51 protein-coding genes (2 of these 51 cut by a window edge) are annotated in these 56805 nt (G+C 71.9%); 27 read left to right on the top strand and 24 right to left on the bottom strand.

Annotated features, from left to right (window positions below; translation table 11 throughout):
- Positions 1-270, top strand: the end of a protein-coding gene (locus ACFVTX_RS13765) for a phosphomannomutase/phosphoglucomutase (RefSeq protein WP_386901001.1). 1164 nt of this gene lie to the left of the window's left edge; the window shows 270 of its 1434 coding nt (coding positions 1165-1434); the start codon falls outside the window, past its left edge; its stop codon occupies positions 268-270.
- A gap of 70 nt (positions 271-340) precedes the next feature.
- Entirely contained in the window at positions 341-1822 is a 1482-nt protein-coding gene (gene ahcY / locus ACFVTX_RS13760) for an adenosylhomocysteinase (protein WP_386900999.1), read from the top strand.
- Positions 1823-1847: 25 nt separating this feature from the next.
- On the opposite strand, the gene ACFVTX_RS13755 is transcribed toward ahcY, so the two are convergent.
- Positions 1848-2690 carry an RDD family protein gene (locus ACFVTX_RS13755; protein ID WP_386900997.1) on the bottom strand — a complete coding sequence of 281 codons (843 nt, stop codon included), beginning with the start codon at positions 2688-2690 and terminating at the stop codon, positions 1848-1850.
- 17 nt (positions 2691-2707) lie between these two features.
- Here ACFVTX_RS13755 and ACFVTX_RS13750 point away from each other — a divergent pair, with 17 nt between their 5' ends.
- Positions 2708-3703, top strand: a complete 996-nt coding sequence (locus ACFVTX_RS13750) for a stage II sporulation protein M (RefSeq protein WP_386900995.1) — start codon at positions 2708-2710, stop codon at positions 3701-3703.
- A gap of 82 nt (positions 3704-3785) precedes the next feature.
- Here ACFVTX_RS13750 and ACFVTX_RS13745 read toward each other — a convergent pair whose 3' ends face one another.
- The 6 genes from ACFVTX_RS13745 to ACFVTX_RS13720 all read right to left on the bottom strand — a co-directional run bounded on the left by ACFVTX_RS13745 (position 3786) and on the right by ACFVTX_RS13720 (position 10308).
- The gene (locus tag ACFVTX_RS13745) at positions 3786-4547 is read right to left on the bottom strand and encodes an aquaporin (RefSeq protein WP_386900993.1); all 762 of its coding nucleotides are present in this window, start codon (positions 4545-4547) and stop codon (positions 3786-3788) included.
- Positions 4548-4757: 210 nt separating this feature from the next.
- The gene (locus ACFVTX_RS13740) at positions 4758-6095 is read right to left on the bottom strand and encodes a DUF58 domain-containing protein (RefSeq protein ID WP_386900991.1); all 1338 of its coding nucleotides are present in this window, start codon (positions 6093-6095) and stop codon (positions 4758-4760) included.
- 1 nt (position 6096) lies between these two features.
- The gene (locus ACFVTX_RS13735) at positions 6097-7131 is read right to left on the bottom strand and encodes an AAA family ATPase (RefSeq protein WP_386900989.1); all 1035 of its coding nucleotides are present in this window, start codon (positions 7129-7131) and stop codon (positions 6097-6099) included.
- The gene (locus ACFVTX_RS13730) at positions 7128-8405 is read right to left on the bottom strand and encodes a DUF4350 domain-containing protein (RefSeq protein WP_386900987.1); all 1278 of its coding nucleotides are present in this window, start codon (positions 8403-8405) and stop codon (positions 7128-7130) included. The genes ACFVTX_RS13735 and ACFVTX_RS13730 overlap by 4 nt, the downstream gene beginning before the upstream one ends.
- Positions 8402-9064, bottom strand: coding sequence for a DUF4129 domain-containing protein (locus tag ACFVTX_RS13725; RefSeq protein WP_386900985.1), 663 nt, complete (start codon positions 9062-9064; stop codon positions 8402-8404). The genes ACFVTX_RS13730 and ACFVTX_RS13725 overlap by 4 nt, the downstream gene beginning before the upstream one ends.
- A 2-nt stretch (positions 9065-9066) precedes the next feature.
- Positions 9067-10308 (bottom strand): hypothetical protein, encoded by a 1242-nt coding sequence (locus ACFVTX_RS13720; RefSeq protein WP_386900984.1) that lies wholly within the window; start codon positions 10306-10308, stop codon positions 9067-9069.
- A gap of 151 nt (positions 10309-10459) precedes the next feature.
- Between ACFVTX_RS13720 and mtrA the strand changes: the two genes are divergently transcribed.
- The 7 genes from mtrA (at position 10460) to ACFVTX_RS13685 (ending at position 20932) form a co-directional block, all read left to right on the top strand.
- Complete coding sequence (gene mtrA, locus ACFVTX_RS13715) at positions 10460-11140, top strand: MtrAB system response regulator MtrA (RefSeq protein ID WP_386900982.1); 681 nt, start codon at positions 10460-10462, stop codon at positions 11138-11140.
- Between the two features lie 12 nt (positions 11141-11152).
- The gene (gene mtrB, locus ACFVTX_RS13710; RefSeq protein WP_386900980.1) at positions 11153-12856 is read left to right on the top strand and encodes an MtrAB system histidine kinase MtrB; all 1704 of its coding nucleotides are present in this window, start codon (positions 11153-11155) and stop codon (positions 12854-12856) included.
- A 10-nt stretch (positions 12857-12866) separates the two neighbouring features.
- Complete coding sequence (locus ACFVTX_RS13705; protein WP_386900977.1) at positions 12867-14558, top strand: GerMN domain-containing protein; 1692 nt, start codon at positions 12867-12869, stop codon at positions 14556-14558.
- Between the two features lie 91 nt (positions 14559-14649).
- Positions 14650-15426, top strand: a complete 777-nt coding sequence (locus ACFVTX_RS13700; RefSeq protein WP_386900975.1) for a ComF family protein — start codon at positions 14650-14652, stop codon at positions 15424-15426.
- A gap of 90 nt (positions 15427-15516) precedes the next feature.
- Positions 15517-16221, top strand: coding sequence for a ribosome hibernation-promoting factor, HPF/YfiA family (hpf, locus tag ACFVTX_RS13695; RefSeq protein WP_386900973.1), 705 nt, complete (start codon positions 15517-15519; stop codon positions 16219-16221).
- A gap of 178 nt (positions 16222-16399) precedes the next feature.
- A complete protein-coding gene (secA, locus tag ACFVTX_RS13690; protein ID WP_386900971.1) occupies positions 16400-19183 on the top strand; it encodes a preprotein translocase subunit SecA in 2784 nt (927 codons plus the stop codon).
- A gap of 255 nt (positions 19184-19438) precedes the next feature.
- Positions 19439-20932 (top strand): carboxylesterase/lipase family protein, encoded by a 1494-nt coding sequence (locus ACFVTX_RS13685; RefSeq protein WP_386900969.1) that lies wholly within the window; start codon positions 19439-19441, stop codon positions 20930-20932.
- A gap of 60 nt (positions 20933-20992) precedes the next feature.
- On the opposite strand, the gene ACFVTX_RS13680 is transcribed toward ACFVTX_RS13685, so the two are convergent.
- Entirely contained in the window at positions 20993-21451 is a 459-nt protein-coding gene (locus ACFVTX_RS13680) for an Rv3235 family protein (RefSeq protein WP_386900967.1), read from the bottom strand.
- Between the two features lie 183 nt (positions 21452-21634).
- Between ACFVTX_RS13680 and ACFVTX_RS13675 the strand changes: the two genes are divergently transcribed.
- Positions 21635-22240 (top strand): hypothetical protein, encoded by a 606-nt coding sequence (locus ACFVTX_RS13675; RefSeq protein WP_386900965.1) that lies wholly within the window; start codon positions 21635-21637, stop codon positions 22238-22240.
- Positions 22241-22280: 40 nt separating this feature from the next.
- On the opposite strand, the gene ACFVTX_RS13670 is transcribed toward ACFVTX_RS13675, so the two are convergent.
- Complete coding sequence (locus ACFVTX_RS13670) at positions 22281-22574, bottom strand: helix-turn-helix domain-containing protein (RefSeq protein ID WP_386900963.1); 294 nt, start codon at positions 22572-22574, stop codon at positions 22281-22283.
- Between the two features lie 131 nt (positions 22575-22705).
- Between ACFVTX_RS13670 and ACFVTX_RS13665 the strand changes: the two genes are divergently transcribed.
- Genes ACFVTX_RS13665 through ACFVTX_RS13650 form a run of 4 tightly spaced genes read left to right on the top strand, consistent with a single transcriptional unit; the run spans position 22706 to position 26844 of the window.
- The gene (locus ACFVTX_RS13665; RefSeq protein ID WP_386900961.1) at positions 22706-23341 is read left to right on the top strand and encodes a hypothetical protein; all 636 of its coding nucleotides are present in this window, start codon (positions 22706-22708) and stop codon (positions 23339-23341) included.
- 1 nt (position 23342) lies between these two features.
- Entirely contained in the window at positions 23343-24590 is a 1248-nt protein-coding gene (locus ACFVTX_RS13660) for a CpaE family protein (RefSeq protein WP_386900959.1), read from the top strand.
- A 27-nt stretch (positions 24591-24617) separates the two neighbouring features.
- Positions 24618-26111: a sensor histidine kinase gene (locus tag ACFVTX_RS13655; protein ID WP_386900957.1), complete on the top strand. Its 1494-nt coding sequence runs from the start codon at positions 24618-24620 to the stop codon at positions 26109-26111.
- Between the two features lie 7 nt (positions 26112-26118).
- Positions 26119-26844, top strand: a complete 726-nt coding sequence (locus tag ACFVTX_RS13650) for a DUF4375 domain-containing protein (RefSeq protein WP_386900955.1) — start codon at positions 26119-26121, stop codon at positions 26842-26844.
- A gap of 70 nt (positions 26845-26914) precedes the next feature.
- Here the strand turns inward: ACFVTX_RS13650 and ACFVTX_RS13645 are convergent, their stop codons facing one another.
- Entirely contained in the window at positions 26915-27163 is a 249-nt protein-coding gene (locus tag ACFVTX_RS13645) for a WhiB family transcriptional regulator (RefSeq protein ID WP_022888365.1), read from the bottom strand.
- 201 nt (positions 27164-27364) lie between these two features.
- Here ACFVTX_RS13645 and ACFVTX_RS13640 point away from each other — a divergent pair, with 201 nt between their 5' ends.
- Positions 27365-27865: a hypothetical protein gene (locus tag ACFVTX_RS13640; protein WP_386900953.1), complete on the top strand. Its 501-nt coding sequence runs from the start codon at positions 27365-27367 to the stop codon at positions 27863-27865.
- Between the two features lie 92 nt (positions 27866-27957).
- Here ACFVTX_RS13640 and bcp read toward each other — a convergent pair whose 3' ends face one another.
- From bcp to aroA, 3 genes are all read right to left on the bottom strand, one after another.
- Positions 27958-28434, bottom strand: a complete 477-nt coding sequence (gene bcp, locus ACFVTX_RS13635; protein WP_386900952.1) for a thioredoxin-dependent thiol peroxidase — start codon at positions 28432-28434, stop codon at positions 27958-27960.
- An 85-nt stretch (positions 28435-28519) separates the two neighbouring features.
- A complete protein-coding gene (gene rsgA, locus ACFVTX_RS13630; protein ID WP_386900950.1) occupies positions 28520-29560 on the bottom strand; it encodes a ribosome small subunit-dependent GTPase A in 1041 nt (346 codons plus the stop codon).
- On the bottom strand, positions 29557-30927 hold the full coding sequence (aroA, locus tag ACFVTX_RS13625; protein WP_386900948.1) for a 3-phosphoshikimate 1-carboxyvinyltransferase: 1371 nt from the start codon (positions 30925-30927) through the stop codon (positions 29557-29559). The genes rsgA and aroA overlap by 4 nt, the downstream gene beginning before the upstream one ends.
- Before the next feature lie 145 nt (positions 30928-31072).
- Here aroA and ACFVTX_RS13620 point away from each other — a divergent pair, with 145 nt between their 5' ends.
- The 3 genes from ACFVTX_RS13620 (at position 31073) to ACFVTX_RS13610 (ending at position 34412) form a co-directional block, all read left to right on the top strand.
- Entirely contained in the window at positions 31073-31720 is a 648-nt protein-coding gene (locus tag ACFVTX_RS13620; protein ID WP_386901155.1) for a sigma-70 family RNA polymerase sigma factor, read from the top strand.
- Entirely contained in the window at positions 31717-31977 is a 261-nt protein-coding gene (gene rsrA, locus ACFVTX_RS13615; RefSeq protein ID WP_386900946.1) for a mycothiol system anti-sigma-R factor, read from the top strand. Before ACFVTX_RS13620 ends, rsrA begins: the two co-directional genes overlap by 4 nt.
- A 191-nt stretch (positions 31978-32168) precedes the next feature.
- On the top strand, positions 32169-34412 hold the full coding sequence (locus ACFVTX_RS13610; protein ID WP_386900944.1) for an MMPL family transporter: 2244 nt from the start codon (positions 32169-32171) through the stop codon (positions 34410-34412).
- A gap of 169 nt (positions 34413-34581) precedes the next feature.
- On the opposite strand, the gene ACFVTX_RS13605 is transcribed toward ACFVTX_RS13610, so the two are convergent.
- The gene (locus ACFVTX_RS13605) at positions 34582-38310 is read right to left on the bottom strand and encodes a multifunctional oxoglutarate decarboxylase/oxoglutarate dehydrogenase thiamine pyrophosphate-binding subunit/dihydrolipoyllysine-residue succinyltransferase subunit (protein ID WP_386900942.1); all 3729 of its coding nucleotides are present in this window, start codon (positions 38308-38310) and stop codon (positions 34582-34584) included.
- Positions 38311-38455: 145 nt separating this feature from the next.
- On the opposite strand from ACFVTX_RS13605, the gene ACFVTX_RS13600 reads away from it, so the two are divergent.
- The 4 genes from ACFVTX_RS13600 (at position 38456) to ACFVTX_RS13585 (ending at position 42947) form a co-directional block, all read left to right on the top strand.
- A complete protein-coding gene (locus ACFVTX_RS13600; RefSeq protein ID WP_386900940.1) occupies positions 38456-39895 on the top strand; it encodes a GuaB1 family IMP dehydrogenase-related protein in 1440 nt (479 codons plus the stop codon).
- A gap of 116 nt (positions 39896-40011) precedes the next feature.
- Positions 40012-41346 carry a hemolysin family protein gene (locus ACFVTX_RS13595; RefSeq protein ID WP_386900939.1) on the top strand — a complete coding sequence of 445 codons (1335 nt, stop codon included), beginning with the start codon at positions 40012-40014 and terminating at the stop codon, positions 41344-41346.
- A gap of 55 nt (positions 41347-41401) precedes the next feature.
- Positions 41402-42439: a hemolysin family protein gene (locus ACFVTX_RS13590; RefSeq protein ID WP_386900937.1), complete on the top strand. Its 1038-nt coding sequence runs from the start codon at positions 41402-41404 to the stop codon at positions 42437-42439.
- A gap of 79 nt (positions 42440-42518) precedes the next feature.
- On the top strand, positions 42519-42947 hold the full coding sequence (locus tag ACFVTX_RS13585; RefSeq protein ID WP_386900935.1) for a VOC family protein: 429 nt from the start codon (positions 42519-42521) through the stop codon (positions 42945-42947).
- A gap of 18 nt (positions 42948-42965) precedes the next feature.
- On the opposite strand, the gene ACFVTX_RS13580 is transcribed toward ACFVTX_RS13585, so the two are convergent.
- Together ACFVTX_RS13580 and ACFVTX_RS13575 are read right to left on the bottom strand one after the other, a co-directional pair.
- On the bottom strand, positions 42966-44093 hold the full coding sequence (locus ACFVTX_RS13580) for an NADH:flavin oxidoreductase/NADH oxidase (protein ID WP_386900933.1): 1128 nt from the start codon (positions 44091-44093) through the stop codon (positions 42966-42968).
- Positions 44090-44722, bottom strand: coding sequence for an HAD family hydrolase (locus ACFVTX_RS13575; RefSeq protein ID WP_386900931.1), 633 nt, complete (start codon positions 44720-44722; stop codon positions 44090-44092). The genes ACFVTX_RS13580 and ACFVTX_RS13575 overlap by 4 nt, the downstream gene beginning before the upstream one ends.
- A gap of 70 nt (positions 44723-44792) precedes the next feature.
- Between ACFVTX_RS13575 and ACFVTX_RS13570 the strand changes: the two genes are divergently transcribed.
- Entirely contained in the window at positions 44793-45653 is an 861-nt protein-coding gene (locus tag ACFVTX_RS13570) for an NAD(P)H-hydrate dehydratase (RefSeq protein WP_386900929.1), read from the top strand.
- A 39-nt stretch (positions 45654-45692) separates the two neighbouring features.
- Here the strand turns inward: ACFVTX_RS13570 and ACFVTX_RS13565 are convergent, their stop codons facing one another.
- From ACFVTX_RS13565 to ACFVTX_RS13555, 3 genes are read right to left on the bottom strand one after another with little or no spacing between them, the layout of a single operon-like run.
- Positions 45693-46487 carry an amino acid ABC transporter ATP-binding protein gene (locus tag ACFVTX_RS13565; RefSeq protein WP_386900927.1) on the bottom strand — a complete coding sequence of 265 codons (795 nt, stop codon included), beginning with the start codon at positions 46485-46487 and terminating at the stop codon, positions 45693-45695.
- A complete protein-coding gene (locus ACFVTX_RS13560; protein WP_386900925.1) occupies positions 46484-47392 on the bottom strand; it encodes an amino acid ABC transporter permease in 909 nt (302 codons plus the stop codon). The genes ACFVTX_RS13565 and ACFVTX_RS13560 overlap by 4 nt, the downstream gene beginning before the upstream one ends.
- 54 nt (positions 47393-47446) lie before the next feature.
- A complete protein-coding gene (locus ACFVTX_RS13555; RefSeq protein WP_386900923.1) occupies positions 47447-48307 on the bottom strand; it encodes an ABC transporter substrate-binding protein in 861 nt (286 codons plus the stop codon).
- Positions 48308-48402: 95 nt separating this feature from the next.
- Here ACFVTX_RS13555 and ACFVTX_RS13550 point away from each other — a divergent pair, with 95 nt between their 5' ends.
- The 3 genes from ACFVTX_RS13550 to ACFVTX_RS13540 all read left to right on the top strand — a co-directional run bounded on the left by ACFVTX_RS13550 (position 48403) and on the right by ACFVTX_RS13540 (position 51401).
- Positions 48403-49671, top strand: coding sequence for a hypothetical protein (locus ACFVTX_RS13550; RefSeq protein WP_386900921.1), 1269 nt, complete (start codon positions 48403-48405; stop codon positions 49669-49671).
- A 35-nt stretch (positions 49672-49706) separates the two neighbouring features.
- Positions 49707-50015 (top strand): MTH1187 family thiamine-binding protein, encoded by a 309-nt coding sequence (locus ACFVTX_RS13545; protein WP_386900919.1) that lies wholly within the window; start codon positions 49707-49709, stop codon positions 50013-50015.
- Positions 50016-50120: 105 nt separating this feature from the next.
- Positions 50121-51401 (top strand): MFS transporter, encoded by a 1281-nt coding sequence (locus ACFVTX_RS13540; protein WP_386900917.1) that lies wholly within the window; start codon positions 50121-50123, stop codon positions 51399-51401.
- 85 nt (positions 51402-51486) lie between these two features.
- Here the strand turns inward: ACFVTX_RS13540 and ACFVTX_RS13535 are convergent, their stop codons facing one another.
- The 5 genes from ACFVTX_RS13535 to ACFVTX_RS13515 form a co-directional block, all read right to left on the bottom strand.
- The gene (locus tag ACFVTX_RS13535; protein WP_386900915.1) at positions 51487-52134 is read right to left on the bottom strand and encodes a response regulator; all 648 of its coding nucleotides are present in this window, start codon (positions 52132-52134) and stop codon (positions 51487-51489) included.
- Positions 52135-53394: a hypothetical protein gene (locus tag ACFVTX_RS13530; RefSeq protein WP_386900913.1), complete on the bottom strand. Its 1260-nt coding sequence runs from the start codon at positions 53392-53394 to the stop codon at positions 52135-52137.
- Positions 53391-54548 carry a sensor histidine kinase gene (locus ACFVTX_RS13525; RefSeq protein ID WP_386900911.1) on the bottom strand — a complete coding sequence of 386 codons (1158 nt, stop codon included), beginning with the start codon at positions 54546-54548 and terminating at the stop codon, positions 53391-53393. Before ACFVTX_RS13525 ends, ACFVTX_RS13530 begins: the two co-directional genes overlap by 4 nt.
- Positions 54549-54687: 139 nt before the next feature.
- Positions 54688-55893, bottom strand: a complete 1206-nt coding sequence (locus tag ACFVTX_RS13520; protein WP_386900909.1) for a homoserine O-acetyltransferase — start codon at positions 55891-55893, stop codon at positions 54688-54690.
- 194 nt (positions 55894-56087) lie between these two features.
- Positions 56088-56805 carry the 3' portion of a bifunctional o-acetylhomoserine/o-acetylserine sulfhydrylase gene (locus ACFVTX_RS13515; RefSeq protein ID WP_386900907.1) on the bottom strand. It continues 605 nt past the right edge of the window, so the window shows 718 of its 1323 coding nt (coding positions 606-1323); its start codon lies off the right edge, out of view — the gene reads right to left on this strand; its stop codon occupies positions 56088-56090.

The raw sequence follows: 56805 nt of genomic DNA, 5'->3' as shown, positions 1-56805 counted from the left end.
CCGTATGCGCTCTCGGGCGAGATCAACTCGGTGGTCGACGACGTTCCCGCCGCGTACACCCGCATCGTCGAGGCGTTCACCGGTCGCGGCGAGTTCGATGAGCTCGACGGGCTCACCGTCATCGGGCAGACCGCCGGCGACGAGCCCTTCTGGTGGTTCAACGTGCGCCCCTCGAACACCGAGCCGCTGCTGCGACTGAACGTCGAGGGCGGCGACGAGCCGACGATGGCGGCCATCCGCGACGAGGTGCTGGAGCTCATCCGGGCCTGACCGCCCTCCTGCGTCGTCGCTCGACGGGACACGCGCGCATCCGGCGGGAATGTGCACGAGAATGGTGGGTATGAGCACCGCGCCCACCGCTACCGCCCTCCCGTTCAAGGTCGCCGACCTCTCGCTCGCGGAGGCGGGTCGACACCAGCTTCGGCTGGCCGAGAACGAGATGCCGGGCCTCATGGCGCTGCGCGCCGAGTTCGCCGAGTCGCAGCCGCTCGCGGGCGCCCGCATCGCCGGGAGCCTGCACATGACGGTGCAGACGGCGGTGCTCATCGAGACGCTCGTCGCGCTCGGCGCGCAGGTGCGCTGGGCGAGCTGCAACATCTTCTCCACGCAGGACGAGGCGGCCGCCGCGGTCGTCGTCGGCCCCGAGGGCACCGTCGACACCCCAGCGGGCGTGCCGGTCTTCGCGTGGAAGGGCGAGACCCTCGACGAGTACTGGTGGTGCACCGACCGCATCTTCGACTGGTCGGCCGAGGCCGCCGCCGCGGGCGCCGACTGGATCGGTCCGAACATGATCCTCGACGACGGCGGCGACGCCACGCTCCTCGTGCACAAGGGGCGCGAGTTCGAGCAGGCCGGCGTCGTGCCCGAGGCATCCGACGCCGACAGCGGCGAGTACCGCGTCATCCTCGAGACCCTGCGCCGCTCGCTCGTCGCGAGCCCCGACCGCTGGACCCGCATCGCCGACGAACTCAATGGCGTGACCGAGGAGACCACGACCGGTGTCCACCGCCTCTACGAGCTGCACGCCGAGGGCGGACTGCGCTTCCCGGCGATCAACGTGAACGACTCGGTGACGAAGTCGAAGTTCGACAACAAGTACGGCATCCGCCACTCGCTGCCCGACGGCCTCAACCGCGCCACCGACGTGCTCATGGGCGGCAAGGTCGCCTTCGTCGTCGGCTACGGCGACGTCGGCAAGGGCGCCGCAGAGGCGCTGCGCGGCCAGGGCGCCCGCGTCATCGTGAGCGAGGTCGACCCGATCTGCGCACTGCAGGCGTCGATGGACGGCTACCAGGTCGCCCGCCTCGAGGACGTCGTCGGCGACGTCGACATCTTCGTCACCTGCACCGGCAACAAGGACGTGATCCGTCTCGAGCACATGCTCGCGATGAAGCACCTCGCGATCGTCTCGAACGTGGGCCACTTCGACAACGAGATCGACATGGCCTCGCTCGAGTCCCTCGAGGGCGCCGAGAAGGTCGAGATCAAGCCGCAGGTGCACGAGTGGCGCCTGCCGACCGGCCGCTCGATCCTCGTGCTCAGCGAGGGGCGTCTCATGAACCTCGGCAATGCGACCGGCCACCCGTCGTTCGTCATGTCGAACTCGTTCACGAACCAGGTGCTCGCGCAGATCGAACTGTGGACCCGCCCCGAGGAGTACCCGATCGGCGTGTACGTGCTGCCCAAGCACCTCGACGAGAAGGTCGCGCGCCTCCACCTCGCCTCGCTCGGCGTGCAGCTCACCGAGCTCACCCCCGAGCAGGCCGCGTACATCGGCGTGCCGGTCGAGGGCCCCTACAAGGTCGACCACTACCGCTACTGAGCGGCCGGATGCCTCGGGGCGGCCCTCAGCGCACGGGGAAGCCGGGCGAGGTCGCCTCGAGCACCGGTGCGAGCGCGGCCATGCGCTCGGCCTCGAGCTCGAGGCGCGCCCCGTCGCGTTCGCGACGGAGCGCGGCGACGCCCGCGAGGAACCGCTCGGCCGGCGCGTGCGGGACCGGCGAGACGTAGGGGGCGACCTCGGCCGCGAGCGACGCGGCGACACGTTCGCGGCTCGCGGGTGCGAGATGGGCGACGTTCGCGAAGAAGGAGGCGACGCGTCGCGCGAGCGGGTCGGGGAGCCGGCCCACGTCGGCCGTCGACGCCCAGGCCCGGAGTTCGACCGGGACGTCGAACGCGTTCGACGGCGGCACCGGCACGCGCTCGACCTGGGCGTGCGTACCGGCGAGCAGGTCGCCGAGCCGCTTCGAGGACGGGTTCAGGAAGCCGATGAGCACGGCGAGCCCGCCCACGGTCATGTAGATCTCGACGACGCCGACGAGCGCACGGATGAACGCGTGCCGGAACCCGATCGATCCGCCGTCGTCGCGCACCACTCGGAGCCCGAGAGCGAGCTTGCCGAGCGAGCGCCCGCGCGAGGCGGTCTCGACCGCGGTCGGCAGCACGACGATCGCGACGACGACCCCGGTGATCATGATCGCGCGGAACGCGGCCTCGTCGGTGCCGAGGCTCGCGAGCAGCCACAGGAGGCCGAGCACGAGCACGATCGAGACGAGCACATCGAGCGCGGAACCGGCCGCGCGGATGACCGCACTGGCCGGGCGCAGGTCGAGGCTCACGGCCTCGCCGGTGATGACGCCGTCGTCGTCGAATCGGGCGACGTTCACGTACGCGGCGGTCGGTTCGGCCATGGGTAGTATTCAAGCAGATGGACCTCGAAGCGCTCGCCTCAGCCCGCCGTGACGACTGGCAGCGGCTCGACGCGCTCGCACGCCGTTCGCGGCTGTCGGGCCCCGAGACCGACGAGCTCATCGAGCGGTATCAGGCCGGGGCATCCGACCTCTCGCTCGTGAAGTCGACGGCCGGGTCGACGGCCCTCGGCGACCGGCTCTCGCTCTCGCTCTCGCGGGCCCGACTGCGGTTCACCGGCGCACCCGAGAACCCGCTGCGGCAGCTGACCCGATTCGCGTGGTTCGACCTGCCGGCCGCGCTCTACCGCATCCGCTGGCTGACACTCGCCGTCGCGGTCGCGACGTTCGTCATCGCGGCGCTCTACGCGTGGTGGATCGGCGGGGATCCGCGGGTGCTCGCCACGCTCGGGAGCGAGCGCGAGCTCCGCCAGCTCGCCGAGGAGGGCTTCGCCGCCTACTACTCCGAGCATCCGGCGGGCTCGTTCGCGGGCTCCGTCTGGACGAACAACGCCTGGATCGCGGCGCAGTGCGTCGCCTTCGGCGTGCTCGGCGTGTGGGTGCCGTGGGTGATCATCCAGAATGCGCAGAACCTCGGCACGACCGCCGCCGTCATGTTCGCCTACGACGAGGCCGACACCTTCTTCCTCTACATCGCCCCGCACGGCATGCTCGAGCTCACCTGCGTGTTCGTCGCGGCGGCGGCGGGGCTCCGCATCTTCTGGGCGTGGGTCGCGCCCGGCCCTCGCCCCCGCGGCGTCGCGCTCGCCGCCGATGCCCGGGCGCTCTTCACCGTCGCCATCGGGCTCGTGTTCTTCCTCTTCGTCGCGGGCCTGATCGAGGGCTTCGTGACCCCGGCCCCGTGGCCGTGGGCCGTGAAGATCGGCATCGGGGCGCTCGCGCTCGGCGGCTTCCTCGCCTACATGCTCGTGCGCGGCGGGCGGGCCTGGCGGGCCGGCGCGACCGGCGATCTCGGCGAGTTCGACGCGGGCGCGACCCGCATCGTCGCCGGCTGAGCCGCGGGGTGAGACGACGAGAGGCGGATGCCACGTGGCATCCGCCTCTCGATGAAGCCGCGGGCGCGGGGCCCGCGCCCGCTTACGCGGTGAGCTTCGCCGGACGGTCGAAGACCGCCTTGTAGATCACGCCGGCGAGCAGCGCGCCGACGATCGGGGCGACGATCGACGCCCACAGCTGGGTGAGGGCGAGCTCGCCGCCGAAGATCGCCGTCGCGATCGAGCGGGCCGGGTTGAACGAGGCGTTCGAGACCGGGCCGGCGACGAGCACGAGCACGGTGAGCGTGAGGCCGATCGCGAGCGGGGCGAGGTTCGAGGCCGCGCGGCCGGCCGAGGTCACGCCGAGGATGACGAAGAGGAAGATCGCGGTCGCGACGATCTCGACGATGAGGAACGAGCCGAGGCCGAAGCCGGCCGGCGAGAGCTCGTCGTATCCGGTCGACACGCTGCGGAAGATCGCGATGTCGAACTTGGGGCCGGTCGAGAGGATGCCGAGCAGCACCACCGAGCCGAGGATGCCGCCGACGACCTGCGCCGCGAGGTAGCCGAGCACGTCCTTCCAGGCGAAGCGGCCGGCGATCGCGAGCCCGAGCGTGACGGCCGGGTTGAAGTGGCCGCCCGAGATCGGGCCGAAGGCGTACGCGCCGACGACGACCGCGAGGCCGAGGGCGAAGGCCACGCCGAGCAGGCCGGTGTTCGCCGACGAGAAGATCGCCGCGCCGATGACGCCGAAGACGAGGATGAACGTGCCGAGGAGTTCGGCGGTGAGCTTCTGCGCGGTCGACGGGAGAGTGAGCTTCTGATCGGTCGACGGATCGGTGACGGCGGGTGCTGTGTCAGACATTGTGTCCCTTTCGTAGGGTGAGCGGGCGCAACGGCGTCCGCTCGAGCGTGGCGCAGCCTCATCGGCGCCTTCCAGAGCGTAGCGAGTCGGTCGTTCGCCGCCGGTGAACCCCGCGCGAATGTTTCGAAATCCGTACCCGCGTGTCCACGGGCGTCGGGGCGTGTCGGGGTGCGACGCACGCTGACCCGTGCGCGTCGAGGCGCGGCCGCCTCAGAGCTGCCCGGCGGCCTTGAGCTCGAGGTAGCGGTCGGCGAGCGCCGGCGGCAGCTCGTGCGGGGCCGCCGTCACCATCTGACCGCCGAGGCGCCGCACCGCGGCGCCGACGCGTTCGCCGTCGAGGAGTCCGCGTTCCGCGGCGGCGGCCGCGTACACCTCGTCGAGGTCGCCACGCGCCCGGCGCGCGGCGACGAGCGCCGGGTCGGCGACCGACGCGACGATCACCGTGTGCCGCGACGTGAGCTGCGGCAGCACCGAGAGGAGGCCCCGCGCGCTGCCGGGGGAGTCGGCGGCGGTCAGCAGCACGACGAGTGCCCGCCGACTCGTCACCGCGCGCACCTGGCCGGGCACGAGCGACCAGTCGGCCTCGACGAGTTCGGCGTCGATGCCCGCCATCGTGTCGACCATGCGGGCGAGGAGCTCGGGCCCGCTCGCACCGTGTACGCGCCCCCGCAGACGGCGGTCGGTGGCGAGGAAGTCGACGCGGTCGCCCGCGTGGGTCGCGAGCGCGGCGAGCAGCAGGGATGCCTCGTAGCTCGTGTCGAGGCGCGGCTCGTCGGCGATGCGCGCGGCCGCCGTGCGGGAGGTGTCGGCGACGACGACGATCCGGCGGTCGCGTTCGGGCCGCCAGGTGCGCACCATGAGCCGCGTGTTTCCCGGCACCTCGGGGTCGATGTGCCTGGCCGTCGCCCGCCAGTCGATCGAGCGCACGTCATCGCCGCGCACGTACTCGCGGATCGAGTCGAACTCGGTGCCCTGGCCGCGGATGAGCAGGGGGGTGCGTCCGTCGAGCTCGCGCAGGCGGGTGAGCCGCGACGGCAGATGCACCCGCGAGTGGAACGGCGGCAGCACCCGCACCCGGCCCGGCGCCGAGAGCGTCGCCTGCCGCGACCACAGCCCGAGCGGTCCGGCCGAGCGGATCGTGACCTGCTCGGTCCGGCGGTCGCCGCGCCTGGTCGGCACGAGGTGCAGCGTCATCCGGCGGCGTTCGCCGGGCGGCACGGCGAGCCGCGATCGGTTGGGGCCGGCGACCCCGGCCGACGGCTCCCATCCGTCGCGGACGGTGGCGCGGAGCATCCGGCCGCCGAGGTTCTGCACCGTCAGCTGCGAGGTGACCGGCTCGCCGAGCCGCACCCGATCGGGGAGCTCACGGGTGAACGCGACCGCCCGCGGCGAGGCCGCGAGCGAGAGGTCGACGGCGGCCGCGCCGATGACGAGCAGCAACCAGCCGAGGAGGGCGAGCCACGATTCGGGCGCGCCCGACATGCCCGCCAGCACCGCGGGGACGACCCCGAGGGCGACGAGCAGGACGAATCGACCGGTCAGCGCCATCTCAGAGCGGCACCTGCACCTGCTGCACGATCCCGCGCAGCACCTGGTCGATCGACACGCCCTCGAGCTCGGCCTCGGGGCGGAGCTGCACCCGGTGCCGCCAGACGGGCAGCAGCATGGCCTGCACGTGGTCGGGGGTGAGCGACTCGTACCCCGTGAGCCACGCCCACGCCTTCGCCGCAGCGAGGAGTCCGGTCGTGCCGCGGGGGCTCACGCCGAGCCGCATCGACGGGCTGCGCCGGGTCGCCCTGGCGAGGTCGACGAGGTAGGCGAGCACGTCGTCCTCCACGCGCACGGCGGCCGCCGCGCGCCGCGCCGCGGCGAGCTCGGCGGCGCCGAGCACCGGGGTGACGCCCGCGGCGGCGAGGTCGCGCGGGTCGAAGCCGTCGGCGTGGCGCCTGAGCAGCGACACCTCGGCGTCGCGCTCGGGCACCTCGAGCACGAGCTTCAGGAGGAACCGGTCGAGCTGCGCCTCGGGCAGCGCGTACGTGCCCTCGTACTCGATGGGGTTCTGCGTCGCGGCGACCATGAACGGGTCGGGCAGCGGGCGGGTGACGCCGTCGGCAGAGACCTGGCGCTCCTCCATCGCTTCGAGGAGAGCCGATTGCGTCTTCGGCGGCGTCCGGTTGATCTCGTCGGCGAGCAGGATGTTCGTGAACACCGGCCCCTCGCGGAACGCGAACTCGCCCGATCGCGGGTCGTACGCGAGCGAGCCGGTGACGTCGCCCGGCATCAGGTCGGGCGTGAACTGCAGGCGGCGGGTGTCGAGCATGAGCGTACGGCTCAACGTGCGCACGAGGAGCGTCTTCGCGACGCCCGGGACGCCCTCGAGCAGCACGTGGCCGCGGGTGAGCAGCGCGATGATGAGGCCCGTCACGGCGCCGTCCTGGCCGACGACGGCCTTGCCGACCTCGGTGCGCACGCGGTTGAGGGCGGCGCGCAGTTCGTCGTCGGAGGTGACGGTGCTGCCCGGCTCGGCGGCGCGGAGTTCGTCGTCGGGCACGGTCGCCTGCTCGTTCGCGATCGGGTCGGTCATGGTCGCCTTCCTGGTTCGTCCGCGGAACGCGGAGGGGAGGTCTCGGGTGCGAGTGTCGCACGCACCGCGCCCTCGAGTTCGTCGAGTGCGCCCGCGAGTCGCACGAGGTCCTGATCGCCCGCCGGCACCGCGTCGAGCAGCACGGCGCGAACCTGCAGCGGGTCGCGCCCCGTCGCGGTGGCGGCGGCGGTGGCGACCTCGCCGACCTCGGCGTTGCGCGGGAGCCGGAGCATCGCCGAGATCCTGGTGATCGCGCCGAGCCGCAGCTGGTCGAGGGCGTGGGTGCGAGCCGCGTTGCGTGCGTAGAGCCGGGCGCGACCGGTGCTCGTCTCGCCGGCCGGCACCTGCACGGGCAGGTTCTCGACGACGAGCGGGCCGAAGCGACGGCCGCGCCAGATGCCCGCGACGATCGTCACGAGGACCGCGAGGGTGAGCACCGGGCTCACCCAGCCGGGCAGGAGTTCGCCGGCGGTCGGCGCTTCGTCGGGATCGGCATCGGCCGGCCCCGGCAGATACCAGGCGAGCTCGTCGGATGCCCCGGCGAGCCCGACGGCGAGCGCCGCATTGCCGCGCTCGGTGATGCGGCCGTTCTCGAACACGGTGCTCGCGCCGACGAGGGTGAGCTCGCCGCCCGCGGACGGCCCGGTCACGACGGCGAAGCCCTGCTCGGCGTCGGGGAAGCACCCCTGCCAGCCGTCGGCCGCCGCCTCGTCGTCGACGGTGAGCAGGCGCTGGTCGGTCGAGAGGGATTCGGCGCGCTCGGCCGCGGGCAGCCCGCACGAGGCGCCCTCGAGCGCGCCGCTCGCGGTGCCGGCCAGACGCACGCCGGGGGCGAGCGCCTCGAGCGCGGCGAACCCGGGCTGCACCACGACCAGCCGATCGGCGAACATCGCGAGCCGGCTGAGCCGATCGTCGTCGAGCACGCCGTACTCGTCGTAGAGGAGGACGGTGTCGCCCGACTTCGCGGCGAGGAGCGCCGTGTCGTAGTCGTGCGCGGCCGAGACCTCGACGCCGTGGTCGCGGAGCACCTCGACGAGGGCCTTCGCCCCGAGGGGAGCCGGGTTCTCGGCGCCGAGGCGCGGGCCGGACGCACGGCCGCCGCCGCTGATCATGAGGACGGCGACCGCGCCGAGCAGGAGGACCGCGGCGAAGACGATCCAGATGCGCCTGCGGCGCACGCTCGCGCGCACCGTCGGCGTGAGGGCGGGGGCGGGAGCGGGTGCGGAGCCCGGAGCGCGCGTCGGCTCCACCGTCGCGGGCGGGGCAGCGCTCATCGGGCGGGCTCCGCTGCGGCGACGGCATCGGAAGCCGGGGCGCCGGCGGGGCGCGTCGCCTCGAGTTCGCGTTCGAGCGCCGTCGCGCGATCGTAGTCGTCGCGGCTGCCGGGTCGACCGAGGTAGCGCACGCCGTCGAAGTCGGCGGCGACGGCGGCGAGCGCCTCAGCGAGGCCGGCGAAGGGCGCCGCCGCCGAGGCGGCGAACGCGTGCGCGGTCGTGCCCGGGTGCACCTGCACCAGCTCGCGGTCGACGAGGCCCCTGACGATCGCACGGAAGCGCTCTTCGATCGCCAGCGGCCAATCGCCCGCCGCAGCGGCGGACTCGGCCGCCCGGCGGAGCGTCGCGAGGTCGCGGAGGTCGCCGTCGTCGAAGAGCGGCAGCGGGGGAGGCGTGCGGCGGCGGAGGCGCGGCACGCCGAACACGAGGAACGCGACGACGAGGAGGGCTGCGACGAGGAGGACGATGATGAGCTGCACCACGGGCGCCGGCACGCCGCCGGCTCCCTGCAGGAGATCCTCGAGCCACTCCCGGATCGCCTGCATCGCCTGGTCGAACGCCGTCGGCTTCGCGGCCTGGTACTCGGTCTTCGAGAGCTCGGCCTCGAGCCACCGACGCGCCTCGGGCGCGTCGGGGTCGAGCGGGGGAGCGAATCGCACGATCAGGGCCGCTGCTGCCACGCGTCGGCGGGCATCGGGGCGCTGGTCGCCGACGGCGGTGCATACGGGTCGCCGGCGGCGGGCGCGCCCGCGTCGCGCTGCTCGACGTAGCGGGTGAGCTCGAGATCGAGCCCTTCGGTGCGCATGCGGAGGTCGATGTAGATCACCGCGACGAGCGCCGACTGCACCACGGCGGTGATGGCCCCGATGAGGAGGGAGAGCACGAGGCTGAGCACGGTCGTCGCGATCGTGATGCCGATCGCCGCGCCCTCGCCGGTCGGATCGACGATCGCGGCGAGGATCGTGCCGATCAGCGACACCGGTTGCACGACCACCTGGCCGGCGACGTTCAGGATGAGGCCGACGAGCAGCAGCGTGCCGAGGGTGCGCCAGAAGTAGCCGTTGGTGAGACGCCACGATCGGCGCACGGCCTCGCCGATGCCGGCGTGCTCGAGCACGATGATGCTCGGCACGATCGCGAGCTTCGTCGTCAGCCAGGCGCCGACCACCATGAGCCCGAGGACTCCGAGGAGGGCGAGCACGATCGCGATGACGAGCGCCGTCGGAGAGGTGAGTGCCGCGATGACGATCACGACCGTGAACACCGCGACGACGAGGAGGATCGCGACGGTCACGAGCGCCGTCCAGCCGAGCAGCGGCCAGATGCGACGAGCGGCCCGCCGCCAGAGCGCGCTGAAGGAGAGGCGTTCGCCGAGGGTGCCCGTGGCGACCTCGATGACCATGACCCCCTGGAGGAAGGCGCTCGCGACGATCGAGAGGGCGACCGGCACGAGCATCAGCAGGAGGAACGCGCCGACGCCGCCCGACATGAGCGCGTCCGCGTCCTCGGTGGCCGCGTTCTCGACGCGGGTGAACGCGAACACCATGAACGGCACCACGACGGCGAGCGTCGCGAGCGCCGAGACGAGCTGCACGACGAGGCCGCTGCCGAACGTCGCCGAGGGATTGCGGCGCAGCGCCTGGAACGGCGCCCACAGCAGGGTGCCGAAGCTCAGCGGCCGGAGCGGCAGGAGGCCGGGCTTCGGCGGCGGCGACCATGCACCGGGAGCCGGATACGCGCTGGGCGGGGGGTACTCGCCCGGCGGGGGAGTCGCGCCCTGCGGAGGCGGCGGGTACCCGCCCGGTGCGGGCGGTGCGGGCGGTGCGCCGTACGGCGGCGGCACCGTGGCATCCTGAGCACCGCTCGCCGGAACGCCGGGCGCCTGCCAGTCGTGATCCGACACCTGTACGCACTCCTTCCGGCGGGGGTGTCCCCATGCTCGCACATTCGGGCGTTCGCGCACGCCGAGCGACTACGCTGGTGCCCACCGGACTGCGCCGGAGCACGGTGCCGCCATGGGACTGCGCCGCACGGCGCCGACAGGAATGAACGGGATGACTGCACGCGTACTCGTCGTCGACGACGACACGGCCCTCGCCGAGATGATCGGCATCGTGCTGCGCACGGAGGGCTTCGAACCGGTCTTCTGCGCCGACGGCGCCGCCGCGCTCGCCGCGTTCCGCGAGTCGAAGCCCGATCTGGTGCTCCTCGACCTGATGCTGCCCGGCATGGACGGCATCGAGGTCTGCGGTCGCATCCGCGCCGAATCGGGGACGCCGATCATCATGCTCACCGCGAAGTCGGACACGACCGACGTGGTTCGCGGCCTCGAGTCGGGCGCCGACGACTACATGGTGAAGCCCTTCAACCCGAAGGAGCTCGTCGCCCGCATCCGCACACGGCTCCGCCCCGCTCCCGAACCGGTCGTGGCCACGCTCGGCATCGGCGACCTCGTCATCGACGCCGCAGGCCACGAGGTCCGTCGCGGAGAGACCCGCATCAACCTCACCCCGCTCGAGTTCGACCTCCTCCTCACACTCGCGTCGAAGCCGCAGCAGGTGTTCACCCGCGAGATGCTGCTCGAACAGGTCTGGGGGTACCACTACAAGGCCGACACGCGGCTCGTGAACGTGCACGTGCAGCGGCTCCGCGCGAAGGTCGAGCACGACCCCGACAACCCGCGCATCGTCATGACGGTGCGCGGTGTCGGGTACCGCGCCGGCGCCACGACCTAGGCGACGGGCCGGATGCCACCGACCGAGGCCACGGCGATCCCGCTCGCGGGTTCGTGGCGCGAGCTGCCACGGCGGATGTCGGTGCTGTGGCGCCGCTCGCTGCAGTTCCGCACCGTCGTCATCACGATCGCGCTCTCGTCGCTCGCGATCTTCGTGATCGGTCTGTACATCTCCTTCAGCGTCGCGTCCAACCTCTTCCAGAGCCAGCTCGACCAGTCGCTCGCCGCGGCGAACAACGCGACGGTCGCGGCGCAGCGCATCCTGAACTCCTCCGATGCCGCCGACCGCGGTGCGCTGCAGAGTCTCATGACCGGGACGGTGCGGACCGTGGAGTCGACCTCCGGGTCGTCGTCGATCGCCTACTTCAGAGTGCCGACCGAGGCGGCGGTGCGCGACGCGCCGCTCGATCGCGGCGACCCGCAGCTGATCGCCGTCGTCTCCGACGAACTGCAGCAGCGGGTCCGCGACAATCCCGACGGGCAGTTCTGGCAGTCGGTCGCGCTCGAGAACTCCGACGGCGGCACCGACCCGGGCGTCGTCGTCGGGTCGACCCTCGAGGTGCCGCGCGCCGGTGCCTACGAGCTCTACATCGGCTACGACTTCGCCGATGCGCAGGAGACCCTCGGATTCATGCAGGCGGTGGGCGTGCTCGGGGCGATCGCGCTCATCGTGCTGCTGAGCGCGATCACGCTCCTCGTCGTGCGCTGGGTGATCGAGCCGATCCGCACCGCGGCCGCGACGAGCCGCCGGCTCGCGGCGGGCGATCTCGGGGTGCGCATGCCCTCCAAGGGAGAGGACGAGCTGGCGACCCTCGCCGCCTCGTTCAACGGCATGGCCGACAGCCTGCAGGCGCGCATCCGCGAGCTCGCGGAGCTCTCGGTGATGCAGCAGCGCTTCGTCTCCGACGTCTCGCACGAGCTGCGAACGCCGCTCACGACGATCCGGCTCGCGGGCGACGTCCTGTACGGACAGCGCGACGACTTCCCGGGGCCGACCTCGCGCACCGTTGAGCTGCTCCACACGCAGACCGAGCGATTCGAGACGCTCCTCGCCGACCTCCTCGAGATCAGCCGCTACGACGCGGGCTCCGTCGAGCTCGCGACCGAGCCGACGAACCTCGTCCATCTCGCGGGCGACGCGATCGAGTCGATGCACGAGCTCGCGCGCGAGCGCGGCAGCGAGCTGCGTCTCGTCGCGCCCGGCGGCCACGTCGACGCCGAGGTCGACCCTCGCCGCATCCGCCGGATCGTGCGGAACCTCCTCGGCAACGCGATCGAGCACGGCGAGGGGCGCCCGATCGTCGTGTCGGTCGACAGCAACCAGTCGGCGATCGCGTTGTCGGTGCGCGACTACGGACTCGGCATGACCGAGGAGGAGAGCGCGCGCGTGTTCGACCGGTTCTGGCGTGCCGACCCGAGCCGCACCCGCACGATCGGCGGCACCGGGCTCGGGCTGGCGATCTCGCTCGAGGACGCGGTCGCCCACCGCGGCACGCTCGACGTGTGGTCGAGCCGGGGAACGGGCACGGTCTTCCGGCTCACGCTGCCGCGGGGCGCCGACGGCGACGCCGAGTCGCTCGTGTCGCCGCTGCCGCTCGAACCCGACGACGTGCACGCGAGCGGGCCGCCGCCGACCGGCGTGATCAGCGCCGTCGAGCTCGATGCCGACGGCGAGCGACCGACGGATGCCGCGGAGCGGGGTGGGAACGATGCGTAGACGCGTGGCCGTGGCATCCCTGGCCCTCGCCCTGACCGCGCTGCTCAGCGGCTGCGTCGCCCTGCCGACCTCGGGACCCGTGGGTGTGGGCAACCCCGATCCGGTCGAGGAGTCCCTCGAGCTCGACACCTTCGTGCGCGGGCCGCAGAAGGGCGATGGACCCGAGCAGATCGTGCAGGGCTTCATCGACGCTGCGGCGAGTCCGCGCGGTGACTACGCGGTCGCCAGGCAGTTCCTCACGGAGGAGTTCTCGGCGGAATGGCTGCCTGGGGCCGGGGCGACCGTCGACGTGCTCGCCGAGCGGACGTTCGACGGGCCCGAGCCGGCCGAGGGCGCGGTGGAGGCGCAGCTCGCGGTCGAGGCGACCCCGGCCGCGTCGCTCTTGGAGAACGGCCAGTACGTGCTGCCCGAATCCGCGGCCGAGGTCGCGCTGCAGTACCGGTTGGCGCTGGTCGACGGGGAGTGGCGCATCGCCGACGCCCCGCCGGGCCTGCTCATCGACGAACTGACCTTCGGCGACGTGTTCCGGCCCTACGAGCTCGCCTTCTTCGATCCGACGTTCCGCTATCTCGTGCCCGACCTGCGCTGGTTCGCGGGGCGCGACTCGGTGCAGACGAGCATCGTGCGGGCCCTGCTCGCCGGGCCGGCCGGGTGGCTCGCCCCCGGTGTGACGACGGCGTTCCCCGAGGGGGCGGCCCTCGAGACGAACTCGGTGCCCATCGCGAACGGGGTCGCGAGCGTCGAGCTCGCGAGCGCCTCCTTCGATGACGTGCTGACCGTGCAGCGCATGCAGGAGCAGCTCGACGAGAGCCTCATCGGCGCGGTGCGGAACGTCGACGAGGTCGCGCTCGCGATCGACGGCGCCGTGCAGGAGGTGCCGCCGCTCAGCGACCCGCCCGTGCACGATCCGCCGGTCGATCCGCGTCCGGTCGTGTACGACGGCACGAGCTTCGGCTACCTCACCGCCTCGGGCGATTCCGTCGAAGCGATCGAAGACCTCTCGCCGCAGGTCGAGGGGCTCGCGCCGACCGCGGCCGCCGTCGGCCCGCAGGCGCGATCGGTGGCGGTGCGCAACCAGGCGGGCGTTTCGGTGGTGCGGCCCGGCGAGGCGGCCGAGGTGCGCGACCCCCGACAGGGGCTCATCGCCCCCGCGATGGACCCGTACGGGGTCATCTGGTCGGTGCCCGCGACCGCACCCGGCGAGCTCGTCGCGTACCTGCCGAGCGGCGAGGAGGCGGAGCGCCCGATCGCGGTGCCGTGGACCGGCTCGACGATCGCGGCACTCGAGGTCTCGCGCGACGGCACGCGCATCATCGCACTGCTCGGCGACGGCACCCGCACTCGTTTCGTCGCCGCATCGATCCGCCGCGATGCCGACGGCATGCCCCTCGAACTCGGCGGGGAGGTGCTCGACCTCGAAGGGCTCGCCGGCGCCCCGCGCGATGTCGCCTGGCTCGATGCGAACACCGTCGCCTCGCTCACCTCGATGCCCGACGGCGACACGCGCATCGTGGTGACGGATCTCGGCGGTGTGCCCGGCACGGTCACCGGCCCCGAGAACGGGATCCAGCTCGACGCCGGCAACGGTGAACGCAACCTCCGCGTGCTCACCGCCTCGGGCGACCTCGACGTGCAGAGCGGTGTGGGCTGGCAGATCCGCGCCTCCGGAATCGGGTTCGTCGCGACGCAGATGCCCGACTGAGTCGTCCTCCACAGCAGGCCGGCGCGTGCCTTCCGGTGCGAGTCGTGGACGCCGCGGTTCGGCGGGCGGCGGCCGGAGGCACACTCGACGGGTGCGCACGATCACCGGACCTGCGATCGTCGGAACGGCGACGACCGTTCGCGATGCGGCCCTCGGCGCCGTGCGCGACGCGGTACTCGACGGGCTCGCGGTGCTCGCCCCCGTCGCCTGCGCGGGGTGCGGCGCCGTCGACCGTGCGGTCTGCGGCGACTGCCTCGCCGCGCTCGTGCCGGAGCCGCGCATCGTGACCCGCGCCGTGCCGGGTGTCGAAGCCCAGCTCCGCGCGCACGCGGCACTCGCGTACACGGGCCGGGCGGCGATGATCCTCGCCGCATTCAAGGACGGCGGCCGCACCGACGCGGCGAAGCCGCTCGCGGTCGCGCTGCGGGCGGCGCTCGCTTCGGCGCTCGCTTCGGCGCTCGCCGAAGGCCCCGTCGCGGGCCCCGCCCGCGGCATCGAGATCGCCACCGTGCCGTCGACCCCGCGCGCCCATCGCGAGCGCGGCTACGCGCCGGTCGAGCTGCTGCTCGGGCGCAGCGGCATCCGCTCGGCCCGCGTGCTGCGCCTCGCACGCGAGCGAGCCGACCAGGCCGGGCTCGGCCAGGCGGCGCGTCGGGCGAACGCCGCAGGCGCCCTCGTCGCCCTGCGCCGGCTCGACGGGCGCCGGTTCCTGCTCGTCGACGACATCCTCACGACGGGGTCGACGCTCGCCGAAGCGGCCCGTGCCGTGGGCATGGCCGGCGGTTCGGTGGTGGGTTCGGCGGTCGTCGCGGAAACGCCGTTGCACCGCGGTTCGGCTCTCGGCGAACTCCCTGCCAACGCATCGTGACAACCGGGAGCGAGGGGGCTACGGTGGCAGGACAGGCGTGGTCGATCCACCCTTCAGAACCGGGTGACACGTCGGTGAACGGAGGTCGTCATGGAACTGAACATCGTCGGACGAAACCTGGGGATCACGGACCGCTTCCGCGCGTACGCGACGGAGAAGTCCGAGAAGGTCACGCACCTCAACGACCGGGCCATCTCCCTCGACGTGAAGCTCAGCCGTCACAACGAGAAGAACGGCAACCCCGGGCTCGACCGCGTCGAGCTGACCCTGTTCGGCAAGGGTCCGGTGGTCCGGGCCGAGGCCGACGGCACCGACAAGTACGCGGCGTTCGATGTCGCGCTCGGGCGATTGCTCGAACGTGTCAGGAGGGCGAAGGACCGACGGAAGGTCCATCGAGGCGGCAACCACCGCCACACCTCGCTCCGCGAGGCGACCGAGGCCGGGTTCGCCGACGTGGGCGTGCAGGCTGCGGCACCCGAGGTGCTCGAGCGGGTGCGGACCGGGGCGATCCCCGTCGTGTCCGAGGTCGACGAGATCGGGGAGGACGAGGTCTACAGCCCCGTCGTGATCCGGCGCAAGGTGTTCGCCACGGCGCCCATGACCGTCGACGACGCCCTCTACTTCATGGAGCTGGTGGGGCACGACTTCTACCTCTTCGTCGACGCCGAGTCGAACCGCCCGAGCGTCGTCTACCGGCGCAAGGGCTGGGACTACGGCCTCATCGGCCTCGACGAGCACGCCGACGCCGCGCTCGACACCCCGGTGACGAAGGGGCGCGAGCCCGTGGCATCCTGATCGCCGTCATGTTCTGAACCTCAGGCTCCGCCGCCCGTCGGATGACGGGCGGCGGAGTCTGTCAGGTCGCAGCCCGCTAGCATGGCTATAGTGGCCGCTGCACACGCGGCACGAGGCGCCGCCGCCACCCGAGGCTGGCGTCGACGGCACAGCGCCGATGAAACTCAGGAGAACATTCGTGGCTTCGATTCTTGAAAGAGTCCTCCGCGTCGGCGAGGGGCGCACCCTCAAGCGGCTCGAGAACTACGCGGCGGCGATCAACGCCCTCGAAGACGGGTTCATGGCCCTCAGCGACGAGGAGCTCAAGCACGAGACCGTCGAGCTGCGCGAGCGCTACTCGAGCGGCGAGTCGCTCGACGACCTGCTGCCCGAGGCGTTCGCCGCGGTCCGCGAGGCCTCGCGCCGCACCCTCGGCCTCCGTCACTTCGACGTGCAGCTCATGGGCGGCGCCGCCCTCCACCTCGGCAACATCGCCGAGATGAAGACCGGTGAGGGCAAGACCCTCGTCGCGACGACCGCCGCCTACCTCAACGCGCTCACGAGCCGCGGCGTGCACGTCATCACCGTCAACGACTTCCTCGCGAGCTACCAGTCCGAGCTCATGGGCCGCGTGTTCCGCGCCCTCGGCATGACGACCGGCTGCATCGTCGCGGGCCAGACTCCGCAGGTGCGACGCGAGCAGTACGCCGCCGACATCACCTACGGCACGAACAACGAGTTCGGCTTCGACTACCTGCGCGACAACATGGCGTGGCAGGCCTCCGACATGGTGCAGCGCGGCCACCACTTCGCGATCGTCGACGAGGTCGACTCGATCCTCATCGACGAGGCGCGCACCCCGCTCATCATCTCGGGCCCCGCCTCGGGCGAGGCGAACCGCTGGTTCGCCGAGTTCGCGCGTCTCGCGAACCGACTCGTGCCCGGTGAGGACTTCGAGATCGACGAGAAGAAGCGCACCGTCGGCGTGCTCGAGCCCGGCATCGAGAAGGTCGAGGACTACCTCGGCATCGAGAACCTCTACGAGTCGGCGAACACCCCGCTCATCTCGTTCCTCAACAACTCGATCAAGGCGAACGCCCTGTTCAAGCGCGACAAGGACTACGTCGTGATGAACGGCGAGGTGCTCATCGTCGACGAGCACACCGGCCGAATCCTGGTGGGCCGCCGCTACAACGAGGGCATCCACCAGGCGATCGAGGCGAAGGAGGGCGTGCAGGTCAAGGCCGAGAACCAGACGCTCGCGACCGTCACCCTGCAGAACTACTTCCGCCTCTACTCGAAGCTCTCCGGCATGACGGGTACCGCCGAGACCGAGGCGGCCGAGTTCATGTCGACCTACAAGCTCGGCGTCGTGCCCATCCCGACGAACAAGCCGATGGTGCGCATCGACCAGCCCGACCTCGTCTACAAGAACGAGGAGGCGAAGTTCGCCCAGGTCGTCGAAGACATCGTCGAGCGCCACAAGCAGGGCCAGCCCGTGCTCGTCGGCACCACGAGCGTCGAGAAGAGCGAGTACCTCTCGCGCCTGCTCGCCAAGAAGGGCGTGCGGCACGAGGTCCTGAACGCGAAGAACCACGCCCGCGAGGCCGCGATCGTCTCGCAGGCGGGCCGCCTCGGCGCCGTCACCGTCGCGACGAACATGGCCGGCCGCGGTACCGACATCATGCTCGGCGGCAACGCCGAGTTCATCGCGGTGCAGCAGATGCACGAGAAGGGCCTCTCGCCCGCCGAGACGCCCGAAGAGTACGAGGCCGCCTGGGACGGCGTGTTCGAGGCCGTCAAGGCCGAGGTCGACGTCGAGGCCGAGAAGGTCCTGACCGCCGGCGGGCTCTACGTGCTCGGCACCGAGCGCCACGAGTCGCGTCGCATCGACAACCAGCTGCGCGGCCGTTCGGGCCGTCAGGGCGACCCGGGCGAGAGCCGCTTCTACCTCTCGCTCACCGACGACCTCATGCGCCTGTTCAACGCGGGTGCGGCCGAGAGCCTGATGTCGCGCGGCGTGCCCGACGACGTCGCGATCGAGTCGAAGGTCGTGTCCCGCGCGATCCGTTCGGCGCAGTCGCAGGTCGAGGCCCGCAACGCCGAGATCCGCAAGAACGTCCTGAAGTACGACGACGTCCTGAACCGCCAGCGCGAGGCGATCTACGGCGACCGCCGTCACATCCTCGAGGGCGACGACCTGCACGAGCGCACCCAGAAGTTCCTCGAAGACGTCATCGACGAGGTGCTCGCGCAGCACACCGCCGAGGGCAGCCCCGACGAGTGGGACTTCGACGCCCTCTGGACTGAGCTCAAGACCCTCTACCCGATCGGCATCACGATCGACGAGGTCGTCGCCGAGGCGGGCGAGAAGGGCCGGGTCAACCGCGACTTCGTGCGCCGCGAGATCCTCTCCGACGCGAAGCTCGCCTACGAGCGCCGCGAGGAGCAGCTCGGCAGCCCCGCGATGCGCGAGCTCGAGCGTCGCGTCGTGCTCTCGGTGATCGACCGCCGCTGGCGCGACCACCTCTACGAGATGGACTACCTGAAGGACGGCATCGGCCTGCGCGCCATGGCGCAGCGCGACCCGCTGGTCGAGTACCAGCGCGAGGGCTTCGCGATGTTCCAGCAGATGATGGGCTCCATCCGAGAGGAGACCGTCGGGTTCCTCTTCAACCTCGAGGTCGAGGTCGCCCCGCAGGGCGGCACCGGTCCGACGATCGAGGCGAAGGGGCTCGGCCGCCAGAACACCGCCGACGAGAAGCTGAGCTATACCGCGCCGAGCGACTCGGGCGGCGTCGAGGTGCGCAACCAGCGCGGCCAGGTGCAGCAGGCGGCGACCCAGCGCGCGCGCCGCGCGGTCGCCGAGAGCCAGTCGCCGGCCGCTGAGACCGAGCGCGGGGCCTTCGGTCAGCGCTCGGGCGGCGAGGTCGCACCGCAGAACCGCTCGGAGCGTCGAGCGCAGGAGCGCAAGGGGCGCTGAGCCGCCCCGTCGGATGCCACGGCCCGCACGCTCTTCGGAGCGTGCGGGCCGTGGCCGTTTCGCCGTGCGCGCGTGCTCGTGGTGCTCACGTGCTCGCCGTGCTCGCGGCAGAGCGCCCGACGCGCTGCGGAGGCCCGCGGCATCCGCGCCGAATCGGGGGCGTGCGCACATCGGGTGCTCCCGGGCGGTCTGCCCGATAGCGCCCGGGCGCCGTCGACCCCTACGATCGGAGGATCGCCCAATCGAGGAGGATCCATGGCGTCACCCGCCGATGACCGCGCCGCGCTGCCCGGCACCGAGCACGATCTCGGCGTCGTCTCGCCCCATGCGGCCCTCGCCCGGGTCCGCGGCGGGATGCTTCGGGGTTCGCGTGCCGACGGCATCGACCGGTTCCTCGGGGTGCCCTACGCGGCCGCCCCGTTCGGCGAATCGCGGTTCGCGGCTCCGGCGCCGCACCCCGGTTGGTCGGGCGAACGGGATGCCACGCGCCCGGGCGCGACCTCGCCCCAGGCGCCGTACGGGGGCGGACTCGAGCAGGTGCTGCCCTCGGTCGAGGTGCCGGGCGACGAGATCCTGAACCTCAACGTCTGGGCGCCCGAGGCGCCCGGTCCGCACCCGGTGATCGTGTGGGTGCACGGGGGCGCGCTCTCGCGGGGCTCGAACGCCCTCGACAGTTACGACGGCCGGACGTTCGCCCGAGACGGCGTCGTCTTCGTGGCGATCAACTACCGGGTCGGCTCCGAGGGGTTCTCGGTGCTCGACGGCGCGCCCCTGAACCTCGGGCTGCTCGACGTGATCGCGGCGCTCCAGTGGGTGCGCAGCGAGATCGGTGCCTTCGGCGGCGACCCCGAGCGCGTCACGGTCGCCGGTCAGTCGGCGGGTGCCTCGCTCATCGCGGCCGCGCTCGTGCATCCCGATGGCGTCGGGCTCGCCGACCGGGCGATCCTGCAGAGCGGGCCGCTCGCCGGCCGTCCGCGCGAGAAGGCCGCGCGGATCACCCGGCTCATCGCGAAGGACCTCGGCATCGCCGCCACCCGCGACGCGTTCGCCGAGGTCGCCCCCGAGGAGCTCGTGGCCGCGCAACTGCGGGTCACCGCGGGCACGACGCCCGTCACCGGCGGACCGGGCTTCATGCTGGCGACGGGCGAAGGGCTGCCCGACCCCGAGGCCGCGCTCCGAGACGGCGCCGCCGACGCGATCCCGGTGCTCATCGGCTCGACGCGGGAGGAGGCCCGTCTCTGGCTCGAACCGACCGGGCTCACCTCGCGCATCAGCGCACTGCACCTCGTCGCGGCTCGGCTCAGCTTCAAGATCCGAGGTGCGACCATGCGCATCTATCGACGCAACCGACCCGGAGCGGGCCGCGGGGAACTGTTCGGCGCGCTCGCGACCGACCTCCTGCTGCGGTTGCCCTTCAACCGCTTCGCCGACGCCCGACTCGGGCGCGGGGCCGCGACATGGGTGTACGAGTTCGGGTGGTCGAGCCCGCGGCTCGGCCTCGGGGCGGCGCACTGCATGGACCTGCCGGCGGTCTTCGACCGGCTCGACGCGCCCGATGCGGTGGCGCTCACCGGGGGAGCGGCACCCGCCTCGCTCGCCGAGGAGATGCACGGCGCCTGGGTGGCCTTCGCGACCCACGGCGACCCCGGCTGGGAGCGGTGGACGGGTCAGCGACCGGTGCAGACCTTCGACACGCGCACGAGCGTCGTGCTCGCGCCGCGGGAGGACGAGCGCGCCAGCTGGGACTGATCGCGCGCGCCAGCTGGGACTGATCCGCCGCAGTGGCGCAGTGCGGTGACCGGTCGGGTCTCAGAGCACGCTGACGGCGCTCGCGCGCCAACGGCGATCGAATCCCTCGAGCCGGATCGCCACCGCGCGTGAACGCACCCGGTGATGCACCATCACGACCGCCTCGATGACCCCCTCGGCGGGTTCGTGCAGGTGCACGCGGCCGATCGCGAAGCTCGGACGCTGCGCCTGCTGGCCCTTCACCCGGCGAGCCCGAGCCGCGAGGACGACCCGCTTCGACAGTGCCCGGTAGACGTCGTCGGTGACCCATCGGGCGAGCTGCTCGAGGTCGCGCGCCCCGGCGAACGACTCGAGCACGCAGTGCGCGAGGTTGCGCAGCAGTTGCTCGGGGTCGGGCAGCTCGGCGCTGCGCGTCGGCTGCGGGGCGAAGTAGTCGTCATCGAGGTCGAACTCGAGGTGGCGGGCGGCACTGCCTTGCACCGCGACCGTTCGGGCGGTCGCGGCATCACGTACGGTCATCTGTGCTCCAGTAGGGCTGGGAGGCGACGGCGTTCGGGGCCGCGACCTGGTTCACCCCCCGAGAGGGGGACAAATGTGACTCACTCCAGTGAAATGTAAGGAGCCGTGTCAGAGCGTGTCAAGAGATTTCTGCGGCTGTGGAGAACTCCGGCGTCACCGGGCGTCACCGGGTAGCGTCGCAGCATGCGCTGGGATCTGCTGTTCGACGACCTCGAGTCGCAGCTCGACCGCGAGCAGCACGACGAGCAGCGCGCGCTCGCCCTTGAGGAGGAGCGCCTCCGACTCGGTCGGCTGACCCTGCGCGATCGGCTCGCCGCCATCGCCCGGGCGAGCGAACTCGGCGGCGCCGGCGATGACGTCGTGCGCATCGAACTGCATGGCGGCACGACGCTCGCGGTACGCCCGCTCGGCTTCGGCCGCGACTGGATGAGCGCGGAGACGCGCCACCACGGGCGCCCCGTCGAGCAGTGCATCGTGCCGATCTCCGCGATCGCGGCGATCCTGCCGGGCCGCGGGCAGCTCGATCCGAGCCTGCGGGCGCTGCCCGAGGCATCCGTTCGTCTCGCCGAACGCATCGGCCTGCCGCTCGTGCTGCGCGATCTGTGCCGCAGGCGCACGGCGGTGCAGCTCACCACGCTCGACGGCACCGTGCACGGCACGATCGACCGCGTCGCGCGCGACCACCTCGACCTCGCGCTGCACGAGCCGGGGAGTCCGCGGCGCGAACGCGAGGTGCACGGCTACCGGATCGTGCCCCTCGCGCGGCTCGTGCTGGCCCGTTTCGGCTGAACCGAGCCCGCCGCCGAGTCGCGGCACCGCGCCGGGGCCGTCAGTCGACCGGGCGGAGGCGGGAGCTGCGTGCGCCGGAGAGTTCGACGATGTTCGAGAACTCGCCCTCGTGCCATGCGACGCCCACGCGGGTCTCTTCGTACTGCATCTCGATCCAGACCTCGAGCTGCGCGCGTTCGATACGCCAGGGCCCCGAGGTGCCGACGCGGATCGCCGGGAGCTCGCCGCTGCGGACCAACCCGTCGACGGTCGCGACGTCGACGGCGAGGATCTCGGCTGCGTCGGCGATCGTGAGGAAGCGGCCGATCTCGCCGCCCGCGCCGGTTGAACTCATGTCTCGATTATCGACCCGAAGCCGCAAGGAGCGGGAGTCTCCGAGCCGTTGTGGATAACTTCGGGACGCTCGTCGTGGTTCGCGCCACGATGGATCCGGCGCACGGGCGCCGACGACAGGAGGACGCACCGATGACCGCTCGCAGCAGCCGACGCGAACGGGGGGCCGTGAGGCTCGACCCGAGGCTCCTCATCGGACTCGCGCTCGTGGCGGGGTCGACGTTCGGCGTCTGGGCGCTCGTCTCGGGCCTCGACGACACCGTCGAGGTGTACGTCGCGCGCGACACCCTCACGCCCGGCACCGAGCTCGAGCTCGATGCGCTCGACGTCGCCTCGGTGCGGCTCGGCGCGAGCGAGGAGCACTACCTGCTCGTCGGCGACGCCGACGGGCGGGGCGACGGGCTCGTCGTCTCGCGCACGGTGCGCGCCGGTGAACTCGTGCCGAGCTCCTCGGTCGACGACGCCGATCGCACCGGCCTCTCGACGGTCGTGGTGCCGAGCCGCGGCCCGCTGCCGAGCGGGCTCGAAGCGGGGTCGCTGGTCGACGTCTGGGCGGCGAAGGCGAGCGAGCGCAGCGGTTTCGAGGCGCCCGCCGTGCTCGTCGGCGGTGCCGAGATCGCGGGCATCGTCGAGGAGACCGGCATGGTGTCCTCCGACGGCGTCGCCGTCGAACTGCTCGTTCCCCGCGACAAGGTCGCGGCGCTGCTGGAGGCGCTCGCCGCCGGCGACGCGGTCGACCTCGTCGCGAGCCGATCGGCGGGCGACTGAGATGGCGCGCCTCGCGCTCGCCCTCGACGCGTCGACCGAAGACCGCCTGCTGCCCGATCTCATCGAGCACGGGCACACGATCGTCGCACGCCTCGTCGGCTGGCGGGACGTCATCGAGTGCCTCGACATGCTGGCGCCCGAGGTCGTCGTGGTGGGGGCGGGGCGGGGCACCCTGAGCGCCGAACTCCTCGCCGCGTGCGACGAGCGCGGCATCCGGCTCGTGGGCGTTGCCGCAAACGACGCCGAGCGCGCCCACGCCGGGGCGCTCGGCGTGCACGAACTCGTCGGCGGCGACGCCGAGTGGAGCGATCTCGAAGCGCTCGTGAGCGGCGGGATCGCGGTGCCGTCGCGGGTCGGCGTCGCGAGCACGGCGGGTGGCCCGGACGCGCGGGTCATCGCGGTCTGGGGTGCCGCAGGCGCGCCCGGTCGCACGACGATCGCGATCAACCTCGCCGCCGAACTCGCGGCCGCAGGCCACCGGGTGGCGCTCGTCGACGCCGACCCGTACGGCGGGGGCATCGCGCCCGTGCTCGGCCTCCTCGACGAGACGCCCGGCTTCGCCGCTGCATGCCGGCTCGCCGGTGCGGGCGCGCTCGACCGCAGCGAGCTCGAGCGCATCGCCCAGCGATACTCCGCGCCGCGCGCCTCCTTCGACGTCTTCACCGGTCTCGTCGGACCGAGCCGGTGGCCCGAACTCTCGCAGGAGCGCGTGACGAACGCCCTCACGACGATGCGCGACCACTTCGAGTACCTCGTGATCGACACGGGCTTCAGCCTCGAACGCGATGAGGAGCTCACGAGCGACCAGTTCGCGCCCCGACGCAACGCCGCGACCTTCGCCGCGCTCGAAGCGGCCGACCGGGTCGTCGCGGTCGGCCTCGCCGACCCGGTCGGCCTCTCGCGCCTGCTCCGCGGGTACGACGAACTCGCCTCGCTCGTCGAGGCCGCGCGCATCGACGTGATCGTGAACCGGGTTCGTCAGAGCGCGCTCGGCATCGACGCCCACGCGCAGGTGAGGCAGACGCTCCGCCGCTTCGCCGGCATCACCGACGCCGCACTGCTGCCGCACGACGGCCGCGCGGCCGACGCGGCCATCCTCAGCGCGAGGACCCTGCGCGACGCGGCGGGCCGAGCGCCCCTTCGGGCGGCGCTGCGGGCGTACGTGCTCGGCACGATCCTGCCCGAGCCGGCTCCCGCCGCCCGCCGCGCATTCGTGCTGCCGACGCTGCGCCGCGCCGCGACGGGTTGAGCGGTTCGCGCGCACTACGCTGGATCTGTGTCGACCCTCAGTGAACTCGTCCTCGCCCAGGGCCGCAGCAGTCAGGCCGACGTCGACTGGCTGCACATGCTCGTGGGCGACCTCCAACTCCTCGCCGACCTCGCCTTCGCCGACATCGTGCTGTGGGTGCCGTCCGGCGACGACGGCTTCGTCGCGGTCGCGCACTCGCGCCCGTCGAGCGCCGCGACGCTCTTCTACCGCGACTTCGTCGGGCAGGGCATCAAGTCGCAGTGGCGCGACCTCGTCACCGAGGCCTTCACGAGCGCCGCGATCGTCGACTCCTCGGCGCCCGACTGGTACGAGGAGATGCCGACGCGCGTGCGCGCGGTGCCGGTGATGCGCCGCCTCAACTCCGCCGGGACGGCGATCGCCGCCGAACCCGTCGCGGTGATCACGCGCCACACGAACCTCGGCGCGACCCGCACGCCGAGCCGGCAGGAGCTCACGTTCAACGAGTGCGCCGAAGAGCTCTTCCAGATGATCGCCTCGGGCGACTTCCCCGACCTGGGGGCGCCGACGGGTCCGCGCCGCGGTGCGCCGCGCGCCTCCGACGGACTCATCCGCCTCGACGTCGACGGCTTCACGACCTTCGCGAGCCCCAACGCGCTCTCCGCGTTCAACCGCATGGGCTTCGACGACGAGCTCGAGGGGCAGTCGCTCGCCGAGGTCACGACCGCACTGCTCGGCGGCAAGCTCGTCATCGACGAATCATTGCCGCTCGTGGTGACTGGGCGCGCGCCGTGGCGCACCGACGTCGAGTCGCGCGGGGTGACGGTGTCGCTGCGGGCGATCCCGATCCGACGCCGCGGCGAACGGACGGGCGCGATCGTGCTCACGCGCGACGTCACCGAGCTGCGCCACCAGGAGCAGGAGCTCATCACCAAGGACGCGACGATCCGCGAGATCCACCACCGGGTGAAGAACAACCTGCAGACCGTGGCCTCGCTGCTGCGCATCCAGGCCCGCCGCACGCACTCCGACGAGGCGCGCGAGGCGCTCACGCAGGCGATGCGCCGCGTCGGGGCGATCGCCGTGGTGCACGACACCCTGTCGACGGGGCTGTCGCAGAACGTCGACTTCGACGAGGTGTTCGACCGGGCGCTGCTGCTCGTCGCCGAGGTCGCCTCGGCGCACAACACGACGGCGCACCCGAAGCGCACAGGGTCGTTCGGCGTGCTGCCGAGCGAGTACGCGACGCCGCTCGCGCTCGCATTGACCGAACTCGTCACGAACGCCGTCGAGCACGGCCTCGCCGGCCAGGAGGGCGACGTCGAGATCAGCGCCGACCGTTCGTCGACGGTGCTCACGGTGCAGGTGCGCGACACCGGCGCGGGCCTGCCCGAGGGCAAGGTCGGCGAGGGGCTCGGCACGCAGATCGTGCGCACCCTCATCCAGGGCGAGCTCGGCGGCACCATCGACTGGCACACGGTCGTCGGCCGCGGCACCGAGGTGACGATCGAGATCCCGCTGCGCTGGATCACCCAGGCGTAGCGAGCCGATGGGGTCCGCGGTCGCAGGCGCCCCCGTGCGCGACGTCGTCTTCGAGCCGGCTCGTGTGCTCCTCCTCCTCGACGACGGTCGCGCGCTGGCCGCGCCGATCAGCTGGGTCGGCACGACGGTCGCCGGATGGGGCGAGGAGCGACGTGCGGGCTGGGTGAGGACCGCCGACGGACGCGGCGTCAACTGGCCGGATGCCGGTCAGGCCTCTGAGGACGGTGCGCTGAACGTCTGGGTGCTCGAGCAGGATGCGCTCTTCGAACACGCGTTGCACGAGCTCGCGGACTGCGACTGGGACGTCGCACTGCTCGCACCGCGCTCTCGATCGCTGGTCGCGCTGTGGCGTCTGACGGCCGACGGGTACAACGGCGGTCTGCTGCAGTTCCTCGGCAACTGGGGCACGGCGGAGGTGCATGCCGCGCTCGGCGCGCTCGCCGAGATCGGTGCCACCTCGACCCTCCTCGTGCTCCGGGAGTTCTGGGGGCACCTCGCGCCCATCGCCGAGTCGGACGACGTCTCCACGATCGATGATGTCTACGCCGCGATCTCCTCGGCGGATCTCTCGGCCCGCATCGACGAGCTGGATGAGCGGTTCTGGGAGGCCGCGGAGGAGCTGATCTCCCTCGTGCCGCGCACATTCGGTCCGGCGCCCTCCGCGATCGAGGAGCACGAAGCGCCCGAAGCGCCCGAAGCGGACCAAGCGCACGAAGCCGACTCAGGCGCCTGACCGAGGGTGCACGAACGATGCCCCGGTGCCCGCCGTGTGCGGGCTCCGGAGCATCGGAGGTTCGTGGGGGTCAGCCCGCGCGGCGCGCGCGAGCGGCGCGGCGCTTGAGGGCGCGACGCTCGTCTTCGGAGAGGCCGCCCCAGACGCCCGAGTCCTGGCCGGTCTCGAGGGCGTACTGCAGGCAGATCTCGGTGACGGTGCAGCGAGCGCAGACCGTCTTGGCCTTCTCGATCTGGTCGACGGCGGGGCCGGTGTTGCCGACCGGGAAGAAGAGTTCCGGGTCTGCGGTGAGGCATGCGGCCTTGTCGCGCCAATCCATGGAGATGCTCCTTGTGGGGTTTCTTCGTTCGCAGACGCGCACGATTGCGCTGTGCCGGTGAGGGCTGCTGCAGGGGGAAAGTCGAATCTCGGGAAGTAGGATCATGACTGATCGGCTCACGTCCCTGTGAGCATCAATTCGACCTCATAAATGGTCGCATAGTGGAGAGTTCGAATCAATAGCCATGTATGGGACAACGCTGTGAATCGACGTGACGAGACCGGCCCCGGGGCATCCGGCCAGGAGACGAACCCGAAGGGCGGCGCCGACGTGCACGCCGCCGCGGGCGAACCGGCGCAGGACGGCGGCGTGCGCGCCGCCCTCGTGGTCGTGAGCGTCGCGCTCTTCGCCGAGGCGCTGCTCATGGTCGGCCTCGTGATCTGGCTGCTGGTCGACCTCCTCACCCTCGAACCCTCGTCGATGGCCACGGCCATCGCGTTGCTCGTGCTCGTCGTGATCGGCGCGATCTGGATCTCGGCGGTCGCGGTCGCGTCGCTGCGCCGTGCCCCGTGGTCGAGGGCGGCGGCGATCGTCTGGCAGATCCTGCAGGTGTCGATCGCGGTCGGCGCGTTCCAGGGGCTCTTCGCGCGCCCCGACGTGGGCTGGGCGCTGCTCGTGCCCGCCATCACCGTGATCGGGCTGCTCCTCTGGACGCCGGTGAGGATCGCGTACTCGCGCCCCGAGGACCACGCCGACGCCTGAGACGCCGAAATCGTCTGAGACGTCGAAACGCCTCGGGCCCGACCGCGCAGTGCGGCCGGGCCCGAGGCGTTTCGCGCGGGCGGTGCCGGGTCTCAGCCGTCGAGGCCGAGATCGCGGCGCACACGTGCCACGTGGCCAGTGGCCTTGACGTTGTACATGGCGCGCTCGATGCGCCCCTCCTCGTCGATGATGAAGGTCGAACGGATCGAGCCGACCACGATCTTGCCGTAGAGCGACTTCTCGCCCCAGACGCCGTAGCGCTGCTGCACGGCGAGGTCGGCGTCGGCGAGGAGGGTGAAGTTCAGGCGGTCGCGGTCGGCGAACTCCTTGAGCTTCGCCACCGCGTCCTTGGAGACGCCGAGCACGCGGATGCCGGCGCTCTTGAACGAGTTGAGGCTGTCGCGGAAGTCGCACGCCTCGGTGGTGCAGCCCGGGGTCATCGCCTCGGGGTAGAAGTAGAGCACGACCTTCGTGCCCCGCAGCGACGAGAGGGTGACGGGCGTGCCGTCCTGATCGTCGAGGGTGAAGTCGGGGGCGAGGTCGCCTTGGCCAAGTCGTGCATCGGTCATGTCACCCATCGTAGGCACGCTTTCGATGAGCGGATGCCCCGTGGCGGGACGGTCGGCGCCCACCGGCGCCGGTTCGGGGCGCCGGTCAGGCGAACGTCGCGAGGAGCCGCTGCAGCGAGTCGAGGCGCGCGCGCCCCGTCTCGCCGAGCTCGCCGTCGTCGACGGCCTCGACGATGGCGCAGTCGGGTGAGTCGGGCAGGTGCGTGCAGCCGCGGGGGCAGTCTTCGGCGATGCGGGCGAGGTCGGTGAACGCCCCGAGGATGTTCGCGGGGTCGACGTGTCCGAGCCCGAAGGAGCGCACGCCCGGGGTGTCGATCACCCAACCGGTGCGGTCGTCGCGCTCGATGCGCAGCGACACGGTCGACGAGGACGTGTGGCGCCCGCGCCCGGTGACGACGTTCACGTGACCCGTCGCCCGGTGCGCGCTCGGCACGAGCGCGTTCACGAGCGTCGACTTGCCGACGCCCGAGTGCCCGACGAACACGGTGCGGTGGCCGAGGAGAGCCTCGGTGATCTCGTCGAGCGGCATCGCGTCGGTGCGCGAACGGAACACCGGCAGATCGAGCCCCGGGAAGTTGTCGAGGAACTCCTGCGGGTCGGCGAGGTCGGTCTTCGTGATGCAGAGCAGCGGCTTGATGCCCGCGTCGAACGCGGCGACGAGGTAGCGGTCGATGAGGCGCACCCGCGGCTCGGGGTTCGCCGCGGCGACGACGATGAGCATCTGGTCCGCGTTCGCGACGATGACGCGTTCGACCTCGTCGGTGTCGTCGGCGCTGCGACGGAGGAGCGTCGAGCGCTCCTGCACCCGCACGATGCGGGCGAGGCTGCCCTCGTCGCCCGTGACGTCGCCGACGAGGTCGACGTGGTCGCCCGTGACGACCGACTTGCGGCGCAGCTCGCTGGCGCGCGCCGCGGTCAGCTCGCGCTCGTCGGAGCCGCCTTCGTCGACGAGCACCGAGTAGCGGCCGCGGTCGACGCCGAGCACCGTGCCGGTGACGGCGTCGGCGTGCTCGGGCCGCACCTTCGTGCGCGGCCTGGAACCCCGACGGTTCGGGCGGACCCTGACGCTCGACTCGTCGAACTCGGGCTCGTCGTCATCGTCGTCGTCGGTGCTCCACCAGCTCATGCGCGAAGTCGCTCCCACAGCTCGGTGAACTGCGGCAGGGTCTTGCCCGTCGAGGCGATGTCGTCGACGACGACGCCCTCGACGGCGAGCCCGACGATCGCTCCGCTCGTCGCCATGCGGTGGTCGGCGTAGGCGCGCCACGGGCCGCCGTGCAGCGGCGCCGGTTCGATGTGCAGGCCGTCGGGGAGTTCGGTGACGCGCCCGCCGAGCCCGTTGAGCTCGGTCGCGAGGGCGGCGAGCCGGTCGGTCTCGTGATGGCGGATGTGCCCGATGCCCGTGATCGTCGACGGCTCGTCGGCGAGGGCGGCGAGGGCGACGAGGTTGGGGGCGAGTTCGCCGGCCTCCGAGAGGTCGAGTTCGACGCCCCGGATGCCACGGCCGCCGCCGGGCGCGGGGGTCGGCGCGTGCACGGTGAGCCGGTCGCCGTCGCGCTCGACGCGGGCGCCGAAGCGGGGGAGGAGGTCGGCGAGCTGCGCACCGACCTGCGTGGTCTCGTCGGGCCATCCGGTGATCGTGACCGAGCCGCCGGCGACGAGCGCGGCGACGAGGAACGGCGCCGCGTTCGACAGGTCGGGCTCGAGGGAGACGTCGATCGCCCGGATCGGACCCGGCGCGACGACCCAGCGGCCCGTCTCGGGGGAGGCGACCTCGACGCCGCGTGCGGCGAGGGTCTCGATCGTCATCTCGATGTGCGGGATGCTCGGGAGCCGCTCGCCGACGTGGCGGAGGTCGAGGCCCTGCTCGAAACGCGCCGCCGAGAGCAGCAGGCCCGAGACGAACTGGCTCGACGCCGAGGCGTCGATCTCGAGCGCGCCGCCCACGACCCGGCCCGTGCCGTGCACCGTGAACGGCAGGGTGCCCCGCCGGTCGTCGTCGAGGTCGACGCCGAGGCCCTTGAGGCCCTCGATGACACCCGACATGGGCCGCTTGCGGGCGTACTCGTCGCCGTCGAAGGTCGTCGGCCCGAGCGCGAGCGCGGCGACCGCGGGCATGAAGCGCATGACGGTCCCGGCGAGACCGCAGTCGATCGTCGTCGACCCGAGCAGTTCATCGGCCGGCGTCACGTGCAGGTCGTCGCCGAACTCTCCGCGGCCGGGCACCCGTTCGATGCGGGTGCCGAGGGCGCGCAGCGCCTCGATCATCAGCTCGCTGTCGCGCGACCAGAGCGGCGCGTGCAGGGTCGACGGCCCGTCGGCGAGGGCGGCGAGTACGAGCTCGCGGTTGGTCAACGATTTCGACCCCGGCAGGGACAGCACGGCGGACAACGGCGACGTCGCGGTCGGCGCGCGCCACCCGGCATCCGTCTCGGTCGTTCTGTTGTCGCCGTACGGATCGAACTCGGGCTCGGAATACCTCGAAATCTGCATCGGTTATCAACAGTAGCGTCGCAACCCCGAAGGGGCGACGCGGAAGGAGATGCGGATGTCGCTCGCGGTACTCGAACGACCGGTCGAGGAGATCGGAACGGTGCTCCCGGCTGCCGGGCAGGCCGACGATCTAAGCTTGACGGTGATGACTGCCGACGAGATCGACCAGGCTCCGACCGAGACCGAGACCCCCGACGAGGCCCGTCCCCTCGGCGAGCTGTTCGAGGAGCAGGCGCTGCCGTTCCTCGACCAGCTGTACGCTGCGGCCCTCCGCATGACGAAGAACCCCGCCGACGCGCAAGACCTCGTGCAGGAGACCTTCGTGAAGGCCTACGCGGCGTTCGGCCAGTTCAAGCAGGGCACGAACCTGAAGGCCTGGCTCTACCGCATCCTCACGAACACCTTCATCAACAGCTACCGCAAGAAGCAGCGCGAGCCCTACCAGGGCACGATCGACGACCTCGAAGACTGGCAGCTCGGCGGCGCCGAGTCGACGACCGCCCGCTCGAGCCGCTCGGCCGAGGCCGAGGCGATCGACCACCTGCCCGACAGCGCCGTGAAGGACGCCCTGCAGGCGCTGCCCGAGGACTTCCGGCTCGCCGTGTACTTCGCCGACGTCGAAGGCTTCTCCTACCAAGAGATCGCCGACATGATGAACACCCCCATCGGGACCGTGATGAGTCGCCTGCACCGCGGCCGGCGGCTGCTGCGCGAGTCCCTCGCCGACTACGCCCGCGAACAGGGGTTCGCCGCGGCCGAGAAGGCACCCAAACCCGCAAGGAGCACGAAATGACCGACTGCGGCTGCGAGAAGGCCCGCGCCGAACTCGAGGAGTACCTGCACAACGAGCTGCAGGCCGCCGACGCGAGCGACATCCGCGAGCACGTCGACAACTGCGCCGACTGCCAGGCCGAGCTGCGCGTGGGCGTCGCGATCACCGAGGTCGTGCAGCGCGCATGCCGCGAGAGCGCACCCGATCAGCTGCGCGTGCAGGTGCTCACGCAGATCCGGCTCTACCAGTCGACGCACACGGTCGCGATCGTCGACTGAGCACTCGCCTCGCAGGGTCTCGAGACGCGTGCTGCGCTCGCTCCTCGACCACCGGGAAGAGACGCGTGCTGCGCTCGCTCCTCGACCACCGGGAAGAGACGCGTGCTGCGCTCGCTCGTCGGCCACCCCGGGCCGAGCGTCAATCGTTCGTTCGATGCGCGGGGTGACCGCCGGCTCGTAGCGTCGAGAGTGTGATCGACACCTCTGCGCCGAAATGGCCCCGCGCCGTCCCCACCTGGCTCCGCGTCCTCATCCCCGCGGTCCTCATCCTCATCTGGTTCGTCGCCTTCGGCGCGGGCGGTTCCGCGTTCGGCAAGCTGAGCGCCGTCTCCTCGAACGAGCAGGCGCAGTTCCTGCCGACCACCGCCGAGGCGACCGAGGTCGTCGCCCTCACCGAGGAGTTCCGCGACACGGAGGCGATCCCCGCGATCGTCGTGCTCGCGAGCGACGACGGCGCGAAGCTCGACCAGGCGCAGCTCGACGAGGTCGACGCGCTCCGCGACGAACTGCTCGATGTCGACGGGGTCCTCGTCGACGAGTCGTCGCCCGTCATCCCGTCCGACGACGGCGAAGCCGTCCAGATGGTGATCGCGATCGACACCTCCGACGGGGCGCCGAAGTCGAGCGGGGTCGTCGAGGAGCTGCGGGCGATCATGGCCGACGAGCCGGTCGACGGCATCTCCGCGGCGATCACCGGCCCCGCCGGCTTCACCGCCGACCTCGGTGCCGCGTTCCGCGGCATCGACGGGCTGCTGCTCGCCGTCGCGCTCGCCGCGGTGTTCCTCATCCTCATCGTCGTGTACCGCTCGCCGCTCCTGCCGCTGATCGTGCTGTTCACGAGCATGTCGGCGCTCTGCGCCTCGGTGTTCACCGTGGTCGCGCTCGCGCAGGCCGACATCCTGCTCCTCTCGGGCCAGACCCAGGGCATCCTCTTCATCCTCGTGATCGGCGCCGCGACCGACTACGCGCTGCTGTACATCTCGCGGTACCGAGAGACGCTCGCGCGATACGAACGGCGCTGGGATGCCACGTGGGCGGCCCTGCGCGCGTCGTGGGAGCCGATCGTGGCCTCGGGCGGCACCGTCATCGTCGCCCTCCTCATCCTGCTCGCGAGCGAGCTGACGTCGAACAAGATCCTCGGGCCGGTCGCCGCGATCGGCATCGTCTTCGCGCTGCTCTCGGCACTCACCCTGCTGCCCGCCCTCCTGCTCTGGGCGGGGCGGGCGGCGTTCTGGCCGCGCCGCATCGCCCACCGCGGTGACGCGGCCGACCCCGCGCACGGCGCGCACGCGGCCGGGGTGCTGCACGAGGCATCCGCGCCCGATGAGCACGACCTGCCCGACCGCGGGCTCTGGGCCGGAATGGGCCGCCTCGTCTCCCGTCGCCCGCGCACCGTGTGGATCGTCTCGGTGCTCGCCCTCGCTGGCATGTCGCTCGGCCTCGCGCAGCTCGACGCCGACGGCGTGCCGTCGAGCGAGTTCGTGCTCGGCGAGTCGCAGGCCCGCGACGGCCAGGCGCTGCTCGGCGAGCACTTCGCGGCGGGCTCGGGCACGCCGGCCGTCATCGTCGGCCCCGAGGACGAGCTGCAGGAGATGGCCGACGTCGCCCTCGCGACCGACGGCGTCGCCTCGGTCGCCGTGGTATCCGCCGACTCGCCGGCCGGCACCGCACCCGTGACCGCCGACGGCGTGCAGGCCTTCGGCCCGCCCGGAACCCCGGCGCCCGAGCCGACCGTCGTCGACGGCGAGGTCATGCTGCAGGCCACGCTCGTCGACCCCGCCGACTCGGCGGAGGCGGAGGCGACGGTGCGCGAACTGCGAAGCTCCCTCGACGAGGTCGGCACCGAGGTGCTCGTCGGCGGCCCGACGGCGGTGGCACTCGACACGAACGACGCGGCGATCGCCGACCGCAACCTCGTCATCCCGCTCGTGCTCGCCGCGATCCTCGTCATCCTCATGCTGCTGCTGCGCTCGATCGTGGCGCCGCTGATCCTCATCGGCAGCGTCGTGATCTCGTTCGCCGCCGCGCTCGGCGTGTCGGCGCTCGTGTTCGAGCACATCTTCGGGTTCCCGGGCGCGGATCCGTCCGTGCCGCTGTTCGGGTTCGTGTTCCTCGTCGCGCTCGGCGTCGACTACAACATCTTCCTGATGACGCGCGTGCGCGAGGAATCGCTGAAGTTCGGCACGCGCACGGGCATCATCCGCGGGCTCCGGCTCACGGGCGGGGTCATCACCTCGGCCGGACTCGTGCTCGCGGCGACGTTCGCGGCGCTCGGCGTGCTGCCGATCCTGTTCCTCGTGCAGCTCTCGTTCATCGTCGCGTTCGGCGTGCTGCTCGACACCTTCCTCGTGCGGACACTCCTCGTGCCCGCGCTCGCCTACGACCTCGGCCGGGTCATCTGGTGGCCGAGCAAGCTGGCCCGCGCGAAGAAGTAGCGCGTCGAGTCGCCGGAACGTGCTGTTCGTCCCCCTCGGGAGGCGCACGTTCCGGCGACTCGCGGAGGTGAGCCGGCGCGGCAGGTGCGCGCGACTCCCGCAACGACGAAGCGAGCGGATGCCAGTGGCATCCGCTCGCTTCGTCGTTGCTGCGGTGGTGCGCCGAGCGCTACAGCGTGGTGGCTCGCGCGACCAGCTCGGCCTGCTCGATCGCGTGGCGCTTCGCCGAACCCGTCGCGGGCGAGGCGGCCGCCGCACGGGCGACGACCTGCACCTCGCGCGGACCGAGCTTGTTCGTCTCGATGACGAAGTACGGCCAGGCGCCCTGGTTCTCGGGCTCGTCCTGCGCCCACATGAGCTCGGCGTCGGCGGGGTACTGCTCGACGAGGGCCTTGAGCTCACCGGCGGGCAGCGGGTACAGCTGCTCGAGCCGCACGACCGCGACCTCGGTGTTCTGCTGCTTGTCGAGCTCGGTGACGAGATCGTAGTAGATCTTGCCCGAGACGAACACGATGCGCTTCACAGCCGACTTGTCGGTGATGCGGGGGTCGTCGAGCACCGGCTCGAACCTGCCCTCGGTGAAGTCGGCGACCTCGCTCGTCGCACCGCGCAGACGCAGCATCGCCTTCGGCGTGAACACGATGAGCGGGCGGCGCGGGCGGGCGTAAGCCTGACGACGCAGCAGGTGGAAGTACGACGCCGGCGTCGAGGGACGCGCGACCGTCATGTTGTTCTCGGCGCAGAGCTGCAGGTACCGCTCGATGCGGGCGCTCGAGTGGTCGGGGCCCTGGCCCTCGTAGCCGTGGGGGAGCAGGAGCACGACGCTCGAACGCTGACCCCACTTCTGCTCGGCCGAGGAGATGAACTCGTCGATGACGGTCTGCGCGCCGTTGGCGAAGTCGCCGAACTGGGCCTCCCACATGACGAGCGCGTCGGCGCGCTCCACCGAGTAGCCGTACTCGAAGCCCATCGCCGCGTACTCGCTCAGGAGCGAGTCGTAGATCCAGAACTTCGCCTGGTTCTCCGAGAGGTTCTGGAGCGGCAGCCACTCCTGGCCGTTCGCGCGGTCGTGGAGGACCGCGTGGCGCTGCACGAAGGTGCCGCGGCGGGCGTCCTGGCCGGCGAGACGCACCGGGGTGCCCTCGACGAGCAGCGAACCGAGGGCGAGCAGCTCGCCGAAGCCCCAGTCGATCTTGCCGTTGCGGCTCATGTCGTGGCGCTTGGTGAGCAGCTGCTGGATCTTCGGGTGCACGGTGAAGCCGGCGGGCTTGTTGTTGAACGCGTCGCCGATCGCGTGCACGACCTCGACGCCGACGCCCGTGGTCTCGAGCTCGCCCGTGGCGGGCTCGGGGGCGTGGGTGTTCTCGGTCGCGCCGATGACGGCGATCGCGCCGGTCTGCACGGCGTGCGTCTCGGCGAAGGCGCGCTCGAGCCGGTCTTGGAAGTCGCGGTGCGCTTCTTCGTACTCGGCCTCGGTGATGTCACCGCGGCCGACGAGGGCCTCGGTGTAGAGCTTGCGGACGCTCCGCTTCTGCTCGATGAGGTTGTACATGAGCGGCTGCGTCATCGAGGGGTCGTCGCCCTCGTTGTGGCCGCGGCGGCGGTAGCAGACGAGGTCGATGACGACGTCGCGCTTGAACTCCTGGCGGTAGCGGAACGCGAGCTCGGCGACCCGCACGACGGCCTCGGGGTCGTCGCCGTTCACGTGGAAGATCGGAGCCTGGATCGTCTTCGCGACATCGGTCGAGTAGATCGACGAGCGGGCGTCGCCCGGCACCGTCGTGAAGCCGACCTGGTTGTTGATGTTCACGTGGATCGTGCCGCCCGTGCGGTACGCGCGCAGCTGCGACATCTGCATCGTCTCGACGACGATGCCCTGGCCGGCCATGGCGGCGTCGCCGTGCACGAGGATCGGCAGGGTCGAGAAGGTGCCGATGGGCTTCCGGTCCTGCTTGGCGCGGACGATGCCCTCGAGCACGCCGTCGACGGCCTCGAGGTGCGAGGGGTTCGCGGCGAGCGAGACGGGCACCTGGTGGCCGTCGTCGGCGGTGAAGGTGCCCTCGGTGCCGAGGTGGTACTTCACGTCGCCCGAGCCCTGCCCGGCCGTCGCACCCTCGAACTCGCGGAACACCTGGCCGTAGGTCTTGCCGGCGATGTTCGTGAGCACGTTGAGGCGGCCGCGGTGCGCCATGCCGATGGCGACCTCGTCGAGGCCCTCCTTCGCGGCGCCCTGCAGGATCTCGTCGAGGAGCGCGATGACGGACTCGCCGCCCTCGAGGCTGAAGCGCTTCTGGCCGACGTACTTCGTCTGCAGGAAGGTCTCGAACGCCTCGGCCTCGTTGAGCTTGCCGAGGATGCGCATCTGCTCGTCGTGGGTCGGCTTCTCGTACGGCCGCTCGACCTCGTTCTGGATCCACTGGCGCTGCACGGGGTCCTGGATGTGCATGTACTCGATGCCGATGGTGCGGCAGTACGAGTCGCGGAGCACGCCGAGGATGTCGCGGAGGAGCGCGGTGCGCTTGTTGCCGAAGCCGCCGGTGACGAACTCGCGGTCGAGGTCCCAGAAGGTGAGGCCGTGGCTCGCGATGTCGAGGTCGGGGTGCGAACGCTGCACGTACTCGAGCGGGTCGGTGTCGGCCATCATGTGGCCGCGGACGCGGAACGAGTTGATGAGCTCCTGGACGCGAGCGGTCTTGTCGATCGCGCTCGCGATGTCGACGGCGATGTCGGGTGCCCAGTGGATCGGCTCGTACGGCAGTCGGAGGGCGGCGAAGATGTCCTCGTAGAAGCCGCGCTGGCCGAGGAGGAGCTCGTGCACCTTCTTCAGGAACTCGCCCGAGCCCGCACCCTGGATGACGCGGTGGTCGTAGGTGGAGGTGAGCGTGATCGTCTTGCCGATCGCGAGGTTCGCGAGGGTCTTGTCGCTCGCGCCCTGGAACTCGGCCGGGTACTCGAGGGCGCCGGCGCCGATGATGCAGCCCTGGCCCTTCATGAGGCGGGGCACCGAGTGCACGGTGCCGATGCCGCCCGGGTTCGTGAGCGAGATCGTCGCGCCCGAGAAGTCGTCGGCCTTGAGCTTGTTCTGGCGGGCCCGGGAGACGAGGTCCTCGTAGGCGCTCAGGTACTCGTTGAACGTCATCGTCTCGGCGCGCTTGACGGCGGGCACGAGGAGGGCGCGGGTGCCGTCGGGCTTCGGGATGTCGATCGCGATGCCGAGGCCGATGTGGGCGGGCTTCACAAGGCTCGGCTTGCCGTCGACCTCGGAGTAGAAGACGTTCTGGCTCGGGAACTCCTTCAGCGCCTGGATGAGCGCCCAGCCGATGAGGTGGGTGAAGCTGATCTTGCCGCCGCGGGTGCGCCGCAGGTGGTTGTTGATCACGATGCGGTTGTCGATCATGAGCTTCGCCGGCACGGTGCGCACGCTCGTCGCGGTGGGCACGGTGAGCGAGGCGTCCATGTTGGCGGCGAGCGCCTTCGGCATGCCCTTGAGCGGCACGACCTCGTCTTCGGCCGGCGCGTCGGCGATGACGGGCTGCGGGCTCGTGACGGGGACGTCGGCGGGGACGGGCTGGGTGCGCGGCGCGACCGAGGTGGTGCGTGCGGCCGGCGTCTGGCCGATCACGGGCTCGGGCGTGCTCGCGGGTGCGGCGGGCTCAGCCGCGTCGGCGGCGGGCGCCGGGGCGACCGGCGCCTGCGGCGCGGTGCCGTTCGTCGCGGGCGCCGCAGTGCCCTGTTCGCTCAGGGCGCGGCGACGTTCGAGCACCGGCCTCCAGGTCTGGTCGACCGAGTCGGGATCGGCGAGGAACTTCTCGTACATCTCGTCGACGAGCCATTCGTTGGCTCCGTATTCGCCCGACGCCGTTTCGTCGGATCCCGCTCCGGTCAATTGGCTCGACACAGCCGCTCGCCCACTCTCTCCGTTGATGCTGGAATCTGCGGAGACCGACCCGCCGCGAACGCGTCGTGGCCGATCACCCAGACAAGCCTAAACCCCGCGCGAGCACCCTCGTGCACGTCGCAGTGGCGCGGCATACCCTGAGTGCATGGAGTTCTACCGGACGGCCCCGACCCATGACCTGACGTATTCCGACGTGTTCCTCGTGCCGAGCCGTTCGGGCGTCACGAGCCGGCTCGATGTCTCGCTCGCGCCCGATGACGGCTCGGGCGCGTCGATTCCGATCGTCTCGGCGAACATGAACTCGATCACGGGGCCCCGTCTCGCGGCGACGCTCGCGCGTCGCGGAGGTCTCGGAGTGCTCCCGCAGGACCTCCACCTGCAGGACCTGGCCGAGTCGATCCGCTGGGTGAAGTCGCAGTCGCCCCGCTTCGACACGCCGCACGACTTCAGCCCCGACGCGACCGTCGCCGACGCGCTCGAGCAGCTGCCGGCGTTCGAGGGGCACGGCATCGTCCTCCACGACGCGAAGGGCGACTACGTCGGATGCCTCACCGCGACGCGGCTCGCGAGCGCACTGCCCGACGCCCGCCTCGGCGACCTCGTGCACGGCGGCATCGCCTCGCTCGACGCCGACGACGTCGACAGCCCGCGCCGGGCGTTCGACCTCATGGTCGAGGCCGAGCTCGACTTCGCCCCGGTCCTCGAGCACGGGCGCGTCGTCGGCACGCTGAGCCGACGCAGCGCCCTGCGCGGCACCATCTACGAACCGAACGTCGACCGCGAGGGGCGCCTGCGCGTCGCGGCCGCCGTCGGCATCAACGGCGACGTCGCCGCGAAGGCGAGCGCGCTCGCCGCCGCGGGCGTCGACATGCTCGTGCTCGACACGGCGCACGGCCACCAGGACGGCATGCTGCGGGCGGTGTCGATCGTGCGCGACCTCGACCTCGGCCTGCCGATCGTCGCCGGCAACATCGTGACGGCCGCCGCGGTCGAAGAACTCGTCGACGCCGGCGCCGACGTGCTGAAGGTCGGTGTCGGCCCGGGCGCGATGTGCACCACCCGCATGATGACCGCGGTCGGCCGGCCCCAGTTCTCCGCGGTGCTCGAGACCGCCGAGGCCGCGCGCGAGCTCGGCGCACGGGTCTGGGCCGACGGGGGAGTGCGCTACCCCCGCGACGTCGCGCTCGCGCTCGCGGCCGGCGCGTCGTCGGTCATGATCGGGTCCTGGTTCGCGGGCACCATCGAGGCGCCCGGAACGCTGCGGCACGACGCATCCGGCCGCCTCTTCAAGGAGAGCTGGGGCATGGCGTCGACGAAAGCGGTCCGCGAACGCTTCGACCGCCTCTCGCCGTACGAGCTCGCCCGCAAGGAGCTCTTCGCCGAGGGCATCTCCTCGTCCTCGATCTACCTCGACCCGCTGCGGCCCTCGCTCGAGGACCTGCTCGACATGATCACCTCCGGCGTGCGCAGCTCGTTCACCTACGCGGGCGCCCGCACCCTCCACGAGTTCCGCGACCGCGCACTCGTCGGCATCCAGTCCGCAGCGGGCTACGAAGAGGGCAAGGCGCTCCCGGTCAGCTGGTGACGGGTCCCGTGGCAGGCCGGGTCGGCGCCGATATACTGGGACGACCATGGATGATCCTCCCTCTGCGAAATCGCCCGGCCATAGACCCCCGCCCGTGACCGTTCGGGGAGGCAGCGTTGTCTGAGTGGATACTGCTCGGCTTCGGACTCCTCCTCACGATCGGCACGGGCTTGTTCGTTGCGAGCGAGTTCGCGCTCGTCAACCTCGATCGCGCCGATCTCGAGGCGCGCCGCGAGCGGGGTGAGACCCGCCTCGGCATGACGATCGCGGCGCTCAAGATCACCTCGACGCACCTCTCGAGTGCGCAGCTCGGCATCACGCTCACGACCCTCCTCACCGGGTACACGATGGAGCCGGCGATCTCGTCGCTCCTCGCCGAGCCGCTCGCGGCGATGGGCGTGCCCGCGTCGCTCGTGCGCCCAGTCGGGGCGACGACGGCGATCGTCGTCGCGACGCTGCTCTCGATGATCATCGGCGAGCTGGTGCCGAAGAACTTCGCGCTCGCGCTGCCGCTCGCGACGGCCAAGCTCGTGATGCCGTTCCAGACGGCGTTCACGTGGGTGTTCCGCCCGGCGATCGTGCTCCTCAACGGCAGCGCGAACGGCATCCTCCGCGCGGTCGGCATCGAGCCGAAGGAGGAGCTGTCGGGTGCGCGTTCCCCAGAGGAGCTCTCCTCGCTCGTGCGCCGCTCGGCGAGCGCCGGCCTCCTCGAGAAGGACACGGCGACCCTGCTCGGCCGCACCCTGCGCTTCTCCGATCACGACGCCTCCGACGTGATGACCCCGCGCCTGCGGGTCGCGGCGGTGCAGCGGCTCGAACCCGCCGAGGCGGTGCTCGAGCTCGCCCGGCAGACGGGCTTCTCGCGGTTCCCCGTCTACGACGAGAACCTCGACGACGTCGTCGGCGTGGTGCACGTGAAGCAGGCCGTGGCGGTGCCGCGCGAGCGGCGCGCCGAGGTGCCGGCGTCGGCGCTGCAGTCCGACGCGCTGCGCGTGCCCGAGACGATCAAGCTCGACGCGCTCCTCGGCGAGCTCCGCGGTCGCGGGTTCCAGATGGCCGTGGTCGTCGACGAGTACGGCGGCACGGCCGGCGTGGCAACCCTCGAAGACCTCGTCGAAGAACTCGTCGGCGAAGTCGCGGACGAGCACGACCGCACCCGCGCGGGCATCGTGCGCCGCGGCGACCAGGTGAGCTTCCCCGGGATCCTGCGACCCGACGAACTCGTCGAGCGCACCGGCATCCGCGTGCCCGAGAACGGCGACTACGAGACCGTCGCCGGTTTCGTGATGGCCGAACTCGGCCGACTCCCCGTCGTCGGCGACGAAGTCGCGATCGACGAGGGAACGCTCATCGTCCAGCGCCTCGACGGGCGCCGCATCGACCGACTTCGCTTCGTGCCGAGAACGGTGCCGAGCGACGACGTCGCCGAGAACGAGGAGGCGGGTCGATGAGGGCAGTGAAGCACGGTCCGGCCGTCTGGCTCGCCGAGAACGAGGAGGCGGGTCGATGAGCGACTGGGCCGGCATCGCCTGGCTGTTCGTGCTGCTCGCCGCGAACGCCTTCTTCGTGGGCGCCGAGTTCGCCGTCATCTCGGCGCGCCGCTCGCAGATCGAGCCGCTCGCCGAGCAGGGCAAGCGCAGCGCCAAGACCGCGCTCTGGGCGATGGAGCACGCGACGCTCATGCTCGCGACGAGCCAGCTCGGCATCACCGTGTGCTCGCTGCTCATCCTGAACGTCTCGGAGCCCGCGATCCACCACCTGCTCGAGGTGCCGCTGCACCTCACGGGCTGGTCGGTCGAGGTCGTCTCGACGGTCGCGTTCATCGTGACGCTCGTGCTCGTCTCGTACCTGCACGTCGTGTTCGGCGAGATGGTGCCGAAGAACCTGTCGTTCTCGGTGCCCGACCGGGCGGTGCTGCTGCTCGCGCCGCCGCTCGTGTTCGTCGCCCGGGTGTTCAAGCCGATCATCGTCGCGCTCAACGCGACCGCGAACGGGGTGCTGCGGCTGTTCGGCGTCGAGCCGAAGAACGAGGCGACCTCGACGTACACCCTCGAAGAGGTGCAGACGATCGTCGATCAGTCGCGCCGCGAGGGCGTGCTCGACGACGCGAGCGGCACGCTCACGGCGGCCTTCGAGTTCACGACCAAGCGGGTGAAGGATGTCACGGTGCCGATGTCGGGCCTCGTGAGCCTGCCGCCCGGGGCGACGCCCGGCGACGTCGAGCGGGCGGTCGCCCGTCGCGGCTTCTCGCGCTACCCGATCCTCGGCGAGGGCGGCGAGCCCGATGGCTACGTGCACCTGAAGGACGTGATCGACCTCGACGACGACGAGTTCGACGACCCGATCCCCGCGAAGCGGGTGCGCAGGCTCGTGTCGATCTTCGACGGCACCGACCTCGAGGACGCGCTCGCGACGATGCGCCGCCTCGGCACGCACGTGGCGCGCACCTTCGAGGAGGACGGGTCGACGAGCGGGGTGATCTTCCTGGAGGACATCATCGAGGAGCTCGTCGGCGAGGTGCAGGACGCGACCCGTCGCGGGTAGCGGTCGGGCTCCTCGGGTCGGGCGGAGTGCGCCGCCGCGGCGTAGACTTTCCCCGACCCGAGGAACTCGAGGAATCATCATGTTCGAGAAACTCACGGCGTGCGCGGTGCTCCCCGCCGCCGACATCGACCGGGCGCGCCGCTGGTGGCACGACGTGCTCGGCCGCGACCCGGTGTACGAGGAGACCGAGGGCGGGATGCTGTTCTACGACGTCGGCGGAACTGCGGTCATGGTGTACCGCACCGACTACGCCGGCACCGCGCAGAACACCGCGTTCAACCTCTTCAGCGACGACCTCGACCGCGACATGACGGCCCTCCGCACGCACGGGGTCGTGTTCCACGACTACGACCTGCCCGGACTCACGACCGTCGACGGCGTCGCCGAGATCGGCGACGAGCGCAGCGCCTGGTTCAGCGACAGCGAGGGCAACATCTTCGCGATCGGGCAGATGTCGGCCGAGTCGATGGAGCGGATGGCGCGCATGCGGTCGGGCTCCATGGGGTAGGCGCCCGACCGGAGCTCGTCACCACTCGCCGTCGTTGACCTCGGGTCGGGCGCGCAGGTACTGCGGCGCCCACATCGAGGTGTCCGCGCCGAGTTCGTGCGCGGCCCGCATCGCGAAGTGCGGGTCGCGCATCATCGCCTTGCCGAACATCACCGCATCGGCCCGCCCCTCGGCGACGAGGCGCTCGGCCTGCGCGGCGTTCGTGATCCGGCCGACGGCCGACACCGGGGCATCCGACCGTTCGCCGACGTACTCGGCGAAGTGGGCCTGATAACCCGGCCCCACCGGGATGTCGGCGGCCGCGACGAGCCCGCCCGTCGAGATGTCGAAGAAATCGGCGCCCGCAGCGGCGGCCCAGCGGGCGACGAGCGCGGTCTGCTCCTCGTCCCAGCCGCCCGGCACCCAGTCGGTCGCCGAGAAGCGCACGAACACCGGCATCGCCTCGCCGACCTCGGCGCGCACCGCCCGCACGATCTCGAGCAGGAGTCGCGCCCGGTTCTCGAGCGTGCCGCCCCACCGGTCGGTGCGCCGGTTCGACAGCGGCGAGAGGAACTGGTGCACGAGGTACCCGTGCGCGGCGTGCACCTCGACGACGTCGAAGCCGGCCCGGGCCGCACGGCCCGCCGCAGCGCGGAAGTCGTCGATCACCCGCGCGATGCCCGCCTCGTCGAGCGCGACCGGCTCGCGGAACCCGTCGAACGCGATCGCCGACGCCGACACCGTCGTCCACCCGCCCTCCTCGAGCGGTTGCGAATCCCGGCGATGCATCGGCTCGGGCCACGTCGAGGCCTTGCGGCCCGCGTGGGCGAGCTGGATGCCACTGGCCGCACCCTGCGAGCGGAGGAACCGCGCGATGCGCGACCACGCCGCCGCCTGCTCGTCGTTCCACAACCCCGTGTCGTGGTCGGAGATGCGGCCTTCGGGGCTCACCGCCGTCGCCTCGGCGACGACGAGCCCGGCCCCGCCCGCCGCCATCGAGCCGAGGTGCACGAGATGCCAGTCGTGCGGCACCCCGTCGCGCGCCGTCACCGAGTACTGGCAGAGCGGCGGCACCCACACGCGGTTGCGGATCTCGAGGCCGCGGATCGTGATCGGACGGAAGAGGGCCGGGCCCGCCGCGGGCGGGTGCGTCTCGGCCCCGCTCACGCGAGGCCCCTGAGCCAGCGCTCGAGCCCCGTGGCATCCGTGAAGACATGCCCGTCGCCGCCGACCGCACGCGCGCCGTCGACGTTCTCGGCCCGGTTGTCGACGAACAGGAGCTGCCGGGGCGCGATGCCGAGCTCGGCGATGACGTGCTCGTAGATCGCCGCCTCGGGCTTCACGATCTGCAGCTCGCCGCTCACGAACACGCGCTCGAAGTACGGGGCGAACGAGCCGTGCCGCAGCCAGCCCGAGAAGTCGGCGCCCGCGTTCGAGAGCAGCGCGAGGCGCGTGCCGCCGTCGACGAGCGCCTGCAGCACCGCGAGCGTGCCGGGGTCGACCGTGAGCCAGCCGCGGTGGTCGAGCGCCCACAGCTCGTGCACGTCGAGCGCGTCCCACTCGGCGTCCGCGTCGCGGGCGATGAGCCGCCAGTACTCGGCGATCGAGGTCGTGCCGCGGTCGAGCCCCCCGCGGTGCGCCCAGTACGCCGGCCAGAAACGCTCGGCGGGCACGCCAGCACGGGCGACGAGCGCCGCACGATCGGCCTCGCTCGGCTCGCGCGAGATGACCTCGCCGTAGTCGAACACGACCACGGCGGGGGAGAGGCTGATGGGGGCGAGCGGCGACTGGGGCATACCGACCAAGCTATCGTCGGCGCCCGCCCGGGCCTATCGGCGCGACACGGCACGGGCCTATCGTGGTCACATGGGCGAACCGTGGCAGGAATGGACGGGCGACGACGCGGCCCGCTGGGTGAAGGCTCCCGCATCCGGCGACGACAAGTACACGCGCGGCGTGCTCGGCATCATCACCGGATCGACCGACTACCCCGGCGCCGCCGTGCTCGGCGTCGAGGCCGCGACACGCGCCGGCGTCGGCATGGTGCGCTACATCGGCCCCCGCAATCTCAGAGCCGCCGTGCTGCTGCGTCGGCCCGAGACCGTGACCGTGTCGGGGCGCGTGCAGGCGTGGCTCGCCGGCTCGGGCATCGACCCCGACCGGCGCTCGTTCATGCTGCAGGGCGACCTGCAGCACGCGCTCGCCGCGGGCGTGCCCGTCGTGCTCGACGCCGGCGCACTCGACCTCGTCGGCTCGCACACGGCCCCCACCGTCATCACGCCGCACGTCCGCGAGCTCGCGAACCTGCTCGTCTCCCGCGAGGTCGAGACGAGCATCGACGAGATTCGCGCCGACCCCGCCGCGTGGGCCGATCGCGCGGCGCGCGAACTCGGCGTCGCCGTGCTCCTCAAGGGTGCGGTGACGCACATCGCCGACCCCGACGGCGACCGGTACACGGTCGTCGCGCCGACGCACTGGCTCGCGAGCGCCGGCACCGGCGACGTGCTCGGCGGCATCCTCGGCGCGCTCGTCGCCACCCACCACCGCGAGCTCGCGGTCGACGCCGAGGTGCTGACGAAGCTCGCGGCGACCGCGGCGTGGATCCACGGGGAGGCCGCCCGGCGCGCGAGCGCCGCGGTCGACGGCGGCCCGGTGGCCGGGCTCGACATCGCCGCGGTGGTGCCGAACGTCGTCGGGGCGCTGCTCGAGCGCCGGGGCGCTGCGTAGCGGCAGCCCGGGTGCGGGTGCGGGCGGACCCCGTTCGGCTCAGCCCGCGAGGAACCGCGCCAGGAACTCGCGCGTGCGCGCCTCTCGCGGCGCGGCGAAGAACTCGGCCGCCGGCGCCTGCTCGACGAGGCGTCCGCCGTCGAGCAGCACCACGCGGTCGGCGACGTCGCGGGCGAAACTCATCTCGTGCGTGGCCATGACGATCGTCGTGCCGCGCTCGGCGAGCGAGCGCACGAGCTCGAGCACCTCGCCGACGAGCGTCGGATCGAGGGCGCTCGTCACCTCGTCGAGGAGGAGCAGTTCGGGCTCGCTCGCGATCGCGCGGACGATCGCGGCCCGCTGCTGCTGACCGCCCGACAGCCGATCGGGGAACGCGTCCGCGAACTCGGCGAGCCCCACAGAGTCGAGCAGCTCGAGCCCGCGACGCGCGGCCTCGCGACGCGGCACCCGGTGCACGAGCCGCGAGGCGAGCGTGACGTTGTCGAGCACGCTGAGGTGCGGGAAGAGGTTGTAGTGCTGGAACACCACGCCGATGCGGGCGCGCACCGCGTCGGCGTCGACGCGCGGGTCGCTGAGGTCGTCGCCGCCGAGGAGGATGACGCCGTCGTCGATCGGTTCGAGCAGGTTGATCGTGCGCAGCAGGGTCGACTTGCCCGAGCCGCTCGCCCCGACGAGGGCGACGACCTCATGGGCGGCGACGTCGAGGTCGATGCCGTCGAGCACGAGCTTGTCGCCGAAGGAACGACGGATGCCGCGGAGGCTGAGGAGCGGTGCGGTGGGCGCGGCGGTGTCGCGGGCCTCGTCGCCGTCGCCGGGGGTACGGGTGCCGCTCATACGATGCTGCCGATCTGCTCGCGCCGCCGCATGCGGGCCGTCACCCAGTCGGTGAGCCTGATCGTCGGCCACGCGAGCAGCACGAACAGGAGACCGGCGACGACGTAGGGCGTGTAGTTGAAGAAGTGCGCCGTCTCGATCTGCGCCGCGCGCACGGCGTCGACGGCGCCGAGCACCGAGATGAGCCCCACGTCCTTCTGCATGGCGACGAAGTCGTTCATGAGCGCCGGGGTCACCTTGCGCATCGCCTGCGGCAGCACGACGCGGCGCATGGTCTGCCCGTGGCTGAGGCCCAGTGAGCGGGCGGCGAGTCGCTGCGAGGGATGCACCGCCTCGATGCCCGCACGGAACACCTCGGAGACGTACGCCGAGTAGGTGAGGATGAGCGCGATCGTGCCCCAGAACGCCACCGGCATGCGCGGGAAGATGTCGAGGCCGGGCACGCCGTAGCCCACGAGGTAGAGCACGATGAGCAGCGGCACTCCGCGGAAGAGGTCGGTGTAGCCGGCCGCGAGCGCGCGGAGCGGGAAGAACACCGGCCCGCGCAGCGTGCGGAGTGTCGCGAGGAGCAGCGCGAACAGCAGTACCCCGATGCTCGCGAAGAACAGCACCTGGATGTTGAGCCACAGCCCCTCGAGGATGCGCGGCAGCGAGGCGATCGCGACGTCGAGGTCGAAGAAGGACTGCCGCACCGCCGCCCAGCCGGGCGAGCCGATGAAGGCCCACGCGAGGAGGGCGGCGAAGACGATCGTGGAGAGGGCGCTGATGAGCACCGAACGCCCCGTCTGACGGCGGCGGAAGGCGCGGCGTTCGAGTTCGATCGCGCTCGGCTGCCACGAGGGGGTGCCGTCGGCGGTGGAGCCCGGTGCGGCGCCCGGCGCGCCGCTCGGATGGGTGGTGGTCACGACGCCCACGCTACCGGCCGTGCGGCGACGCCTCGCGGCGATGGCCGCCCGCCGTCACTCGAGGACCGGTGCCGCGTCGTCGCCGCCGAGCCACTCGGCCGCGAGCGCGTCGAGGGTGCCGTCGGCGCGGAGCGCGTCGACCGCGGCGGTCACCTCGGCCGTGAGCGAGGAGCCCTTCGGCAGGACGAAGGCGAACTCGTCGCCGCCCGAGGAGGTCTCGGGGAGCTGGCCGATGATCTCGCCGCCGTCGAGCTCGGCACCCGTGAGGTAGAACGCGGTCGGCAGGTCGACGACGATCGCGTCGACGGTGCCGCTCTGCAGGGCGAACTTGGCGTCGTCGTTCGTGTTGAAGACGCTCGCACCGGCGGTGGGCTTGATGATCTCCTCGATGGCGGTGAGGCTCGTGGTGCCGGTCTGCGCGCCGATGTTCAGCGACTGCAGCTCGGCGATCGAGGAGGCGCCCGAGGCGGGCGAGCCCTCGACGGTGATGACGACCTGCGTCGTCGCGTAGTACGCCGAGGAGAAGTCGACGTTCTCGGCGCGTTCGGCCGTGATGGAGAACTGCTGCAGGTTGACGTCGAAGTCCTTCGGGCCGGGCGCGATCGCCTGGTCGAAGGTGGTGCGCACCCAGACGACGTCGTCGGCGGCGAAGCCGAGCTCCTCGGCGACGGCGTAGGCGACCGCGGCCTCGAAGCCCTCGCCGCTCTCGGGGGCGTCGTCGACGACCCACGGGAAGTACGCGGGCTCGCCCGTGCCGACCGTGAGCTTGCCCTCGGTGACGTACCCGGCGGCCCCGTCGGACGAGGAGGCGCTGTCGCCCGAGTCGGAGGACGCGCAGCCGACGAGGGCGAGCGTCGCCGAGGCGACGAGGGCGAGCGCGGCGAGCGTGCGGCGGTTGGGCGTGCGTCGGGTCATGGTGGCCTCCGGGGATGTCGTCACCCCAGCATCCCCGATGCCGCCGACCCGGCGGGTACGCGTGGCGGAATATGACGCTCCGCTAGGCTCGACGCGTGACCGGGGGAGGCGAGCGCGAGGCATCCGGTGCCCTCGTGCGCCGTGCCCTCGGCGGGCGCGGCGCCCTCTGGATCGCCTTCGCCGTCGTGCACCTGTTGCTCGCCTGGCTGAACCTCTACGCGCCCGGCTACCCGATGGGCGACGTCACCGGCGTCTACCGGGTGTGGGCCGAGAACGCCTCGCACGGCTGGCTGCGCATGGGCATCGACGCCCCGTGGGTGTACCCGATCCTCGCCTTCGCGCCGATGGCCGCGGCCTTCGCCTTCGGCGAGGCGTACATCGCGCAGTCGTGGCTCGTGATCGTCGCGCTGCTCGACGGCATCGTGTTCTCCATCCTCCTCGGGCGGGCGGTGCTCTCGCGACGGCGGCGGCTGGCCGCCTGGTGGTGGCTCGGGTTCCTGCTGCTGCTCGGGCCGATCGCGTTCGGCCGCATCGACGCGGTGACCGTGCCCTTCGCGATCGCGGGCCTGCTGTGGGCCGCCGGTCGGCCGCGCGTGGCGGCGACGCTGCTCACGATCGGCGCGTGGATCAAGGTGTGGCCCGCCGCCCTCGTCGCCGCCCTCGTGATCGCCTCGCGCCGTCGCGGCGAGGTGGTCACGATCGCGGTCTCGCTCAGCGTCGCGATCATCGCGGTGAGCCTGCTCGCGGGCGCCGGCACGAACGTCTTCGGATTCATCGCCGAGCAGGCGGGGCGCGGGCTGCAGATCGAGGCGCCCGCGGCCGTGTTCTGGCTCTGGCAGATCGTCGCGGGCGCGAAGGACGTCACGATCGAGTACTCGCGCGACATCTTGACCTTCCAGATCGTCGGCCCGGGCGCCGACGCCGCGGCGTCGCTCACGACCCCGCTCATGCTGGTCGGCGCGCTCGCCGTGGCCGCGGTCGGTTTCCGCGCCGCCCGTCGCGGCGCGCATTTCGGCGTGCTCATGCCGCCGCTCGCGCTCGCCTTCGTCGTCGTGCTGATGCTCGCGAACAAGGTCGGTTCGCCCCAGTTCGTCACGTGGCTCGCCGCGCCCGTCGTGCTCGGCCTCGTGCTGCGCCCGGCGCGCTTCGCGGTGCCCGCACTGCTCGCCGCGGCGGTCGCGCTCATCACGCAGATCATCTACCCCTACTGGTACGGGTGGCTGCTGATTGCGGACCCCGCGTTCGTGTTCCTGCTCACGATGAAGGTCGCGCTCCTCGTCGCCCTGCTCGTGTGGGCGATCCGCGCGGTGTGGCAGGCTGGCACGAGGCGGGATGCCACGCCACGGCCCGCGATCGCGGACTGAGCGCCGACCCCATCGCACCCGCCCGAGGAGGCAGCATGCTGGTCGCATTCTCCGTCGCGCCGAGCGGCACGGGCCGCGCCGACGGATCCGTTCACGACGCCGTCGCGGCGGCCGTGAAGGTCGTCCGCGAGTCGGGGCTCCCGAACCGCACGACGTCGATGTTCACCGAGATCGAGGGCGAGTGGGACGAGGTGTTCGACGTCGTGAAGCGCGCGACCGAGGCCGTCGGCGCGTACGGTTCGCGGGTGTCGCTCGTGCTCAAGGCCGACATCCGGCCCGGGTACGCGGGCGAGCTCGACGCGAAGGTCGAGCGGCTCGAGCACGCGATCTACCTGGGCGAGTAGCGGGGCTCGCGGGTCGCCGCGTCGCTCGCGCTTCGGTCTCCGGCGAACCGGGGCGGATGCCTCGGCCGGTTGTCGAATCGATTCGATCCGTGCGAGAATCGCTCGGTGACCCACGCATCCGAGCCGCAGGCCTCCCCGCCCGCCCTGTCGCCCGCCCGCACCCGCTTCGCGCTGCTCGCACTCGCGCTCGGCGGCTTCGGCATCGGCTCGACCGAGTTCGTCGCGATGGGGCTCCTGCCGAACATCGCCGCCGACCTGCTGCCCGGCACCTACGCCGCCTCGCCCGACGCCGCCAACGCGACCGCGGGGTGGATCATCTCGGCCTACGCGCTCGGCGTCGTCGTCGGCGCCCCCACGATCGCCGCCGTCGCCGCCCGCTGGCCGCGCAAGCAGCTGCTGCTCGTGCTGGTGGCCGCCTTCACCCTCGGCACGATCGCCTCCGCTCTGCTGCAGAGCTTCGAACTCGTGCTCGTCGCCCGCTTCGTCGCCGCGCTGCCGCACGGCGCCTACTTCGGCATCGCCTCGCTCGTCGCCGCGAGCCTCATGGGCCCCGGCAAGCGGGCGCGCGGCGTCGCCCTCGTGCTCTCGGGGCTCACCATCGCCAACGTCATCGGCGTGCCCGCCATCACCTGGCTCGGGCAGGCCGCCGGCTGGCGCATCGCCTACCTCGCCGTCGCGGCGATCTTCGCCCTCACCTTCGTCGCGATCGCCGTCGCCGTGCCCTGGCAGGCGGGCGACCCCGCCGCGAGCGTGCGCCGCGAGCTCGGCGCCTTCGCCCGCCCGCAGGTGTGGTTCGCGATCGCGATCGGCGCCATCGGCTTCGGCGGCTTCTTCGCCATGTACAGCTACATCGCCCCGCTCGCGACCGAGGTCACCGGCCTCGCCGAAGCGGCCGTGCCGCTCGTGCTCGTCGCCACCGGGCTCGGCATGACGCTCGGCAACGTCCTCGGCGGCCGACTCGCCGACTGGAGCGTGCGACGCACCATGTACCTCGCGTTCGGCGCACTCGCGCTCTCGCTCGCGCTCCTCGCCCTCACCGCCGAGTTCGTGCCCGGCCTCTTCGCCGGCGCCTTCCTCATCGGAGCGAGCTCCTCGGCGCTCGCCCCCACCATCCAGACCCGCCTCATGGACGTCGCCCGCGACAGCCAGTCGATCGCGGCCGCCCTCAACCACTCGGCGCTCAACGTCGGCAACAGTCTCGGGGCGCTCCTCGGCGGCACCGTCATCGCCGCCGGTCTCGGCTACATCGCGCCGATCTGGGTCGGCCTCCTGCTCACGATCGCCGGCATCGGGCTCGCACTCGCGAGCTTCGCCCTCGACCGCTCGAAGCTGCGCCGCGGGCACGCCGTGCCGTACGGCACCGGGGCGACGCCCGCGATCGACTGAGTCGCGGCTCGCCGCGGCGGCATCCGCACGAATCGGCGCGATGCGAGGCGGGCGCGCGGTGCGAACGCCGCGACCCGCGACGACGTCAGTCGGTCTGCAGCAGGATGCCGTCGGCGATCGCGCGCTTGCGCAGTGCGACCTTCGTGCCGACGTCGTACCCCGCAGCGCGGTACTTCTCGCGGATGCGCTTGAGGTAGCTCTTCGCCGTCTCCTCGGAGATGCCGAGCTGGAAGGCGACCGCCTTGACCGGCTGGCCGGCCCCGTAGAGCGCCATCACGCGCCGCTCCTGCGCCGACAGCTTCGGCAGCGTGCCGTCGTCGAGGAGCGTCGCCTCGAGCTCGGGCGTCAGGTACGACACGCCCTGCTGCGCCGAACGGATCGCCTCGATGATCGACTCGACGGGCTCGCTCTTCACGAGGTAGCCCATCGCGCCCGCGCTCAACGCCTCGCGGACGACGGCGGGCTCGGAGTAGTTGCTCATGAGCATCGTCTGGACCTCGGCCGACTTCAGCATCGACAGCTTCAGCGAGATCGGGATGTTGTCACGAAGGTCGAGGTCGAGCAGCACCACGTCGACGGGGAAGTCGGGGTGCGCGAGGAGCTCGGACCAGGAGGGGACGGCGGCGACGAGCTCGATCTCGGACGAGGCGCCGCGCAGCCACTCGGTCAGCGCGCCGAGGAGCATTCGGTGGTCGTCGACGATCGCCAATCGGATCGGTGCTGTGTCGGGCATTCACATTCCCCTCGGATGGGCCGCGTCAGCGGCCGGCGCACTCACCGGAACGGTCGGGTCCGTCCGGCATTCGATTTCGATGCGGAAGGATTCGGACCCCGCGACGACGTCGTGTGATCCGACACTACCCACAGCATCCCACGTCGAGGGGTCAAGACGTCGTCGGACGACACCGGAGACCTCGATCGTGATGCGCACCACGGGGGAATGGTGCTCGCTGTCATCGTCACCGTCGGGTGAGGAGACGATGACCTCGATGGGCTGCGGCTGCCCTTTGCGGCGTTCGCCGACGAGCAGCCACAGCGCGAGCAGCAGATTGTCGCGCTGCTCCTGCGCGAGGAGCCCTGCGAACCCCTCGGGATCGTCGACCACCACGCGATCGCTGAGATACGCGGACTCGGTCACCGCGTGGCGCAGCCACGTGTCGGTGCGGCCCGCGAGCAGCCGCTGGCGCAACGCCGCGGCCAGCCGCCCAGCACGCTCGGCCTCGTCGGCGGGCAACGGGATCGCGATTCGACCGGAGCCGACGTCGTCGAGCAGCGTCTCGGCCTCGAAGTCGAGCTGGGCGAGCTCCTCGGAGGCGCGCATCCCGAACGGGGAACGCGGGGTCGTGACGGTGCTCTGCACGATGGAGAGATCGAGCTCGCGCCCCACGAGCCGACGGAACCCGCGGATCGCGACGACGGTGAGCACCAGGGGCAGCACCGCCGACGCGGCCACGGTGATGCCCGTCGCGGTGTACGGGCCCGCGGACGACGCCTGCAGGAGGGTCTCGACGAGGAGCACGGCGCCGATCGTCGACGCGACGACGAGGGAGACCCGGGTGCCGCGGATCGCGGAGACCGGCATGAGCACCGCGCCGGTGGCGGCGGCCGCGGTCGGCGTGACCCCGAGGTGCAGCAGCCCCCACGTCGCCGAGACATCGAGCCACACGGGCACGGCGAGTGCGGCGAGGAGCGTGATGTACAGCACGTCGGGCAGCGGCTGCGCGCGCGAGAAGATGCGCGACACGACGCCGACCGCGAGGATGACGAAGATCGCGATCCACGCCCCCCACGGGCCGAGCCCCGGCGGGAAGACGGGCGCGAGCAGCACCGCCCTCGCCAGCTGCCAGACGATGATGATGGCGGCGGCAATCGTGATGCCCGTCGCCATCCGTCGCCCGCCGTGCCGTTCGCGCACGTCGCTGACGGTGCGCGCCGTGCGCCGCGGACGGCGGAAGCCCGCGAGCCCGCCCGTCTCGATCGTCCCGGTGCTCATGGCTTCGGCACCTCGAGCATGACGGTCGTGCCCGATCCGGGCGAGGAGAAGATGCGGGCGCGACCGCCGACCGTGTTCAGCCGGCCGACGACCGACTCCGCGTAGCCGAGGCGCGCCGAGCCGATCGACTCGGGCTCGAAGCCGTGCCCCGCGTCGGTCACCATGGCCCGGACCGTCCGGTCGTCGTCGCTCACCGTGACATCCGCCTCGTTGACGCCCGAGTGCCTGCGCACGTTCTCGAGGCACTCGCCGAGCGCGCCCAGCAGCGCGTCGAGGGTCTCGCGCGGCAGCGCGAGCTGGCCGACGCCGTGCCAGTTCACGTCGAGGCCCATGCGGGCGAAGCGCTGCCGGACCGACTCGAAGGTCGTGCTGAGCAGGTCTTCGTCGGAATCGGGGGAGAAGATCGCGTTCGAGGCGTTGTCGAGCGGTGCTCCGAGCCGCAGCTGCTTGAGCAGACGCGCATCGTCACCGGCCTGCTGGCGCAGCGCGCCCGAGCCGACGCCGACGCCCGAGTGGGCGAGCAGGCTGAGGGTCGCGAGCACGGTGTCGTGCAGCACCCGCGCGTCCTGTCGCTGCCGTGACTCGAGCTCGCTCGCCATGCGCTCGGCGTCGTGCGCACGCCCCACCTCGGCGATGCGCTCTGCTGCACCGGCGATCGAGTGGTCGACGACCGAGCCGAGGGTGGCGCCGACCGCCCAGCCGGCAACCGTCGCGAGCATGACCGACGTCATGGGGTGCCCCGCCGTCGCGATGAGGCCGACCGCGATGATGAACAGGGCGGTGAGCCCGCCGACGAGCGGCAGGCCGTCGCGGCGCACGACGAGCGTGATCGCGACCGACGGGGCCGTCGCCGCCGAGGCGAGCGAGATCGCGGCGAGCGCGACCGGATCGATGACGGGGGCGCTGCCCAGCACGGCGAGGGTGCCGAGCGCCGCGGTGACGACCCCGAGCGCGGCGACGAGACTGCCGTGCACCGTGTGCACGGCGAGGAGCACCGCGGCGGCGAGCGAGAGCAGCACCACGAGCGCGACGTCGAGCGTCGATACGGCGCCGGGGATCAGCATGCACGCGCACGTGCTCAAGGCCCCGGTGAGGCCGGCGACGCGTGCGAGCCTGCGCAGCACACGATCGCGCTCCTTGTGGATGCGCTTCATGTCACCCCCTCCGCGCGACGGCGCCGCTCGTTGCGCCCGTCACCTCGAACTGTAGTCCAGTCGGCGCCGATGGGGGTGGATCGCTCCGACGTCGCCGAGCGCTCCGACACCGCCGATCGCCCGATGCGGCCGAGCGCGACTATGCCGCGAGCAGACGCGCGAGCTCGGCGCCGACGGCCCCGTCTTCGATGAGGAACGCGTCGTGCCCGAACTCGGAGGCGATGACGACCGGCTCGGCCCCGTGCACGCTGTGCGGCAGCAGCGCCGCGATCTCGCGCTGCCCCGCGAGCGGGAAGTACCGGTCGCTGTCGATGCCGAGCACGAGGCTCTTCGCCCGCACCCGGGCGAGCGCCGCCGCGACCCCGCCGCGACCTCGACCCACGTCGTGCGAGTTCATCGCCTCGGTGAGCACGATGTAGCTGTTCGCGTCGAAACGGCGGGTGAACTTGTTGCCGTGGAAGTCGAGGTACGACTCGACCGCGAAGCGGCCGTCACCGCCGAGCGGGTCGAGCTCGGACTGCCAGCTGCGATCGAAGCGTTCGTTGAGCTCCGCGGCGGTGCGATAGTTCAGCATCGCCATGCGTCGGGCGAGTGCGAGACCCCGGGTCGGCCCCTCGCCGTCGGGGGCGTCGTAGAAGGCACCCGAGGCGAAAGCGGGGTCGGTGCGGATCGCCTCGATCTGCACCGAGTTCAGGGCGATCTGGTCGGCGGTCGTCGCGGGCGGCGCGGCGAGCACCGCGATGCGTTCGACCGCCTCGGGGGCCTCGATCGCCCACTCGAGCACGTGCATGGCGCCCATCGAGCCGCCGATCACCGCGGCGAATCGCTCGATGCCGATCGCGCGGGCGAAGGCGATCTGCGCCCGCACCTGGTCGCGGATGGTGAGGAACGGGAACCGCGCGCCCCACTCGGCGCGGTCGGGCGCGAGCGACGCCGGGCCCGTCGAGCCCTGGCAGCCGCCGAGCACGTTCGGCGCCACGACGAAGTAGCGGTCGGTGTCGACCGCGAGGCCCGGGCCGACGACCTCTCGCCACCACCCGGCGCTCGGGTGGGCGGGCCCGGCCTGCCCGATCACGTGGCTGTCGCCGGTCAGGGCGTGCAGCACGAGCACCGCGTTGTCGCGCTCGGGCGAGAGCTCGCCCCACTGCTCGTACGCGATGCGCACCCCCGGCAGCTCGCGGCCGGACTCGAGCGCGAGGTCGCCGATGCCGACGAAACGGCGGTCGCCGACCGGATCGCCCTCGCGCCATGCACCCGTCGCGGGCGCCCGCCCGAGGAGCGCGAGTGCGCCCGCCGCGGGCACGATGCTCGCGGGAACCGCGTCGGCCGTCGTCTGCCAGTCCATGCTTCGATTCTCCCGCGCCCGCCGCTGCCGCCGCCCCATTGTTACGCACGCGCATCCCACGGTGCTCGCAGCCCGCACCGACGTCACATTCGCGATTCAGGAGAGGAACCGATGGGGCGATCGAGACGCCACGAGCAACGGCGGATGCCGCGAGCCCGGGTGGGCTCGCGGCATCCGCCGTCGAACGGGGTGCGTCAGACGCGCGCCGCCTCCGTGGCCGCCCGGGCGGCCGCGAAACCGGCCTCGAGGTCTGCCTTGAGGTCGTCGATGTTCTCGATGCCGACCGAGAGGCGCACGAGCCCCGGCGTGACGCCGCTCGTGAGCTGCTGCTCGGGGGTGAGCTGCGCGTGCGTCGTCGACGCGGGGTGGATGACGAGCGAACGCACGTCGCCGATGTTCGCGAGGTGCGAGAACAGCGAGAGGTTGTCGACGAGTGCGCGGCCGGCGTCGACGCCGCCCTTGAACTCGAAGGAGAGCACCGCGCCGACGCCCTTCGGGGCGTAGGTGTTCGCCGCCGCGTACCAGGGGCTCGAGGGCAGGCCCGAGTAGTTGACGTTCGCGACGTCGGGGTGGCTGTCGAGCCACTCCGCGATCTCCTGCGCGTTCTGCACGTGGCGCTCGATGCGCAGCGACAGGGTCTCGATGCCCTGGATGAGCTGCCAGGCGCTCGCCGGGGCGATCGCCGCACCGAGGTCGCGGAGCAGCTGCACGCGCGCCTTGATGATGTACGCGAGGCCGTCGCCGACTGCGGCGGTGTAGCTCGCGCCGTGGTACGAGGGGTCGGGCTCGGTGAGGCCCGGGAACTTCTCGACGTTCTTCGACCACTCGAACGTGCCGCCGTCGACGATGACGCCGCCGATGACGGTGCCGTGGCCGCCGAGGAACTTCGTCGCCGAGTGCACCACGATGTCG

The sequence above is a fragment of the Agromyces sp. NPDC058136 genome, from assembly GCF_042884375.1.
In the GTDB taxonomy this organism is placed as follows: domain Bacteria; phylum Actinomycetota; class Actinomycetes; order Actinomycetales; family Microbacteriaceae; genus Agromyces.
Note: the sequence above shows the minus strand (reverse complement) of the source record. Positions and strands in the feature narration are given on the sequence as shown.

What these genes read in the sequence shown, in the direction of transcription:
- ACFVTX_RS13525 (WP_386900911.1), bottom strand. Translation starts at nt 54,548, where the DNA reads ATGAAGCGCATCCACAAGGAGCGCGATCGTGTGCTGCGCAGGCTCGCA.
- ACFVTX_RS13740 (WP_386900991.1), bottom strand. Translation starts at nt 6,095, where the DNA reads ATGGCGCTGACCGGTCGATTCGTCCTGCTCGTCGCCCTCGGGGTCGTC.
- ACFVTX_RS13675 (WP_386900965.1), top strand. Translation starts at nt 21,635, where the DNA reads ATGCGCTGGGATCTGCTGTTCGACGACCTCGAGTCGCAGCTCGACCGC.
- hpf (WP_386900973.1), top strand. Translation starts at nt 15,517, where the DNA reads ATGGAACTGAACATCGTCGGACGAAACCTGGGGATCACGGACCGCTTC.
- ACFVTX_RS13665 (WP_386900961.1), top strand. Translation starts at nt 22,706, where the DNA reads ATGACCGCTCGCAGCAGCCGACGCGAACGGGGGGCCGTGAGGCTCGAC.
- ACFVTX_RS13600 (WP_386900940.1), top strand. Translation starts at nt 38,456, where the DNA reads ATGGAGTTCTACCGGACGGCCCCGACCCATGACCTGACGTATTCCGAC.
- ACFVTX_RS13735 (WP_386900989.1), bottom strand. Translation starts at nt 7,131, where the DNA reads ATGACCGACCCGATCGCGAACGAGCAGGCGACCGTGCCCGACGACGAA.
- ACFVTX_RS13575 (WP_386900931.1), bottom strand. Translation starts at nt 44,722, where the DNA reads ATGCCCCAGTCGCCGCTCGCCCCCATCAGCCTCTCCCCCGCCGTGGTC.
- bcp (WP_386900952.1), bottom strand. Translation starts at nt 28,434, where the DNA reads ATGACCGATGCACGACTTGGCCAAGGCGACCTCGCCCCCGACTTCACC.
- rsgA (WP_386900950.1), bottom strand. Translation starts at nt 29,560, where the DNA reads ATGAGCTGGTGGAGCACCGACGACGACGATGACGACGAGCCCGAGTTC.
- ACFVTX_RS13680 (WP_386900967.1), bottom strand. Translation starts at nt 21,451, where the DNA reads ATGACCGTACGTGATGCCGCGACCGCCCGAACGGTCGCGGTGCAAGGC.
- ACFVTX_RS13660 (WP_386900959.1), top strand. Translation starts at nt 23,343, where the DNA reads ATGGCGCGCCTCGCGCTCGCCCTCGACGCGTCGACCGAAGACCGCCTG.
- ACFVTX_RS13645 (WP_022888365.1), bottom strand. Translation starts at nt 27,163, where the DNA reads ATGGATTGGCGCGACAAGGCCGCATGCCTCACCGCAGACCCGGAACTC.
- ACFVTX_RS13750 (WP_386900995.1), top strand. Translation starts at nt 2,708, where the DNA reads ATGGACCTCGAAGCGCTCGCCTCAGCCCGCCGTGACGACTGGCAGCGG.
- ACFVTX_RS13590 (WP_386900937.1), top strand. Translation starts at nt 41,402, where the DNA reads ATGAGCGACTGGGCCGGCATCGCCTGGCTGTTCGTGCTGCTCGCCGCG.
- ACFVTX_RS13570 (WP_386900929.1), top strand. Translation starts at nt 44,793, where the DNA reads ATGGGCGAACCGTGGCAGGAATGGACGGGCGACGACGCGGCCCGCTGG.
- ACFVTX_RS13650 (WP_386900955.1), top strand. Translation starts at nt 26,119, where the DNA reads ATGGGGTCCGCGGTCGCAGGCGCCCCCGTGCGCGACGTCGTCTTCGAG.
- ACFVTX_RS13585 (WP_386900935.1), top strand. Translation starts at nt 42,519, where the DNA reads ATGTTCGAGAAACTCACGGCGTGCGCGGTGCTCCCCGCCGCCGACATC.
- ACFVTX_RS13520 (WP_386900909.1), bottom strand. Translation starts at nt 55,893, where the DNA reads ATGGACTGGCAGACGACGGCCGACGCGGTTCCCGCGAGCATCGTGCCC.
- mtrA (WP_386900982.1), top strand. Translation starts at nt 10,460, where the DNA reads ATGACTGCACGCGTACTCGTCGTCGACGACGACACGGCCCTCGCCGAG.
- aroA (WP_386900948.1), bottom strand. Translation starts at nt 30,927, where the DNA reads ATGCAGATTTCGAGGTATTCCGAGCCCGAGTTCGATCCGTACGGCGAC.
- ACFVTX_RS13535 (WP_386900915.1), bottom strand. Translation starts at nt 52,134, where the DNA reads ATGCCCGACACAGCACCGATCCGATTGGCGATCGTCGACGACCACCGA.
- ahcY (WP_386900999.1), top strand. Translation starts at nt 341, where the DNA reads ATGAGCACCGCGCCCACCGCTACCGCCCTCCCGTTCAAGGTCGCCGAC.
- ACFVTX_RS13565 (WP_386900927.1), bottom strand. Translation starts at nt 46,487, where the DNA reads ATGAGCGGCACCCGTACCCCCGGCGACGGCGACGAGGCCCGCGACACC.
- ACFVTX_RS13545 (WP_386900919.1), top strand. Translation starts at nt 49,707, where the DNA reads ATGCTGGTCGCATTCTCCGTCGCGCCGAGCGGCACGGGCCGCGCCGAC.
- rsrA (WP_386900946.1), top strand. Translation starts at nt 31,717, where the DNA reads ATGACCGACTGCGGCTGCGAGAAGGCCCGCGCCGAACTCGAGGAGTAC.
- ACFVTX_RS13730 (WP_386900987.1), bottom strand. Translation starts at nt 8,405, where the DNA reads ATGAGCGCTGCCCCGCCCGCGACGGTGGAGCCGACGCGCGCTCCGGGC.
- ACFVTX_RS13670 (WP_386900963.1), bottom strand. Translation starts at nt 22,574, where the DNA reads ATGAGTTCAACCGGCGCGGGCGGCGAGATCGGCCGCTTCCTCACGATC.
- ACFVTX_RS13685 (WP_386900969.1), top strand. Translation starts at nt 19,439, where the DNA reads ATGGCGTCACCCGCCGATGACCGCGCCGCGCTGCCCGGCACCGAGCAC.
- mtrB (WP_386900980.1), top strand. Translation starts at nt 11,153, where the DNA reads ATGCCACCGACCGAGGCCACGGCGATCCCGCTCGCGGGTTCGTGGCGC.
- ACFVTX_RS13755 (WP_386900997.1), bottom strand. Translation starts at nt 2,690, where the DNA reads ATGGCCGAACCGACCGCCGCGTACGTGAACGTCGCCCGATTCGACGAC.
- ACFVTX_RS13745 (WP_386900993.1), bottom strand. Translation starts at nt 4,547, where the DNA reads ATGTCTGACACAGCACCCGCCGTCACCGATCCGTCGACCGATCAGAAG.
- ACFVTX_RS13530 (WP_386900913.1), bottom strand. Translation starts at nt 53,394, where the DNA reads ATGAGCACCGGGACGATCGAGACGGGCGGGCTCGCGGGCTTCCGCCGT.
- ACFVTX_RS13555 (WP_386900923.1), bottom strand. Translation starts at nt 48,307, where the DNA reads ATGACCCGACGCACGCCCAACCGCCGCACGCTCGCCGCGCTCGCCCTC.
- ACFVTX_RS13620 (WP_386901155.1), top strand. Translation starts at nt 31,073, where the DNA reads ATGACTGCCGACGAGATCGACCAGGCTCCGACCGAGACCGAGACCCCC.